This is a genomic window from Rhizobium sp. BR 249 (assembly GCF_047445895.1).
Classification (GTDB): domain Bacteria; phylum Pseudomonadota; class Alphaproteobacteria; order Rhizobiales; family Rhizobiaceae; genus Rhizobium.
Genome location: NZ_JARWKX010000014.1, coordinates 1 through 56,567, shown reverse-complemented (window position 1 = coordinate 56,567; position 56,567 = coordinate 1). Strand labels below are relative to the sequence as shown.

The following is a 56,567-nucleotide window of genomic DNA, read 5'->3' as shown; positions in this document are numbered from 1 at the left end:
GGGAAGCTCTTGCCGCCATCCCTCGATATCGCAAGGCTCAGCGGCGCACGCGGAACGCCCCAGACCGCCTTGCGGCCGGTATCGGCAACAGCAGCGGTGGCCGTCTCTCCAGCCTCGTCGCCCTCGATTTCGTCATAGAGAGACTGGCGCCGCGCGTCGGACATCGCTGCATTCGAATGATTGTAAACCATTGCAATCCCTTCATCATTCAGGACCGTCGCCTGGATGGAGGAATTGTTGTTCGGAAGGTCCGCAGGCTCGGGCGCGCTCCACGTCCTGCCGCCGTCGCTCGATCGACTGGAAAGAATGTTTTCGGCGAAACGGTTGCGGTAGAAGGCGATCATCTCGTCGCCGCCGAGCGGCAGGATGTTCATGTGCACGGCGCCGATACTGTCCGGAATGTCGTGCATCTGCCAGCTCGCACCGCCGTCGCGCGAGATCAGAACCGCTGCCGTATCGGCGTCGCCGCTCCAGCGCCGTCCGTCAAGGCCGACGCAGCGGAAGACCGGAAGCAGCCACTCGCTTTTGCCGTTCACGACGATCTGCTGGCGAACGAATGTGCCGGGGCTGTCGCAGAGGAGCCGGACCGGGCCGAACGTCCGGCCGCCATCCTCGGATATCCGGCATTTGACAACGGAACCGTCTTGGTTGCCCGAGGTCTGCGAGGTATAGAGCAGCCATGTCTTTCCGTCAGGAGCGTTGAAAATCAATGGGTTCTGCTCGGATTTCTCCGGATCGTCGCTCATCTTCTCCGGCTCGGACCAGCGATCGGAGCCCGGCGCCAGCCGCGACATGTAAATCGAGATATCGCCCATGCCCTCCATCGTGCCGCCGAACCAGACGCAGGTGAGCGTGCCGTCGGGCAGAAAAGCGAGATTTGCCGCGTGGTTCTGAATGCAGGGCGAGGGCAGATAGGCATCCGCGCGGCCTTTGAAGGAGGGATGAGGAGCGATGATCCCGGTCATCAGGGCGGGAACGGCTTCGGGGGGCAGGCCGGTAAAGCTCATGGCGGGTCTCCTCAGGGCAGCTTGGCGTAGCTTTCGGCGAGTGCGGCATAATCCGCTTCGCTGAGCGGCATCAGCGGTGCGCGCGTGCGCTTCCAGGCGGGATTGCCTCTCTTCAGCCCGACCATTGCCTTGATCGTCGGGATCTGGACGTAGGAGTTGGAAAGCGTGCGATAGGCGTTGATCCGCGCCTGCGCCGCCTCGACTTCGCCGGCGCGGTCCTGGTCATGGACGTGGTCGTAGACGGTGCGCAGCGAATCCGCCACGAGATTGGAGGTCGCCGTGATGCAGCCCGCACCTCCGGCCTTCAAGAGCGGCAGCAGCAGCGGATCGGCGCCCGCCAGCACGGAGAAGCCGGGATAGGCGGAGATGATCGCCTGCATGTTGTTGAAATCGCCGGCAGATTCCTTGATGCCCACGACGGTTTCCGGGAAGGCGGCAATCAGCCGGCCGATCAGCGGAATGGAGAGCGGCACGCCTGAGACCTGCGGGATATGGTAGAGGATGACCTGCAGGCGCGTATCGGCGACCTTCTCCAGCACCTGCGAATAGGCGGCGAAGAGGCCGTCGTCGGAAACGCCCTTGTAGTAGAAGGGCGGCAGCATCACCACCTTGGTGACGCCGAGCGACAGCGCGTGCCGGGTCAGTTCCACGGTTTCGGGAATGGCGACGACGCCAGTACCCGGAAGAAGCTTGCCGGCAGGAATGCCGGCCTCCAGCGCCGCTTCCAGAATGGCGCGGCGTTCGGCTCCGGAGAAGGAGTTGGCCTCGCCGGTCGTGCCGAGCAGGGCCACGCCATGGCAGCCCTCGGCCAGCAGCCGACGGCAATGATCGGTGAAAAGAGCGAGATCCGGCGTGTTATCTGCGGTCAGCGGCGTAGCGGCCGCGCTGAAAACGCCTGTAATCCTGTGATGGCTCATTCCGCCCTCCCTTAGGCGCGCTCCGCCGTGCCGGCTGCGCAGAAAAATTGTCGTTCGTCTGTGGCGATGAGTGCAAAGAACTTTTCCATCGTGACGCTTTTGTCAAGAAGACAAAATGGATTAATACGAGAGCGGAAATTTATCTGATTGTAATTATTACATTATTTCAAACTCAAAATTTTCAACGGGTCAAAACTGCGATTTTTTGTTGACATATTTACAATAACGAGAGAACCATAGGCGACGGATTGTGCTGCGCCCGGCAGGCGCAGGGAGAACGCTGCCGAATTCACCGTGGGAGGGAATGCCATGTCTTTTGATCAATCTGACAAAACCAATATTTCACGTCGCAACGCGCTGAAGCTCGGCCTTGCGGCCGGCGTCGGCCTCACCGTGTTCGGTATGAATGCGCGCATCGTGCTGGCCGATGAAGGCCAGGTGCTGAAGGTCGCGCATCCGGCCTTCGATCAGGACTGGTCGCCGCTGCGCGGCGGCGGCAGGACCTTCCGCTGGAATTCCATCTGGTGGGCCGCGCCGATGTATTTCGACAGCGAAGGCAATATCAAGCCTTACGTCTTCACCAGCTGGGAATCGGCCGACAACACCGTCTGGACCTTCAAGATCGACCCCAAGGCCGTCTTCTCCGACGGCAGCAAGATCACCGCCGCCGACGTCAAGGGATCGTGGGAAGTCGCCTCGATGCCGAACACCAAGAGCCAGCGCGCCGACCAGGTGCTGAGCAAGGTCAAGGGCTACGCCGAAATCGCCGCCGGCTCCGGCAACGAGCTGATCGGTGTTGCGACGCCCGACGAGGGGACCGTCGTTGTGACGCTCGCCGCCGCCGATCCGATCTTCTTCATGCGCCTGGCAAACCACATCGCGCCGATCACCAAGGCGTCGCAGTCGCGCGGCAGCGATGGCGAGGAGATCATCGACTGGTACAAGCCGGACAGCAAGCCGGTCTTTTCAGGCCCGTTCAAGCTGACGAGCATCGATATCGATGCCGGCAAGATCACATTCGAGCCGAACGAGAACTTCTTTGGGCCGAAGCCGAAGCTGGCCCGCATCGACATCACCTCGATCGAGGACAATGTCACCGCGACGTCGCTGATCAAATCCGGCGAGTTCAACGCCCATACCGAGCTCGTCACCTCGACGATCATTCAGGATCTCGGCCCGGAATTCTCGGCCGGCCCGCTGATCCCGACCAGCCAGCACTTCTGGTTCAACATCTCCCGCGCGCCGATGGACGATCCGAAGGTGCGCCAGGCGCTGATCATGGCGGTCGACCGCGACGGCCTGTTCAAGGCCTCCTATCCCGATGGGCCGCACAAGAAGGCCGATCAGATCCTCAATTCGGTTCCCGGCGCCGAAAATTCCGGATTCGAGGCTTTTCCCTATGATCCGGCGGCCGCCAAGAAGCTGCTTGCCGAATCGAGCTATGGCGGCCCAGAGCGCCTGCCGAAGATCCTGTTCGTCGGCATTTCGGCGCCGGCCATTCAAGCCGCCGCCCAATTCATCGCCGAGCAGTGGCGCCAGAATCTCGGCATCACGGCCGTCGACATGAAACCGCAGCAGGATGCCTATGCCGGTCCGGATCAGAACTCGGTCCAGATCTTCCGCGACGACGTCGGCACCCGCGTTCCCGATGCGGTCTCTTATCTCACAGGCAGCATCGCCTCGACTTCGTCGAACGCGCAGAACAAGCTCGGCGGATACAAGAACGATAAGGTCGACAGCGCCCTTGCCGAAGCGGCGACCAAGGCGGCGGACGATCCGCAGCGCATCGCTCTCGCCCAGGAGGCCCAGAAGGCCTTCCGCGAGGATTGGGCCTTCATTCCATGGTATTCTCAGGCGATGTCGCGCTGGGCCACCAAGGAGGTCAAGGGCATGGAGAAGAACCTCGATTGGCAGATCGCCGAGCCCTGGAACATCTCCATCGGCTGATCCGGAACAATAGTCTCCTGGCAATAAGCGCGCGAAGGCCGCAGGGCCTTCGCGCAAGTTTCAAGAAGAAGAGATGCGATCCGCCAGGCTTCCGCCAAGGGCGGGAACGCATCGTAAAACAGGTGGGAGGTGGCCTTGCTGCGCTACGTGCTAACCCGGTTCGCCATCTGGATTCCGTCCGTTCTCGTGGTGATGCTGGCCGTCTATGCGCTGGCTTTTTACGGCGCCGGCGATCCGATCAAGCTCATCTTCCTGCGCGCGCCGGGCGACGTCGCCTATAATCCGCAGCGCATCGAGGCGATCCGTGAAAGCGCGGGCCTCAACAGACCCTTCATCGAGCAGTTCGGCCTTTACATCTGGAACCTGCTGCACGGCCAGTTCGGCAATTCGCTGACCTCGGGCCGCGCCGTCTGGGCGATGGTCTCGGCTGCCGCTCCCGTCTCGTTCCAGCTTGCCCTCTGTTCCATCATCCTGACGGCCGTCGTCGCGATCCCGCTCGGCATGATCGCCGCGCTGAACCAGAATTCGCGCCTGGACTACGCCATTCTGGGCTCGGCGCTGTTTCTCTGGGCGATCCCGGCCTATGTCGCCGGGCCGTTGCTGATGGTCGGCCTCATCGTGCTGCTGCCCGGCGCGAGCGTGCCTTATGGCTGGGGCGGCATCCTCGATGTCCGCATCCTCTTGCCGCTGCTCGTGCTTTCCTTCCAGCCGATCGCGCTGATCGTGCGCCAGACCCGCGCCGCCGTCATCGAGGTGCTGTCGGAGGATTTCGTTCGCACTGCCCGCGCCAAGGGTGTGCCCGAGATCGTCGTGGCGCTGCGCCATATCCTGCGTCCGGTCCTGACGCCAGTCGTGACGCAGCTCGGCCTGATCATGATCACCATCGTCAACGGCGCCATCTTCGTCGAACTCGTCTTCGGCCTGCCGGGTCTCGGGCGGTTGACGGTGCAGGCGCTGATCAATTCCGATTATCCGGTCATCCTGGCAATCACCCTGATCGGATCGTTCCTGGTGATGGTGTCGAACCTGCTGGTGGACGTTCTCTATCCGCTGCTCGATCCCCGCGCCAATGATTCAAGAAGGAGCCGCTGACCATGTCCGCCATCCCTCTTTCCACTACCGAAACCGTCGAGGAGCCGCCGGTCAGCCTATGGCGCGACGCCTGGCATCGGCTGCGCCGCAACAAGCTCGCCGTCTTCGGCCTCGTCGTCGTCCTGATCCTGGCGTTCACGGCGATCTTCGGGCCATACCTCACACCCTATGATTATCTCAGCCAGGACCTCAACGCCCGCAACGCGCTGCCGTCGATGAACCATCTGTTCGGGACCGACGATCTCGGCCGCGACGTTTTCAGCCGTGTGGTCTTCGGTACGCGGACCGCCTTCCTCGTCGCCGTCATCGTCACCTTCTTCGCCGTGCTGATCGGCCTGACGCTCGGCGCGGTGGCCGGTTTCTTCGGCAATCCTTTCGATCGTGCCATCATGTGGCTGACCGATGTCACGATGTCGGTTCCGAACCTGCTGCTCGTCGTCGTCATCAATGCTTCGTTGAAATCGCCGATCACCCGATGGATGGAGGCGCGCTACCTCGAGACCCTCAATCCCTTCTACCGCCAGACCATATGGGTGGATTTCATCCTCGTCTTCGGGTCGATGGCGCTGATCTCCTGGCCGCCCTATGCCCGTCTCGTGCGCGCCCAGGTGCTGTCGATCCGCAGCCGGCCCTATATCACTGCCGCGCAGGCGCTCGGCCTTTCGAATTGGGTCATCATCAAACGTTATGTCGTGCCGAATGCGCTTGGTCCGCTGATCGTCTCGGTCAGCGCCGGTCTCGGTACGGCGATGGTCCTGGAAAGCGCCTTCAGCTTCTTGGGTGTCGGGGTCAATCCGCCGACGCCGAGCTGGGGCAACATGATCTCGGACGGCCTTCGCGTCTGGCAGCATTATCCGCATCTCCTTGCCGCTCCGGCGGCCGTGCTCGGCCTTGCCTCGGTTGCCTTCAGCTTCCTCGGCGACGGCCTCAACGACGCGCTCAATCCGCGGGGCAGCAAATGATGGATACGAAAAGCACAGAACGCCTGCTCGATGTCAGGGGCCTCACCGTCGAGATCGACGGCCGCAATGGTCCCGCCGTCGTCGTCGATGGCATCGATCTACATGTCGATAAAGGCGAAACCCTCGGCGTTGTCGGCGAGTCCGGCTGCGGCAAGAGCCTCACCATGCTGAGCCTGATGCGGCTCCTGCCCAACAAGATCAAAGTCGCCAAAGGATCGGCGACCTTCGACGGCCGCGACCTGCAGACGATGTCGAACGCCGAGCTGCGCAAGGTGCGCGGCGGCGATATCGGCTTCGTCTTCCAGGACCCGATGACCTCGCTCAACCCCGTCATGCGCGTCGGCGACCAGATCTGCGAGCCGCTGATCTATCACCGTCGAATGAAGAAGGCCGAAGCCCGCGCCCGCGCCGTCGAACTGCTGCGCCTCGTCGGCATTCCCGGGCCGGAAGAGCGCCTGCAGGCTTTTCCGCATGAACTATCGGGCGGTATGCGCCAGCGCGTGATGATCGCGATCGGCCTTGCCTGCAATCCGAAGCTCCTGATCGCCGACGAGCCGACGACGGCGCTCGACGTCACGATCCAGGCCCAGATCGTCGATCTGGTGAAGGATCTCAGAGCCAAGCTCGGCATGTCCGTCGTCTGGATCACCCACGACCTGGCGCTGATCGCCGGTCTCGTCGATCGCGTCGCCGTGCTCTATGCCGGCACCGTCGTGGAAGATGCGCCGGTGGACGAGCTCTATGCTCGTCCCGGCCATCCCTATACGCGCGGTCTGCTCTCCTCGATCCCGAAACTGTCGGACCCGCCGGCAAGCCGGCTGAGCTCGATCGGCGGCACGCCGCCGGAGCCCGGCCGCCGGCCGAAGGGCTGCCCCTTTGCGCCGCGCTGTCCGCTCGCCGAGGCGGTCTGTCACGAGAAAGTGCCGCAGCTCGAACCGCTCGCCGGCAGCAGCAAGCATCGCGCCGCCTGTTTCGTCGTCCAGAGAATGCAGGAGGCCGCGTGATGGCTGCTCAACCGCTGCTCAAGGTCGAAAACCTGGTCAAGCATTTCCACGTCAAGCTCGGCGCTTTCGGCGAGCGTTCGGCGACGGTCTATGCGCTCGACAATGTCGATCTCGACATCATGGAAGGCGAGACGCTGAGCCTCGTCGGCGAATCCGGCTGCGGCAAATCGACGACGGGTTTCACCATTCTCAACCTCTACAAGGCGACCAGCGGCAGGGTGGTTTACAAGGGCCAGGACCTTGCCACACTCGATGAGAAGCAGATGCGGCCTTTCCGCCGCGACCTGCAGATCGTCTTCCAGGACCCGTATTCGACGCTCAATCCGCGCATGACGGTGGGCGAGGCGATCGGCGAGCCGATGCTCTTTCATAAGCTCTGCGTGAAGGCCGAGCTGAAGGAGAGGGTGGCGACGCTGCTCACCGATGTCGGCCTGCCCACACGCTTTGCCCAGCGTTACCCACACGAGCTTTCCGGCGGCCAGCGCCAGCGCGTCGTCATCGCCCGGGCGCTGGCCTGCCAGCCGAAATTCATCGTCTGCGACGAAGCGATCTCGGCACTCGACGTATCGATCCAGGCGCAGATCATCAACCTCCTGCTCGATCTGCAGGAGAAATACGGGCTGACCTATCTCTTCATCGCCCATGATCTCGCCGTCGTGCGCCATATCAGCACCCGCGTCGGCGTCATGTATCTCGGGCGGCTTGCCGAACTGGCGACCCGCGAGGAGCTCTTCGACAATCCGCTGCACCCCTATACCAAGGCGCTGCTGTCGGCCGTTCCGGAGACCGATCCGGAAGGTGAGCGCACCCGCCAGCGCCAGATCCTGCAGGGCGACGTGCCGAGCCCACTGAACCCGCCTTCGGGCTGCCGTTTCCACACGCGCTGCCCGATCGCGATGGACGTCTGCAGCAAGGTTATTCCCGCCTGGAAGGAAGCGAAACCCGGCCATCTCGTCGCCTGCCACGCCGTCAATACAGAGCAGATCGCATGACGTTGAAGGCCGCCATCATCGCCGACGATCTGACGGGCGCACTCGATACCGGTACGCCCTTCGTTGCGGCCGGCCTTTCGGTTGCGGTTGCCGTCGACGTCGGGGCGGCTCAGGATGCGATCGCAACCGGCTGCGATGTCGTCGTCGTCAACACTGCCTCGCGCGCGCTTGGCAAACGCGAAGCCGTCGAAGCGGTCCGTGCGGCGACCGAGGTGCTTTGCGGCGAGAAGCCGTTGGTCGTGATGAAGAAGATCGATTCCCGGCTGAAGGGCAATGTCGCGGCGGAAAGCCTGGCGCTCGCCGAGGCGCTCGGCTTGAAAACCATCCTGGTGGCGCCCGCCATTCCCGATCAGGAGCGCGTGACCTACCGGGGCTGCGTCGTCGGGCGCGGGGTTCCCAAGCCATTGCCGATCGCCGATCTGTTCGGTCGCGGTGGGGATGATGTCGTCGTTGCCGATGCGGAGGACGATCTTGACCTCGACCAGATCGTCGACGGTCATGACTGGACGAGGATGCTTGCGGTCGGTGCGCGCGGCCTCGGCGCGGCATTTGCCCGCCGGCTTGGCGAAGCGGGGCAGCCTGCCATGGAGTTTGCGGCAAGTCCGCGCACGCTGTTTGCCTTCGGCTCGCGCGACCCGATCACCGCCGTCCAGATGAACCGGCTCGAAGCTTCGGGTGCCCTGCGCATGGTGGTGGACGCCCCGATCGGCGAGATCGGATGCGGGGAGGGGCTGGCGCTGCCGGTCCTCCTTCGCTGCACCGGCGATATGACGGCCGATGCGGGCCTCGTCGCCAGCCGCTTTGCGGCAGGTGTCAAAGCGGTCATCGACGACACAGGGCCCGATATGCTGATGGTTGGTGGCGGCGATACCGCCCTTGCCGTGTTTCAGGCGCTTGGCGTCAGGGTGCTGGCGCCGAAGGGCGAGATCGAGGCTGGTGTTCCGTGGTTTGATGTCACGGCCGGCGATGGGCGGCAATTTCGGTGCGCCGTCAAGTCGGGGGGCTTCGGCAAGCCCGATAGTTTGCTAAGACTGGTTCCTCGGAATCAGGCGGCATAGTAGAATACCGTCGGGGAGAATGACGTGGTTGAAGCGAATGGCGAATCTTTGAACGCGGAAGCCGGCCCGCCGGGCAAGCCCGAACGCGGCAAGGCCGTCAAGCTGGTCGATCGTGTCTTCGACCAGCTGCTGGAGCGCATCCGCGGCGGAAACTACCCGCCGGATTCACGCCTTCCCGGCGAACATGAACTCGCCTCGATGCTGGGTGTTTCGAGACCGATCGTGCGTGATGCGCTGGCGCGCTTGCGCGACCAGGGCATGGTCTATGCCCGCCAAGGCGCCGGCACCTTCGTCAGCGCGCATGGATCGCCGACCACGCAGCTCGCCTATTCGCCTGTCAAAACCATTGCCGATATCCAGCGCTGCTACGAATTCCGCCTGACGATCGAGCCGGCCGCCGCCTATTTCGCCGCCAAGCGCCGCAATGAGCAGGCCATCCAGAAGATCGCCAATGCGCTGGCGGATCTGCGCGAGGCGACCAGCCATCAGCTTCACCGCGCCGATGCCGATTTCACCTTCCACCGCGCGGTGACGGAAGCCGCCAACAATCATTACTACACAGCTTCGATCGATGCGCTGAAAGCCCATATCGCTGTCGGCATGCATCTCCACGGCCTCTCGCTGCTCGGTCCCCGCCAGGGGCTGGAGCAGGTCTATGAAGAGCATAACGCCATCTACAAGGCGATCGCCGACGGCCGGGCCGACGATGCGCAAAGGCTGATGAAGGCGCATCTCGAAGGCTCCCGGGACCGTCTGTTCGAGGGCAGGGTGCTCGACCTGTCGTTCTGAAACGCGTCGCTCGACCGTTAGATTGGGCTGTTTCTGAGCCGACCCCATGACGGGTCCCATTCGACATCTTCGACAAGCTCGACGAAGACGGGGTTGCGGCTGTTGCCTCGGTGGGATTCGGCCAGTTTGAACGCCGCTTCGGGCTCCATCTCCTCGCCGGGAAATATCCTGTCGTTCCGGTCCGTATCCGCGACGTTGCGAACATATCCCCTGACATGGCTGCCCGAGCGATAGAGTTTGACGACCAGCGAACCGGCAGGGACGGCGGCTTGGGCATACCTGATATATTCGGCGACATCCGCCGCCGGATTGTCCGCATCGTCACCCGCTCTGTACCAGTGTGCGAGGTCCTGACCTTCCGGACGGCCCTCGCTTTCCCACATCTGGTAGGCGCGAATTCTTCGCGTCTCGTCGTCGATCATCGTTGCTTCCGCCCACCGCTCACTTGTTCAGCTCCTCGGCCATCTGGAGATGATGCTCCAGAGCCGGACGCGTGGCTGCGGCCCATGCCTTCAGCTCGGGATTGTCGCCTTCGTCGCCATAGCGCTTGAAGAGATCGACCGCGTCTTCATGGGCCGATTCCTGATCCGAGTGATACTGCTTGTTGAAATCGTCTCCCTGCAGGCCGTTCAGCTTGTCGAGCATGCTCTGCTGCTCCGCTGTCATGGCGTTTGGAAGCGTTGCTTTGACCTTGCCGTTCGAGACCAGTGCCTTGAGTTCATCGCGGGTTTTCTGATGATCGGTCACCATCTGCTGCGCGAAGGCCTTGGTCGCATCGTCACCTCGCTCGGCAGCGAGCTTGCTTGAGGCGATTTCGAACATGTCGCTGGCGGCTGCTTCCTTGACGAAATCCTCGGTTTTCGGCGGGACGCCGATCAGGGAATTGACCCCCGACTTTTCGGCTGCGGATTGTGCGAAGGCGGGAACGGCAAGCGAGAGGGCGAGTGAAGCAATGACAAGGTGTTTCATCGGAATCTCCTCTGTTGATGATCCGCCGAACTTTCGGGAAAGCGGAGAGTTCCCGTGTCTCCGCTTCGATATTCGTTCGGCCTCGCCTGGCATAGCCGACCAATGGTCAGCCGGGTTTCTGCTTCTTGATGATGCTGATGGCGCCGCTCACTTCGAGGATTGCAAATTTTATCTCCGCCACGCTCTCGATACCTTCCTGGCTTCGAGCCGCTTCCATGACGTCTTCCTTCTGCAGCCGGGCTCCTTTGAGCGCGCGCTCGTCATAGGCGCCGTCCGTCACGAGGACTGTGGGAACGCCGTCGATGACGTGAGCGGCGCGGGGCCACCATCTCTTGACGTAGGAGAGGCCGATGTCGGTGGTGAACAGCGTGAGGATCAGGATGATGGAGTTGGTGATCGAGAAGTCGTCCCCGAGCATCGCCTGCTGCGTGGTTTCGGAAATCACCAGCACGATGACCAGGTCGAAGGGTGTCATCTGAGCCAGCGTCCGTCTGCCCGACAGACGGATGATCACAAGCAGCGTGAAATAGATTGTCAGTCCGCGAAATACAGCATCCACGGTGACGTCCTCACGGAAAGATGAAAGTCGACTGCGCGCGGGTGTCCGCCCCGATGCCGATGGTGGCGCGACGCGGGCCGGCAAGTTCCGTCTGCAGGCGGAATACGATCTGCGTCGGCCCTGCCGGGTCGGCGGGGAACATGTAGCCTATCCGACCGTCCCGCGCGAAGGTCGCCTTTTGAGGCGGGTCGACGCTCTGAATGGAAAACGTCTGAAGAAAGGCCGCGTCGATCGTGAAAATCCTGTCTTCGGACGACGGCCCGAAGTTCACGACCATATGCTCAGGAGCGTTCCAGCGGGAGATGGTGGGGAAATCCACGGATCCGCCCGGCAATACCAGCGTTTGGCGTGAGAACGGCCCGCCCCTTCCGAGCAGACCCAATAAACAGGCCAGCAGAAGCAGCGTGAAGACGATCCAGGAAATACGTTGAATTGCCCAGAATCTCTGCTGGAACTCGGTGGAGTCGATCATGCCTTCCGGCAGTGCGGGCTTGCGTATTTTTCCCAATGCGCCCTCCCTATGCGTTCCGCATAGAACCTGCGGCGGACGCAAAAGTTCCCGGGACCAAGGAGCGGCCGCCTTCAAGCCGATGCGCTAGAAACCATAGGGAAAAGTTTCCCGGTCACCGGTGTCCGGCTCCGGCGGCCCGAGCGGCGAAAGCGCGCGGGTTTCATCGAACCAGAGGAAGGCATCATATTGCCGTGACAGCGACGTCGGCATGTAATGGCTCAGCCGCTCCGTGTCCGGTCGGTAGATGACGCCGATGAAGCGCTGAAGCCGCTGTTCGACAAGACTGGCGTGCAGTTCCTCGCTGGCTTTGAAATCGAGGAGAAATCGCGGCCTTCCGGAATTGTGACACAGGCGCTCGCAACTTTCCGGCAGCGATGGATTGACCTGCTTCGTCTCGGCTTGACCGTCCCAGTCGCTTGCGGCGATCACTGCGCCGGAATGCGTTCCCAGTCCAATGAGGCTGGTCATTCCATCGAAACGCTGCCGACACAGCTGGCCGAGATTGAGTTCGTCGCGGGCGGCCGCCATGTCGGTGTAGCGGGCGTCGCCGATATGGGAATTATGAGCCCATATGATGATCTTCGCCGCCGGTCCGTGAAACTCGAGCAGATGTTCGATCGTATCGGCCATATAGGTGTCGCGGAGATTCCAGGCTTGGGAACCGCCGTAATACATGACGCGGTAATAGCGCTCGGCTGCGGCGAGCAGCCTTGCCGACTGGGCGGCATTCAGAAAATCGTCGCCATCGGAGGCCGAGTCATCGAGAGACCGCGCCAGGAGTTCGGTGCATTGTTTCAGCACGGCCTCCTCGCATGATCTGTAGGCGTCGGTGAGGACGGCTCTGCCGTAAGTCGCCGGATCGCTCTGCCAGGGGCTGAGGCAGCCGTAGCGTTCCCGGGCGGTCGCCGCCGTCTCCGGGCTGACGTTTTCGAGGTAGTCGAGCACGGAGCGGATCGATCCCGACATGTTGTAAAGATCCAGGCCGTAGAACCGTACTGGATCTTTCTGCAAAGTCTTTCGATGCCGGTTTTCCTCCTTCATCCAGCCGGCGAAGCTGGAAAATTCCAGATTGCGCCACATCCACCTGGGGAAGCGGCTGAATGGCTCACCACCTTTCGGCGCTTGGCCGTTTATCCATCGGTCGAGCGCCACGGCATCAGGCCAATCTGCTTCGACCGCGATCAGGTTGAAGCCGTGATGCTCGATCAGGTGGCGGCTGATGGCGGCGCGGGCCTCGTAAAACTCTGCTGTTCCATGCGTGGATTCGCCGAGCAGAACGATGCGGCTTTCGGCAAACCGGTCGAAAAGGGCGGCAAAGCTCTTGTCATCAAGCGATGAGAATTCTTCCGCCGCATCCGCGATGAACGCAGCGGGCGCCTCTTCCGCAGGCGATGACGGGGCCGTCGCCGTATACATCGGATGTGCGGCGGTCCAGGCGTCTTCCCCGATCAGGGGAACGAACAGGACGCCGCCGAGATCTTCCTCCTCGAAGACGGCGGCTCCGGTCCGTGTGATCCGTTTCAGACGCTGCGCGTCGCCGCGGCCGACGGGAATGATCAGCCGTCCTCCGAAGTCCAGCTGCTCTTTCAAGGCAAGTGGGACCTCGGGCGCGCCGGCGGAAACGATAATCGCATCGAAGGGAGCGGCTTTCGGCCAACCCTTGCTGCCGTCGCCGACACGAACGTCGATGTTGGAGTATCCGAGCCTCTCGAACCGCTCCCTGGCCTGCAGCGCCAGCCGCTCATGGCGCTCGACGGAGTAGACGTGCCTGGCGATGCGGCTGATGAGGGCCGAGGCATAGCCGGAACCGGTTCCGACCTCGAGCACCTTGTCGCCGGCATCGAGGTCCGCCTTTTCGAGCATCAGGGCGACGATGAACGGCTGCGAAATGGTCTGGCCGTCGCCGATCGATAGCGGCGCATCCTCATAGGCGAATTCCTCGAAGCCGGGGTCGACGAACCTTTCGCGCGGTACCGTGCGCATCGCCCGAACGACGCTCCGATCGCCGATACCGCGGCGTGTCAGCTGTTGTTCCACCATACGATCCCGGGCGCGCGTCATATCCATGGATCAACTCCTCGGTCGATCGCAATTTCGGGGAGTGAGAAGAAAGCAAAACACCCGGACGCCCGAAGAGTTCCTGGGGAGAGCGGTTCGCCAGCAGCGCGCCTCCCTGGATATTATATGTCCTCACCTGCCGGAGGCTTGTTCCGGTCGCAACGTCTTGCCGGATGCCGCATCAAAAAGATGAAGCTTCTCCGGCCGAGGGGCGATCGTCACGGCCTGCCCGGGGTCAAAATCGTGGCGTTCCGAGAACACCGCGACCAGCTCGCCCGGCCCGTAGCGCAGGAACACCATCGTTTCATGGCCGGTGGGCTCGGTGACGTTCACCGTCGTCTTCAGCCCGCTTTCGCTGAGCGACAGGTGTTCAGGCCGCATGCCGAGCAGCACGGCCTGGCCGTCGGCGGCTTCCGGCGTGAAACCGAGGGCAATCTCGTCGCCGGCCTCGGTGACGAAGATCGCGCCATCGGCCTTGTAGCGGCCTTTCAGCAGGTTCATCGACGGCGAGCCGATGAAGGTTGCGACGAAGGTGTTGCCGGGGCGGTCGTAGAGTTCCAGCGGTGTGCCGATCTGTTCGACCTTGCCGCCCTGCATGACCACGATCTTGTCGGCCATGGTCATCGCTTCGACCTGGTCATGGGTGACATAGATGGTCGTGGTCTTCAGCCGCTGGTGCAGTTCCTTGATTTCCTTGCGCATCTGCACGCGCAGCTTGGCGTCGAGGTTTGAAAGCGGCTCGTCGAACAGGAACACCTGCGGCGACCTGACGATGGCTCGGCCCATCGCCACGCGCTGGCGCTGGCCGCCCGAAAGCTGGCGCGGATAGCGGTCCAGATAGGGCACGAGGTCGAGCGTTTCGGCCGCCGCCTGCAGGCGCTGCTTGATGAGGTCGGCCGGCTGCTTCTGCAGGCGCAGCGCGAAAACCATGTTTTCGGCGACGGTCTTGTGCGGATAGAGCGCATAGCTTTGGAAGACCATCGCGATGTCGCGGTCCTTCGGCGGCAGGTTGTTGACGACCTTTCCGCCGATCGAAATGGTGCCGCCGGTGATGCTTTCCAGCCCCGCGACCATGCGCAACAGGGTGGATTTGCCACAACCGGACGGGCCGACGAGCACGACGAACTCGCCGTCGCGAATGTCTATATCCACGCCATGCAGGACATTGACGGCGCCGTAAGCCTTGCGCGCCCCTGAAATATCGACCTCAGCCATGTGCCTCCCGCTTGCTGTCCAGCGTTCCCGGGCAGCCCCGGGAACATGCATGCCTTGCCGCGTATTCCAGAGCATCCGGCCGGCAAAACCGTCCTCTGCGCCTGCCCGAAAACACCCGTCAATCCTCCTCCGTGAAACGTTTCATTTCTTGTTGACTTTTTCAGCGCGCCGTCTGATCCTCCGTCGCGAGACCGGGAGGAAGCGGTTTCAAGCAGGATATGAAACGTTTCATTTCTTGCTTACCAGATAGTTCTGCACCAAGCCAGTCTTAAAATCGAACTGGAGCCGGCCCGTCAGATCGGCTGCCGGCAGCGCTAGGAAACGTGGAGGAGGAAGACATGAAAGTCGAAATATACGATGCATTGATGCGCCGTCAGGCGAGCCGCCGCGACGTCTTGCGCGGAACGGCGAGTGCCGCCGCCCTGCTCGGCCTGTCCGGCGCGATGGGCGGCATTCCCGGCATGGCATTTGCTGCCGATGACGTGCGCGCCCAAATTCTGCAGATCCCGGGCGTCGGCAAGGGCTCGCCGACGGATGCGGACTGGCAGAAGGTCGGCGAACTCTGCCTCGGCCCGACCAAGGCCAATGTCAAGCAAGGCGAGTTCGCGGGCGTCGAGCTGACCTTCATGGGGCTCAACAACCAGAATCTGCATAATTTCCTGTTCCGCGGTTTCCTGAAGCCGTGGGAAGCCTATACGGGCGCCAAGATCAACTGGATCGACCTTGCCCAGGCCGACTACAACGCCCGCCTTCAGCAGTCGATCGCGACCGGCACGGTCGATTTCGACATTCTCGAAATGGGCGCGCCCTTCGAAGGCGACACCGCCGGGCGCGGGCTGCTGGACGAGATGCCCGACTGGGCTGCAAAGCAGATCGAAGCCGACGATCTGGTGAGCTACCTCAAGCCGCCGGTCGGCACTTGGGACGGCAAGACCTATCGTGTAACGATCGACGGCGACTGCCACACCTTCGCTTACCGCAAGGATTACTTCGGCGAGGGCTCGATCAGCGGCATGGCCGAGCCGCCGAAGACCTGGCAGGAGGTCAATGCGGCGTCCAAGGCGCTGATCGGCAAGACCGATCCGCTGACCGGCCAGCCGGCTTACGGCTATCTCGATCCGCTCAAGGGCTGGGGCGGCTTCGGCTTCTATTTCATCGAGAACCGCGCGACGGCCTATGCCAAATATCCCGGCGACCCRGCCTGGCTGTTCGATCCCGAAAACATGAAGCCGCTGGTCAATAACCCCGCCTGGGTCCAGGCGATCCAGGACGTCCTGGATCTGATCGCCGCCAAGGCGTATCCGGCCGACCAGATCAATGCTGACCCCGGCACCACGGCTTTCTCGCAGTTCCTCGCAGGCACCGGCGCCATGCTGATGTGGTGGGGCGACGTCGGCTCCAGCGCTCGCACCTCGGACACGTCGGTCGTGGGCGATGTGGTCGGCTTCGGCATCAACCGCGGCTCCAACCGCGTCTACAACCGCAAGACCGGGCAATGGGAAGACAAGTATAACGAAGCCCCCAACATGGCCTATCTCGGCTGGGGCATCTACGTCACCAAGCAGGTCTCCGGCGACGAGAAGAAGCGTAAGGCCGCCTGGTCTGCCGCTGCCCACCTCGGCGGCAAGGATCTGTCCCTGTGGACGTCGGCCTATCCTTCCGGCTTCCAGCCCTATCGTCAGTCCAACTTCAACTACGACGAATGGGAAAAGGCAGGTTACGACCGCGCCTATATCGAGGACTATCTCGGTTCGAACGCCGACAGCTACAACCATCCGAACGCCGCCATCGAGCCGCGCATTCCTGGCATCTTCCAATATTACTCCGTTGCCGAGGACGAACTGGCAAAGGGCTTTGCCGGACAGTATAAATCGGCACAGGAAACCGCGGATGCGATCGCGGCTGCCTGGGAAAAGATCACCGACCAGATTGGCCGCGACAGCCAGCTGAAGCTTTACCGGGCAAGCCTCGGGCTCTGATCGCTGACTCATACGCGCTGGCGGATCGAATTCGCCAGCGCCCATTCTGTCCGGACGAGGAATATCATGTCGACAGTCGAAGGCGACCTGCTCCACACGGTCGAAGCCGGCTCCATTTCCGCGAGCCGCCGCTTCTGGGGCCGCGCGGCCCTGTGGCTCAGCGCCCTATGGTTCATAGCGTCGTTCGTACTGCAGGGTATGCATGAACTGGGCTGGACCGGTTGGGGCTTCGAGAACTGGCGGCCGGTTCTTTATGCCTATTTTCTCTGGGCCGCGGTTCTTTGCGTCACCCGTGTTGTCATTCACGGCGAGGCAGGCAAGAAGGCGCTTTTCGTTCTGCCGGCAGCACTTTTCGTCGTGTCGATGGTGGTCTTTCCGCTGCTCTTTGCGCTCTGGATCGGCTTTTCCGACTGGAACCTCGCCTCTTCCGCCGGGCGGCGCTTCAACGGGCTCGACAATGTGCGCCGGATGATCGCCGACCCGTTCTATGCCAACGCCTTGCTCAACATGATCCTCTACTGCCTGGCGATAGCGGTGGAATATGCGATCGCCTTCGGCCTGGCGCTGCTCCTCAACCAGGAAATCCTTGCCCGCAAGTTCTGGCGCGTCACCTTCCTCGTGCCCTTGATGCTGTCGCCGGTCGCGGTGAGCTGGATGGTCGGCAAGTCGATGCTGGAGACCCGTTTCGGCCCGGTCGCGCGTTTTGCCCGCTGGCTTGGCTGGGAAAATCCTTCTTTCTTCGGCGATCCGCTAACGGCGCGGCTGTCGATCATGATCATGGATGCCTGGACCTTCATTCCCTTCATGATGATCATGCTGCTTGCCGGGTTGCAGGCATTGTCGAGGGAGGTGCTCGAGGCGGCCGAAGTCGACGGCGCCACCAAATGGCAACGTTTCTGGCAGGTCATTTTCCCGCTGATGCTGCCGGTTTCGGTGACGGCGGTGATGATCCGCATCATCTTCAAGCTGAAGCTCGCCGACATCATCATCACGGTGACATCGGGAGGTCCCGGCGGGGCGACCGATTCCGTCACCAGTTTCATCTATCGCGAATACCGCGACCGTTCGAATGTCGGATATGGAACCTTGCTCGCGCTGGTCTATCTGGTCATCATCGTCGTCGGCATGACGGGGCTGATGAAGATTTCCGACCGTATCGTGAAGCGCATGACAGGAAGGCTCTGATGGTTCGGATCGATTTCGAAAAATACGGGCGCGGCCAGCGCATCCGCTGGTGGGCCATGCGTTTCGCCGTCTACGGCCTGCTCATCGTCTGGGCGTTCGTCTGCATCTTCCCGCTGTTCTGGACGGTGTCGACCTCGTTCAAGACAGCCGCGGATGTCATGCGCGGCAATCTGATCCCCTGGTTCAACTTTGCGCCCAGCTGGCTCGGCTGGCGCTCGCTCGGGCTGTCTCCCGATACGATTTTCGAGATATCGACGGTGCGCGACGAGTTCATGCGCAGGCTCTGGAACAGCGTCATCATTTCCGTCACCGCATCCGCCCTTGCGGTCGTGCTCGGATCGCTCGCGGCCTATGGCCTCAGCCGCTTTTCCTACAAGTTCGGCCATATGCGCAATTCCGACATTTCCTTCTTCTTCCTCTCGCAACTCATCATGCCGCCCGTCGTCCTCGCTTTGCCGTTCCTGGTTCTCTACAAGGAGCTGGCGCTGCTCGACACTTATGTGGGCATGATCGCCGTCTACACGCTGATGGTGCTGCCGATCGTCGTCTGGATCATGCGCGACCAGTTCGCCACCATACCGGTGGAGCTGGAGGAGGCCGCACTCGTCGACGGCCTGTCGGTCTGGGGCGCATTTGCCCGCATCATCGTGCCGCTCGTTCTGCCGGGCATGGTGGCCGCGTTCCTGCTGGCGCTGATCCTGTGCTGGAACGAATATTTCTTCGCCGCACTGCTGACCTCGACCAATACCAACACGCTGCCGGTGATGATTGCGAGCCAGACAGGCAGCCAGGGCATCAACTGGTGGTCGATGGCCGCTCTTTCCACCGCCGGTATCCTTCCGCTTGTTATCGTCGGCGTCGTGCTGGAAAAGCACATCATCGCCGGGATGACGGCAGGAGCGGTAAAATAGCTGCGGGACGGTCGAAAATGTCAAAGATGCCCACAGTCAAGGATGTCGCCGAACATGCCGGTGTATCCGTGGGCACCGTTTCGCGCGTGCTGTCGGGCGAAGCCGCGGTCAAACCCATGCTGCGCGAAAAGGTCAACGACGCCATCTCGGCGCTCGGCTACCGGCCGAATGTCACCGCGAGAGCGCTGCGCACCAGCAGAACCGATGTCATCGGCCTCATCGTTCCCGACATCACCAATCCGTTCTTCGCGCAGCTTGCGGCCAGCGTCGAGCGCGCGGCGCTCGAACGCGGGCATAGCCTCATGCTGGCAAGCTCGCATGACGATCGCGAGGCGGAGCAGAGCCACGTCCTGGCGTTTCTCGATCGGTCGGTGCGCGGCATCATCGTGGTGGCTTCGAGCGCCGGTCCGGGGCTCCACCTGGAGGCCACGGTTCCGGTCATCTCGCTCGACCGGCGCTTCGGCGCCTTTCCGCTGGTCTCGACCAATCATGCGCAGGCGGCCGCGCTGATTGCCGATCATCTCTATGAGCTTGGACATCGCCACATCGCCTATATCGCCGGGCCGCCCGATACTGAAGCCGGGCGCATGCGCAGAGAGGGCTTCGTCGGCCGCATCGATCGGTTCGGCAAAACCGGGGAGCCGGTCGAACTCGAAATCGCCTACGGCAAATTCGATTATGAATCCGGTGAAAGAATTGCCCGCGACCTGCTCTCGCGCCCGCCTCAGGACCGGCCTACGGCGATTGCGGCTGCCAGCGACCAGCAGGCGATCGGTGCGCTGCGCGCTGCACGCGATCTCAAGATCGACGTGCCGCGAAAACTCTCGGTCACGGGTTTCGACGATATTTCGCTCGCCAATCTCGTCGTTCCGAGGCTGACGACCATACGCCAGCCGGCGGACATGCTGGCGCGGCGCGCGGTCGGCCTTCTCCTCGAGGAACCATCGGACAGGCGAGACGAGATGGTCGACGGGTCGCTGGTCGTGCGGGGTTCGAGCGGCCCGTGCCCGAAGCCGAAGCCCGATATCGCCAAACATTAAGAATTGAAGCAAGGCCGGTGCTCCGGCCACGAGAAAGGGATGGAAGGATCAATGCTCAAGGGAATCAGGGCCGAACTCAACGGCGACATTCTTCAAGCACTCTGCAACATGGGGCACGGCGATTATCTCGTCGTATCCGACATGAATTTTCCATCGGATTCGATCGCCCGTCAGACGCGTCTGGGCAAGCTGCTGACCATGGAAAACATCCCCGCGCCGCAGGCGATCGAGGCGATCCTTTCCGTCTTGCCCCTGGACACACCGATCCAGCCCTCGGTTGGCCGCATGGAAGTGATCGGCAAGCCCGATGAAGTTCCGCCGATTCAACAGGAAGTCCAGGCGATCGTCGATCGCGCCGAACGCAGGCCGTCACCGATGTATCCGGTCGAACGGATGGCGTTTTATGAGATTGCCAAGAAGGCCTATTGCGTCATCGCCACGGGAGAGCTTCGGTTCTACGGTTGCTTCCTTCTGACCAAGGGCGTCATCCCCGCGAAGGATGCTGTGAGATGAGCGAGAAAAGCGGGATCGTCATTCTGGGCATTTTTGCCGCCGACACCGCCTATAAGGCAAAGCGCCTGCCGCACATGGCCGAGACGCTGATGGGGTCGGGCTTCACGCTCGGGCCGGGCGGCAAAGGTTCCAATCAGGCAGTCGCCGCGGCCAAGGCCGGCGGGAAGGTGACCTTCATCTCCCGGGTCGGCAACGATCCGTTCGGCGAAATGGCCCTTGCGGCCTATGCGGCGGCGGGCGTCAAAGCCAATGTGATGAAGATGGACGGCGTTTCCAGCGGCGCCGCTTTCATCTTCGTCGACGAAGTGACTGGTGACAATGCCATCATCGTCGCGCCGGGTGCCGCGGGCCTTATCGGCGTCGAAGACGTCGACGCGAACCGGGCGGAGATCGAAAGCGCCGCCATCTTCATGACGCAGCTCGAACAGCCGCTCGAAGCGGCCATGCACGGGCTGTCGATGGCGAAGAGGGCAGGGGCGACGACGATCTTCAACCCCGCGCCGGCGCGCGCCATTCCGGACAGCATCTACGGCCTGTGCGATTTCATCGTTCCCAATGAGGTGGAAGCGGCCGAACTGGTGGGTCACGCGATCGAAAGCGATGAACAGGTGCGCGCAGCAGGCCGTGCCCTGGTGGAGCGAGGGGCGAAAGCGGCGATCATCACGCTCGGCGCACGCGGCGCATTTTATTGCACCGAGGGTCAGAGCGAATTCGTGCCCGCACTTTCGGCGGGCAGCGTCATCGACACAACCGGGGCCGGCGATGCCTTCCTCGGCGGCTTCGCGACGGCGATTTCCGAAGGACGCGCGCCAATCGATGCTGTCCGCTTCGGCTCCGCCACGGCTGCCATTGCTGTGACACGGCCAGGCACGGCCCCCGCCATGCCTTCGCGCGCCGAGATCGACGCCTTCCTGCATTAAGACCGCGAGCTGGAAGCGGCGAGGTTGATCTCGCCGTTCTCTTCGCCATCCCAATATTGGATGGAGGAGGCCGATACCTTGATCAGGACGAGGCCGGAAGTGTCGATCCCCTCCGGGAACCAGCGCTTGAGATCGGCAACCCAATGCTTCTCGAAGGCCGCCTTATCCCGCATCAGGGATGCGATGCCTTCGATGGCAATGAAGATGCCTGGCTTGCCGAGCAGGCTGGGAGCTGCCGTGAAAGTCAGCGATACGTTCTCGTTGCCTTTGATCTCGGCAATCTTCCGGGTGTCCTCGTAAGAGAAGAACCAGGAGTCGCCATCGTATTCAACGTCGCCGTTGTTGCTCATCGGCCGGCTGGCGATCCGTCCGGAGCCGGCGTTCGTCGAAAGCATGCAGAAATCGATCTTCTTCAGGTGCGAAGCAAGGTCTTCGAGTGTCATGGACGCCATTGTCATCTCCCATCTTCGGATGTCGGACATAGCGTGCAGGCGCGCCGATTGTTCCCGACGGGCGGCAGAGAAAGCGCGCTTTCAACGGGCGTCGGCTTCGATTCCCGTAAAGGGCCATCACCGGCTCATGGCATTTGAGAGCCGGTCGCGGCGACATAGACTGAATAGAGCGAGCGCGTCGCGGCGATGAACAGACGGTTGCGTGCGGGCCCGCCGAAGGTGAGGTTTGCGACGGTCTGGGGGACGCGGATCTTGCCGATCAGCTTGCCCGTCGCATCGAAGCAATGGACGCCGTCACCGGCGCTGGACCAGAGATTCCCATTGACGTCAATCCGGATGCCGTCCGGAATGCCGTTGTCGATATGGCAGAAGACGCGGCCGTTTTCGAGCCTGCTGCCATCGATCACGTCGAAGGCGCGGATGTGACGCGGCAGGCTTTCGTCGTGGCTTGCCGCCGAGTCCGCGATGTAGAGGATCGTCTCGTCGGGCGAGAAGGCGAGGCCGTTCGGCTGGATGAAATCCGTGACGACGGCGGCAAGCTCACCGGTTGCCGGATCGAGGCGGTAGACGCTGCGCGTCGCCTGCTCGGGCACGGCCTGGTAGCCTTCATAATTTGACATGATGCCGTAGGTGGGATCGGTGAACCAGATCGTTCCGTCCGATTTCACAACTACGTCGTTCGGCGAATTGAGCCGCGCACCCTCGAAACGGTCGGCGAGCACGGTGATCGAGCCGTCGATCTCGGTGCGCGTGACGCGGCGTCCGCCATGTTCGCAGGAGACGAGCCGGCCCTGGCGGTCGCGCGTGTGGCCGTTGGTGAAGTTGGATGGTTGCCGGTAGACGGAGACCCCGCCCTCCGGCGTCCATCGCAGCATGCGCTGGTTGGGAATATCGCTCCAGAGGAGCTGGTTCGCATCGTTGAACCAGACGGGGCCTTCCGCCCAACGGCAGCCGGAATAAAGCTCGTCGAGGCCGGCGCTTGCCACGATCAACTGCCGGAAGCGTGGGTCGTGGATTTCGTAGATGCTGGCCTCGGCCATGGCGGTCTTCCCGTTTATCGCATGCCGGCCCGGCGGCCGCCGGCGAGCATGATGACGCTGATGATGATGAGGCCGGTCATGATGAGGCGGATACCCGCGCCGACCCCATAGGTGTTGAGCATGGAAACGACCAGGAACATGAAGAGCGACGCGCCCCAGATGCCCGGCACGTTGGAATCGCCGCCTGCGACCGCCGTGCCGCCGATCACGACGACGGCGATCGAGGTCAGCAGATATTCCGAGCCCATATTGAGCGCTGCGCCGCCGGAGAAGCAGGCGAGCAGGTAGCCCGCGACGGATGCGAGCACGGCGCAGAACAGATAGGTGACGAAACGGGTGCCGTCGACCGGGATGCCGGCCATGCGCGCGGCCGGCATGCTCTGGCCGATCGCCGAGATCCAGCGTCCGTAGACCGTCTTATGGAGCAAGAACCAGGCCAGCAGTGAGATGAGGAGCGCTGCGATTGCCACGTTCGGCACGCCGAGCGTGTTCGAGGTGGTGAATTCCGCTAGCATGCTCGGCGGCTTGATGCGCAAACCGCGGTTCGTCCAGATCGCCGCAGATTGTACGATGAAGCTCATGGAAAGCGTGGCGATGATCGGCGGAATGCGCAGCGCCTTGATGAGTGCATAGTTGCCGAGGCCGACGACGAGGCCGATGAGGATGGCGACAAGAAGCCCGGGCAGGATCAACCCGTTTTCGACGTTCATCAGTTTCAGCGCCACCGTGCCGGCAAGCGTCATCGTGGCGGGAACCGACAGGTCGATATTGCCGGGACCGAGCGTGATGACGAACATCTGGCCGATTCCGACGATGACCGAAAAGGCCGCGAAGGTGAGGGCTGCCTGCGACAGGCCGAGCGTGCTTGCGCCGAGCGTCACCATGATCGTCAGGAACCAGACGACGAAGGCGGCAAGCCATGACCAAATCCAGGGTTTGCCGAAAAGGCCGAGGAGAGGGGTCATCGGCGGCGTTTCTCCCGTTTCTCCAGGCGGTTCAGCATCAGGCGAAGGGCGAGCACGATGATCAGGATCGCGCCCTGGGCTCCGATCTGCCAGTCGGGCGAGATGCGCAGGAAGGAGAGGAAGGAGCCGGCGAGCGTCAGCGTCAATGCGCCGATGACCGCGCCGACAGGGGAGACGCGGCCGCCGATGAATTCGCCGCCGCCGAGGATCACGCCGGCAATCGACAGCAGCGTGTAGCGCAACGCGATATTGGCGTCGGCCGACGTCGTCAGGCCGACGAGCGCGATACCGGCAAGCACCGCGAAAAGGCCGGCCAGGCCATAGGCGGCGGCGCGGGCGGCGACGATCGACCAGCCGGCGCGCTCGACCGAGCGCTGGTTGCCGCCGATGCCGCGGATCAGCACGCCGAGCGAGGAGCGCATGACCAGAAGATGGGCGATGACGGCGATGATGATGCTGGCGACGATCGCCATGGGCGCCAGCGGCGGCTTGACGGTCATCAGAGAGCGCACCCAATCCGGCGCCTGTCCGCCTGGTGCGGGCAGCAACAGCACGGCAAGGCCGCCCCAGACGAAGCTCATGCCGAGAGTGACGACGATGGACGGCAGGTCGCGCAGGTAGATGATGACGCCGAGGCCCGCATAGGCTGCGATCGCGCCTGCAAGGATCAGGACACCGATTACAGGGTCATCGCGCAGAAAGGTCGCGCTCACGCAGGCGACGAAGCTGACGAAGGTGCCCATCGACAGATCGAGATCGTTGACCGCCATGACAAGCATCTGGGCGATCGTCGCCAGCGCGATCGGCACCGCCAGATTGAACAGCAGGTTGAGCCCGACATAGCTCATGGCGCGCGGCTGCAGCCAGAAGACGGCGGCGAGGAGCAGCGTCAGCGACAAAGCGGGAATGGCAAGACGCATGGCGTCGGACGAGAGCCGGAACGTCATGCGGCGACCCCTTCGAAGGATGCGGCGATGATGTTGGTCTCGCTGACGGCGTCGCCGGCGAGTTCGGCCGTGATGCGGCCTTCGCGGAAGACGTAGACGCGGTCGCAGAGACGGACCTCGTCCATCTCGGTCGAATACCAGATGAAGGTGCGGCCGCGCGAAGCTTCGTCGCGGATGATGGCGTAGACCTCCTGCTTGGTCCCGACATCGACGCCGCGCATCGGATCATCCATCAGGACGACAGGCGCGCGCGTGGCAAGGGCGCGGGCAAAGAGAACTTTCTGCTGGTTGCCGCCGGAAAGCGACAATATGCGGTTTGCCATGTCGGGCGTGCGGATCTCGATCCGCCGTTTCCAGTCCGCGCCCTTGCTCTCCTCTTCATCAGCCAGAATGAGGCCGCGCCGCGACAGGTCGCCGAGCGAGGCGACGGAAAAGTTGCGCAGGATGCTCCAGAGTTCGAAGACGCCGTTGAGGCGCCGGTCGCCGGCGACGAAGGTGACGAGCGGGTCGCGCTCGGGCAGCCAGTTGCCGGACTGGGCGGCATGCAGGGCAAGCAGCAGTTCGGTCTGCCCGTGGCCGGCGAGACCCGCCAGTCCGATGATTTCGCCCTTGCGGGCCGAAAAGGGACGGCCCGCCGTCTGATGGGAGAGAATGAGCGGAGCGGTGGATTGCTCGCGTGCCGGGCGCTGGCCCGTCTCCTCCTTCGCAACGGTGCCCATGGCCTCGACCAGGCCATGATGGTCGAATCCATCAGCCGGGCGTTCGGCCACGACGCGGCCGTCCTTCATGACGACGATGCGGTCGGAGGTTTCGAGGATCTCGTGCAGGATATGCGAGATGAAGATGACGGAGCCGCCGGCCGCGACGAAGCGGCGGACATGGTCGAGCATCTGGCGGGCGAGGCTCGCATCGAGCGAGGAGGTGGGTTCGTCGAGGATCACCAGGCGCGGCGCAATGCCGGCGTCGGAAAAGGCCATTGATATTTCGACCATCTGCCGCTCGGCGATCGAAAGGTCTCCCACGGCCCGGCTGCTGTCGATGCCATGGCCGGGAAAGACCGCATCGAGGCTCTTTTCGATGATTCTTGCGGCGCGCCTGCGCCAGCCGAAGCCGCCGAGATCGCGGTGCATGATGCGCGTGTTCTCGACGATGGAAAGGTTGGGGCAGAGCGAAAGCTCCTGGAAGACGCAGCGCACGCCGCGGGCTCGCGCCGCGTTGATGCCGTAACGCTCCAGCCGCTCGCCATCGCTCGCCACGCTGCCTTCATGGGGCGTGAGGCCGCCATTGATGACGCTGACGATCGTGGACTTGCCGGCTCCATTGTGTCCGACGAGCCCGACGCATTCGCCCGGCATGACGCGGAGCGTGACGCCGTCGAGCGCTCTGACCGCGCCGAAGCTTACCTTGGCGCCGTCGACGGCGATCACCGCCTTCAAAACCTCATTCATGCTGCCCGCCACATCTGCTCGGAAGGACTGCCGCGCGGCCATTGTCGGCCCGCGCGGCAATCGCCGGGAGAGTTATTTTGCCGACTCGATGACCTTGATCGCGTCTGCCTGCGTGTATTCCACATTGGCGACGCCGCCGGCCTGGGTGTTGGCGAGGTTCGTTTCGAGGTTATCCTGGTCGATGCGCAGGAAGGGCACGACGAGGTCCTTCTTGACCTGCTTGCCGTCGAGGATCTGCTGGGCGACCCAGAAGGCGAGCGTGGAGACACCGGGCGCGATCGACACGGACATGGTCTCGTAGCTCTTCGCGTCCTTCTGCTCCTTCCACCACTTCAACTCGTCTTCACGGTTGCCCATGATGATGATCGGCATCTTCCGGTCGGTCGCGGCGATCGCCTGTGCGGCACCGTAACCGTCACCGCCCTGCGTCACCACGCCGACGATGTCGGGCAGGCTCGGCAGGATGCCGGCGACGGCTTTCTGCGCCACGTCCTGCGCCCAGTCGCCATGCACGGAGCCGACGACCTTGAACTGCGGGAACTGCTTGACGCCCTCGTGAATGCCGGCCGAAATCTCGTCATCGACGAAGACGCCGGCAAGGCCGCGGATCTCGAGCAGATTGCCGCCCTGCGGAAGTTTCTTCGACAGATACTCCACCTCGCTGCGGCCCATTTCCTTGAAGTTGACGGCGATGCGCCAGGCGCAGGGTTCGGTGACGATGCCGTCGAAGGAGACGACGGTAATCCCGGCGTCGCAGGCTTCCTTGACCGCGCCGTTCAGCGCCGTCGGCGAGGCGGCGTTCAGCACGATGGCATCATAGCCCTGCAGGATCATGTTCTGGATCTGCGCCGCCTGTTCCGTCGCCTGGTTCTCGGCGGTGGTGAATGGATCGGCGGCGGCAACGACGCCTGATTTCACGGCTTCGCCCGTCACCTTGCCCCAGCTCGTCAGCATGGCCTGGCGCCAGGAGTTTCCGGCATAGTTGTTGGAAAGGGCGATCTTCTTGGCCGACGTGTCGGCAAAGGCGGAAACGGGCATGGCGGCGCAAGCAATGGCGGCCGATGCCAGAAGCATCTTACGGATTGTCATGTCTTCCTCCCTCATGATCGCGCCGGTCGGCGGATCGCTTCACTCCTGCCGGCTCAAGCGGGCCCCGAGTGAAAATTGTTCTTGCACTGAGCTTCCTCCTCTCAGTAAGGGCAGGATGCGGGAGATCGGCCGGCCTGTACAGGGGCAAGGCGGCAACGTGTTTGCGGGTTTTGCGCAACAAGCTGCGGGTTTACGCAAGACGGCGGCCCATTTGCGGGCGCTTACTGGGAAACGATCACGGCGGGTTGAGGAGCTTGTCGTGACGGGGAGGAACTGACAATGCTGCATCTCGCACCGGCAGCCCTGTTCGACCATTATCTCGGCATTTCACGGCTGCTCGCAGGTCAGCTCGATTTCCGCTCGGCCATCCGTTCGGTCGCGGCCGAAGTCGCCCACATCATTCCGCACGACCATCTCGACGTCTGCGTGCTGCTCGAAGGCGGCAATTATCACACGGCCTATGAGACGGGCATCGAGACCGCCTGGGGCGAGATTGCCGGCGCGCCTGTCGTTAACAGCCCCATCCGCTCGCTCCTGCGCGGTGAAGTCGACTTTCTGCTCTCGGACGACGCCATGAAAGATCCGCGCTTCCATTTCGAGGGCGCGTTCAAGCGGCCGATCGTCGAACAATCGCTGAGGAGCCGGCTGCATGTCCCGATGAAGGTGCAGGGTACGATCATTGCGGCCCTTTCCTGTTCGTCTCACAGGGCGGGCGTCTATACGATGGAGGACGTCGAGCGCGCCCGCATCATCGCCGATCTGCTGACGCCCTATTTCTTCGCGCTGCAGGCGGCCGAGCAGGCGCAACGCTCGGCGATCGTGGAGGCCGAAGCCCGCGCCCGCGAGGAGGGGCTGCGGCAGGGCGCGCTGAAGCTGACCGAAGCCCTGGAGCAGGAGCGTCAGCGGATCGGCATGGACCTTCACGACCAGACGCTCGCCGATCTGACGCGGCTTGCGCGGCGGATCGACCGGCTGTCGCGCAACGGCGAGGTGACGCCCGAGGCGCTCGAACCCGTTTCGCGGTCCCTGCAGCATTGCATGCAGGATCTGCGGCAGATCATCGAGCAGGCAAAACCCTCCGTACTCCAGCTCTTCGGTCTCGCCCAGGCGATCGAGCATCATCTCGACCGGTCGACCCGCGACACCGGATCGGGCATCGAATGGGGCCTCGCCGACGAGACGAACGGGGCGCTGGAAAGGCTGGAGCCGACCGTCAGCGTCGCCCTGTTCCGCATCGCGCAGGAAGCGATCAACAATGCCGTGCGCCATGCCGCCCCGCTGGCGATCATGGTGCGGCTCGAAGCCGACGACGAACAGCTGTCGATCGAAATCTCCGACGACGGCACCGGACTTGCCAAGACGCGGGGACGGATCGGCGGCGGCATCGACAATATGAAGACCCGCGCGCGGCTGATTTCGGCGCGCTTCACGACCGGCCCAGGCCACAACAATCGCGGCACCGCCGTGCGCGTCGTGCTGCCGCTGGCGCCGAACGGCCCGGCGGGCGAGCCAGACTGAGGAGAAAGACACGATGAAAGTTCTGATCGTCGAGGACGACCCGCTGCACCGGTCCTACCTGCACGAGGCTGTCAACGCCGCGCTGCCGGAATGCGACACGGTGATCGAGGCGGAGAACGGAACCGTCGGTGAGAAGCTCGCCCGCGACCATAAGTCGGCGCATATAGTCATGGACCTGCAGATGGCGAGCCGCAACGGCATCGAGGCGGCGCGCACGATCTGGAAGGAGCGGCCTGAGACCCGCATCCTGTTCTGGTCGAATTACTCTGATGAGGCCTATGTGCGCGGCGTCTCGCGCATCGTGCCGGATGGGGCCGCCTATGGCTATGTGCTGAAATCGGCTTCCGACGAGCGGCTGAAGCTGGCGCTTCGCTCGATCTTCATCGAGAGCCAATGCGTTATCGACCGCGAGGTGCGCGGCCTGCAGCAGAAGAGCCTCGGCCAGACGAACGGCTTCACCGATTCCGAATACGAGATCCTTGTCGATATCGCCCTCGGCCTGACCGACCGGGCCATCGCCAAACGCCGGGGCCTGTCGCTGCGCAGCGTGCAGAACCGTCTTCAGCAGCTCTACGACAAGCTCGACGTCTATCAGACGGCCGGCGACGACCACGAGGACGGGCGCTTCAATCTGCGCGCCCGCGCCGTCACCGTCGCATTCCTGCGCAAACTCCTGAACTACAGCGCTCTGGAACGGGCCGAGGCGGAACTGCAGGAATGGCTTGACGGGAAATAGTTTCCGACGCTGCGTCGAACGCGTCTCTCAATTGGAAGGGGTCTGGCAAAGCGGTATGGCGCGCGGCGGCGGCGCCGGGTGATCTTGCCCGTACTTGACGATGACCGGCTCCAGCTTCTCCTTCGGCCAGAACTGCGGAGAGCCGATTTCACCAAGGCATGAAGCGTTCCAATAGGAACCGGCCTTTGCCGGCGGCTGGCCCGATGTCACCGCGCGCGCGACCGCACTGATATCGCCGGCCTCAGGATAGATATAGAGGGTGGTCGGATTGTCCTTCACCATCGACAGCACCTGCGGGGCTTCCTCGGGCGACCAGCTGGTGCAGCCGTCGCTGCGGCCGCCCGCGTAAGTGACCAGTTTTCCGAATGGGACATAGCCCTCACGATTGGCATAGGGACTTTCCGGCTTTTTCTGCATGCATATGCCGGAGACGAGTGCCGCGGCATGTCCGCCGATGGCGCGCTGCCTGGCGTTCGCGGTTTCGCCGACGCCATCGAACTGCACGAAGGAGCGGGTGAGCACCGTCTCCTGATTGGCGGAAGGACCGTAATAGCCCTTGAAGGAAGTCTTGATCTCACTCGTCAGATAGGCCCCGCCGGCCGTCAGATTGGAGTTCATCGCATTGCCGAAATTCCTGGCGCACTCCCGTCCGTTGGAGAAGTTGACGACACCCTTCAGGTTGCGGCCACCGCCATGCCCCGCCGATATCACCCGGAACGACTGTTCCGCTTCGCAGATCATGTAGAACCGGCCGCCTGTCGTTCCGTCGGTAAGATCGTTCGGACGTGTGGCGTCCATCGCGAAATAGCAGGAATTCCTGACCTTTCCCTCCGCAATGTTTTGCAGGTAAAGCGCCCGAGCCCGTTCCAGCACGACGGGAGCGATCTGGCCTTTTCCTTCGCCGACATAGCCGGCCAGCCAGCTTGGTACAGGCGATGTTTTCCCCGAAGCCAATGCCGGGCTTGCACCCAAGAGCGACGCGAGGACCACGGTGAAACCAAGAGACTTGGAAAGGCTCGGCGCTAAGGGCATGCGGCAGTCTCCGGGCACGTTGGCCAATCACGATATCACGCTGCCGGTAATAGCGGATTCGCGCATGATTGGCATGAGTCCTAACAGCGCACTTGCAACCGCCAAAAAACGGCCGTACAGGGATCGAATGTGAAATATATTTCTTGATGTGAATTATATTGACATGTATTTCCCTTTGAGGTTAGCTGCCCATACCGGACTTCGAGGAGGAAATCCGGGCTTCAACGCGATCAGCGGCGTCGTTTCGGCGCCCTCGGGCTTTTTGGGAGGGGCTTCGGCCTCGAGGAGGACTTTTGCGCACTTTTCTCACGACGACCGCAATGGCGGTCCTGGCGACAACGCTTTTTGCCGGTTCTGCCGCTGCGACGGATAACCCGTTTCGTTGCAAGCCGGGCGAAAAATACGTCATGAACGTCATGGTTTCGGGCGTCGAATACTGGTTCCCGGTCTATGAAATGTTCAAGCAGGCGGGCCAGCAGCTCGGCTGCGAAACGGAATATACCGGGACCCCGGAATATGACGTCAACAAGCAGATCGCAACCTTCGACCAGGCGCTGGCGCAAAATCCGGCCGGCATTCTCGTCCATCCGATGAACTCCGATCCGTTCATCGAGCCGATCAACCGCGCCGTCGATCAGGGCACTGCGGTCGTCACCTTCGCAGCCGACTCGCCGCTCTCCAAGCGGGTTTCCTTCATCACTTCGGACAATACCCGCGAAGGCACTTATGCCGCTGACGCGATCGCCGAGAAGATGGGCGGCAAAGGCGAATACGCGGTTCTGGAAAATCCCGGCCAGGACAACCACGACAAACGCATTGCCGCCTTCATCGCCCGTATGGACGCGAAATGGCCCGACATGAAGCTCGTCGGCCGCGCCGCGTCCAACCAGGATCCGACCAAGGCCTATCAGGGGCTCTCCAGCCTGATCCAGGCCAATCCGAACCTCGGGGCGGTTTTCATGCCCGAAGCCAATTCCGCGATCGGCGCCGCGCAGGCCAATAAGGAAACCGGCGGCAAGGTTCTCGTCATGTGCGCTGATGTCAATGCCAACATCCTCGACATGATCAAGGCCGGCGAGGTTTTCGGCTCGATCAACCCGAACCAGGGCATGCAGGGCTACATGGGCTTCATGCTGCTGTGGCTCGCCAAGCACCCGGAACTGATCGACCCGATGAACGACGCCAAGCGCTCGGGCTTCAACCCGATGAGCATCCCGGTCGTCGACAACGGCCTCTCGATCGTGACCGCCGCAAATGCCGACGACTTCTATTGGGACAAGTATCTGAAGCGCCGCGGAACGAAGGGCATCGAGGAATAAGGCCCGACAAGACCATCCGCGCCTTTCGGCGCGGATGGTTCGGACGGAGAGGGAGAGAGATGATGGCGGAGCCGGTGCTTACCATTCGTGGCGTGACCAAGCATTTCGGAGCGGTGAAGGCGTTGACGGATGTCGACTTCACGCTCGAGCGCGGGGAGGTCCATGCGCTTTGCGGCGAGAACGGCGCCGGTAAATCGACGCTGATGAACATCATCGCCGGCGTGCTGCAGCCGAACGAGGGTGAAATCCGCATCGACGGCAAGGCCGCGCGCATTTCCTCTCCCGCGGCCGCCCAGTCCCTCGGCATCGGCCTCGTGCACCAGGAAATCGCGCTCTGCCCGGATGCGACGGTCGCCGAAAACATGTTCATGGCGGCGACCAACCGCCGCCGGGCGCCCGTCATGAATTACCGTGCTCTGGAACGCGATGCGCAGGCGGTGATGAACCGGCTTGCGGCAATCGATGTCCGCCGGAAGGTCGCCGACCTGCCGATATCAAGCCAGCAGCTCGTCGAGATCGCCAAGGCGCTGACGCTCGACTGCCGGGTGCTGATCCTCGACGAGCCGACCGCCGCCCTGACCGAAACCGAGGCGCAGCAGCTCTTCTCCATCATCCGCGATCTCAAGGCGAACGGCATTTCGATCATCTATATCAGCCATCGCATGGCCGAAATCTTCAGCCTCTGCGACCGCGTCACCGTGTTCCGCGACGGCCGCTATGTCTGCACCGACCGCATCGCCGACGTGACCCCTGATGACGTGGTGCGCCGCATGGTGGGCCGCGAGATCACGCAGCTCTATCCCGACAAGCTCGGCGCAGACGAAATGTCCGGCGAGACCATTCTCGAGGTCGACGGCATTGGGGACGGCGCGCGTTTTCATGATGTCAGCTTCAACCTGCGCAAGGGCGAGATCCTCGGCATCGGCGGCCTCATCGGCTCCGGCCGCACGGAAATCGCCGAGGGCATTTGCGGGCTGCGGCCGCGCACGGCGGGCGCGGTGCGCCTGCATGGGCAGGCGCGGCCGATCCGCGTCTATTCCGATGCCGTGAGGGCCGGCATCGTCTATCTTTCCGAAGACCGCAAGGGGTCGGGCGTCTTTCTCGAAATGTCCATCGCGCAGAACATTTCCGTGCTGGACCTGAAGGCGCTCACCAACCGGGCCGGCCTCCTGAACGGCCGGGCGGAAGCCGCGCTGGCCGAGGATTTCGCCCGGCGGCTCGCCGTGCGCATGGGCGGCATCGAGGCGCCGGTGAAATCGCTTTCCGGCGGCAACCAGCAGAAGGTGGCGATCGCCAAGCAGCTTGCCGTGAAGCCGAAGGTCATTTTGATGGACGAACCCACGCGCGGCATCGATGTGGGGGCGAAGACGGAAATTCACCGCCTGCTGCGCGAGCTGGCGCGTTCCGGCATCGGCATCGTCGTCATCTCGTCGGAAATGCCGGAACTGCTCGGCCTTTGCGACCGCCTGCTGGTCGTCCGGGAGGGACGCATCGCAGGGGAATTGGGTCCGGAGGAAATGTCGGAGGAGGCCGTGATCCGTCTTGCCTCGGGCATGGGCACGGCAAGGGCGGCGGACCATGCCGCGTGAAGAGAAATCGGGAGAGAGGGAAATGGCAATCGACACGATGATGGCAATGCCCAAGGCATCGTCCTTCAAACGCATCGGCACGATGCGCGAAGCGGGGCTGATTGCAATCATCCTCGCGCTCGGCATAATCATGAGCTTCGCCTCGCCGCACTTCCTGACGCTCGGCAATTTCCGCGCCATGCTGATGAGCTTTTCCGTGGAAGGCATCGTCGTCGTCGGCATGACGATCCTGCTCATCGTCGGCGGCATCGACCTTGCGGTCGGCTCCGTCGTCTGCTTCGCAATGGTGCTCTCGGGCTCGCTCTTTCTCGCCGGGCTCGATCCGTGGACGGCTTCGCTTGCCGGCGTTCTTGCCAGCAGCGCCATCGGCGCCATCATGGGCTTCTTCGTGACCGTCGTCGGCCTCAACCACTTCATCACGTCGCTGGCGGCCATGGTGATCGTGCGCGGCCTGTGCCTGATCGTCACCAAGGGCACGCCGCTCTCGCTGTTCACGCTGCCGGCGGGCTTCAAGGCGGTGGGGCAGGGCACGTTCTACGGCATTCCCTATGTCATCCTGATCTTCGTCGCCGTCGTCATCCTGTTCGATTTCCTGCTGCGCCGGGCGACCGCCTTCCGCAAGGTTTTCTACACGGGCAGCAACGAAAAGGCGGCGCTCTATTCCGGCATCAAGACGAACCAGGTGAAGTTCTGGGTGACGGTGCTGTGCTCCACGCTCGCCGGTGTCGCCGGCGTCATCTACATGTCCCGCTTCGGCGCCGCGACCCCCACTTTCGGCGTCGGCATGGAGCTGAACATCATTGCGGCCGCGGTGATCGGCGGAGCTTCGCTGAACGGCGGCTCGGGAACCATCCTCGGGGCCATCCTCGGCATGGCGCTTCTTTCCCTCGTCACCTCGTCGCTGATCCTGCTAAACGTTTCCGTCTATTGGCAGGACATGATCAAAGGATGCATCCTGCTTGCCGCCGTATCCATCGACCATTTCCTGCACAAGCGGAAGGCCGCCTGACATGCCGATCGCCAAACTGAAATCCAGGACGACAGCTCCGCGCGAGGAAATCGTCATTGCCCGCCAGATGCACCAGGCGCTCGTCCTGCACTTTCTGGAAGGCCTGACACAGGCGCAGATCGCCGATCAGCTCGGCATCTCGCACGCCACCGTCAATCGCCTCATCAAGCGGGGCCGCCAGCTCGGCCTTGTCGAGATCAAGATCAAGTCGCCGGTCGAACCTCTGGTCGACATGGAGGAACGGCTTCTCGCGCTCGGCGGCATCAGCCGCGCGGTCGTCGTCCCGACCGTCTCCGACAATCCGCAGACCGCGCTGCAGGCGGTCGGCGAGGCGGCGGCTCGCCTGCTGCTCGAAGAAATCGCCGACGGCGACACGATCTGCATCACCGGCGGCAAGGGCGTCAGCGCCGTCGTCGCCGGCCTCCAGCCGCCGCGCCGCTTCGATGTCGAGGTCATCCCGGCAACCGGATGCGTGCAGGGCAAACACTATACCGACGTCAACCACGTTTCGACCCTGATGGCCGACCGGCTCGGCGGGCGCTCCTACCAGATCCACGCGCCGCTCTTTGCCGATGATGCCGAGCAGCGGGCGATGCTGATCAACATGCGCTCCGTCGCCGACGTCTTCCGGCGGGCACGCGAGGCCAAGGTGGCTGTGGTCGGCATCGGCTCGATCCTGACCGACGATTCGAGCTATTACGACCTGCATCCATCCTCCAGCACCGATCGCGCGGCGATCGAGCGTTCGGGCGCCAACTGCGAACTGCTCGCTCACCTGCTCGACGATCACGGCCGTGTCTGCGACTATAGCCTCAACCGGTCGCTGGTTTCGCTGACGCTGCCGGAATTCGCCTCGATCCCCACGAAGATCGGCGTCGCAAGCGGGCCGAACAAGGCTCGTCCCATACTCAGCATCCTGCGCGGCAATCACCTCGACACGCTCGTCACCGACGAGGCGACGGGCGCGCGCATTCTTGAACTGGCATCCGAGGAAGGATTTTCCGCATGAGCGGCGAACAGTTGACCCGCGAAATCGGACGCTCCGGCGTCAAGGCATCGGCCGTCGGCCTGGGCACCTGGGCGATCGGCGGCTGGATGTGGGGCGGCACGGACGAGGCGGAATCGATCGCCGCGATCCAGGCCTCGCTCGATGACGGCGTGACGCTCATCGACACGGCGCCGGCCTACGGCCTCGGGCGATCGGAAGAGATCGTCGGCAAGGCGCTCGCCGGACGCCGCGACAAGGCGGTGATCGCCACCAAATGCGGGCTGGTGTGGCACACTGGGAAGGGCAACCATTTCTTCGATCAGGACGGCAGGCCGGTGCACCGGCATCTCGGACGGGATTCGATCGTTCACGAGGTTGAGGAAAGCCTGCGCCGGCTCGGCACGGACCATATCGATCTCTACATTACCCATTGGCAGGACGAGACGACGCCGATCGAGGAAACCGTGGCGGCGCTGGAAGAGCTGAAACAGGCTGGAAAGATCCGCGCGATCGGCGCCAGCAACGTCAGCCGGGAGGAACTTGGAGAGTATATCGCGACCGGCTCGCTCGATGCGATCCAGGAGCGGTTCAGCATGATCGATCGCCAGATCGAGGCGGACCTGCTGCCGCTCACGATTGCGAACGGCGTGTCGACGCTCAGCTATTCCTCGCTGGCGCTCGGCCTGCTTTCCGGCACGATCAGTCCGGAGCGCGTGTTTTTCGGCGACGACCAGCGCAAGGACAATCCCCGCTTCTCCGTCGCCAACCGCCGGAAGGCCAAGGATTTTTCCGAGGCGATCCGGCCTGTGGCGGAGCGCCACGAAGCCAGCATCGCCCAGACGGTGATCGCCTGGACGCTGGCGCAGCCGGGTGTGACCTTCGCGCTTTGCGGCGCGAGAAACCCGGCGCAGGCGCTGGACAATGCACGGGCCGGAACGCTTCGTCTTTCGACAGCCGATCTCGCGGCCATCGACACCGCCATATCAGCGCAACTGGCCACCATGGAATAACGGGCTGTCATCATGAACCGTGTGGAAACAATGGACGGGCTTCGCCAAAGCCCGGCGGTGGACGTGTGCGTCCTCGGTGGCGGCATCAACGGGCTCAGCGTCTTTCGCGAGTTGGCGCTGCAGGGCGTCAACGTGCTGCTCGTCGAACAGGGCGACTATTGTTCCGGCGCCAGTGCCGCCCTCTCGCGCATGGTCCATGGCGGGCTGCGCTATCTGGAGAACGGTGAATTCAGCCTCGTGCAGGAATCGCTCGTCGAGCGCGATCGGCTGCTGCGCAACGCCCCCCATTATGTTCAGCCGCTGCCGACGACGGTTCCGATCTTCGACGTCTTCTCCGGCCTCGCCAACGGCATCGTGCGCTTCCTTGGCCTCACCCGCCGCCCGAGCCGCCGCGGCGCCGTCGCCATCAAGACGGGGCTGGCCATCTACGATTTCCTGACGCGCAAGCGCGCGCTGATGCCTCGCCACCAGTTCCGCGGACGCAGGGCGACGCTGGCAAAATGGCCGGGGCTCAATCCGGCGATCCGCAGCTCCGCTACCTACTACGACGCCTGGGTGAGCCATCCCGAGCGGATCGGCATCGAACTGCTGCGCGACGGCCTGTCTGCCGGGCCGAATGCCAGAGCCCTGAATTATGCGACGCTGGAACAGTCCGGCGGTGGCGACCTCCTACTCAGCGACGGTGTTTCTGGAGAAACGGTTCTCATTCGGCCGAGAATGGTCATCAACGCCACCGGGGGCTGGATCGACATAGCCAACGGCTCGCTCTTTCCCGATGGCGCGCGGCCTGCCCCGCTGATGGGCGGCACCAAGGGGTCGCATCTCATTATCGACAATCCCGCGCTTCGCGACATGCTTGACGGGCATATGATCTACTATGAGAACGAGGACGGGCGCATCTGTATCCTCTTTCCCTATCTCGGCAAGGTGCTGGTCGGCTCGACGGATATCCGCGTCGATGATCCCGGCACCGTGCGCTGCGAGGCCGACGAGCGGGACTATATCCTGCAATCGCTCGCCTTCGTGCTGCCGGGCGTCCGCATCCGGCCCGAAGAGATCGTTTTCCAATTCGCCGGCGTGCGCCCGCTGCCAGCCAGCAAGGACAGTTTTACCGGCCGCATTCCGCGTGACCACTTCTGCACCGTGATCGAAGGCCATGACGGCGGCCCGCCGGTACTCTGCATGATCGGCGGCAAGTGGACCACGTTCCGCTCCTTCGGCGAACTGGCGGCGGACATGGCGCTGGAACGGCTCGGCCGGCCCCGGCGCGTCGATACGGCGGAGAGGGCCTTGGGCGGCGGGCGCGCCTTTCCCAGGGGTCGCGATGATTGGATTCGTGACCTCGCGGCATCGACGGGCATCTCCCCCGATCGCGCCGTATGCCTTTTCGAACGCTACGGAACCGATGGCGCTGACGTCGCCGGCTTCATCGCGGCGGCAGCCGATCACCCCTTGCCGCATTCCGGCTACAGCCTCCGCGAGTTGCAGTATTTGATCGGCGCTGAAGCCGTCGAGCATCTCGACGACCTGCTGCTGCGCCGCACGACGCTTGCGATTTCCGGCGAGCTCTCGCTCGACATGGCCGATGCCGTGCTCGCACTGCTCGCCGCCGACAGAGGCTGGCCGGCGCAACGCGCCGCCGAAGAGCGCATCCGTTTTCTCACCATCATGCGCGAGCGCCATGGCGTCGCGGAAGCAACCCTTTCCGCAAGGAACGAACGAAGGAGCGAATTATGCGAGACAACCGCAAGGTCCGGATGAACCGGCTGTTCGGCAACGGCCGTTGCCTTGACGTGGCGATTGATCACGGCGTCTGCAACGAGCCGTCTTTCCTCGACGGGCTGGAGAACATGCCGGCCGTCGTCAAGGCGCTGGTCGATGCGCGGCCGGATGCGATCCAGATGAATTACGGCCAGACCGATCTGCTGCAGGATCTGCCCGGCAAGGACAAGCCGGCCCTCGTCATGCGCATCGACATGGGCAATCCCTATAACCGCATCCGCCACCGCGACATGTGGGCGGTGCTGCAGAACGAAGCGGAGCCTTTGATCGGCGCATTGCAGATGGATGCCGCCTGCGTGGTGGTCAACCTCTTCATGCTGCCGGATGAGCCCGACCTTTTCCGCCAGTGCGTGCAGAACATTGCGCGTGTCCGGGCGGACTGCGAAAAATACGGCATGCCGCTGATGATCGAACCGCTCGTCATGCAGCCGGTTACCGAGCGCGGCGGCTACATGGTGGATGGCGATGCCGACAAGATCGTCACCCTGACGCGGCTTGCCCGTGAAATGGGCGCCGATATCGTCAAGGCGGATCCCACGACGAATGCGGAGGATTTCCACCGTGTCGTCGAGGCAGCGCGCTGCCCGGTGCTGGTGCGCGGCGGCGGCAAGGAGGATCTCGGCGCCGTGTTCGCAAAATCCGCCGCCTTGATGCGGCAGGGCGCTATGGGCATGGTCTATGGTCGCAATATCTACCAGCATGCCAATCCGAGCGCCGTCGTGCGCGGGCTGATGGCGATCATCCACGAGAACGCCAGCGGCGAAGAGGCCATTGCGGTCTATCGGCAGGGTTGAGGCGCTGGAGCAATTTAACAGGCACAGAACCTTGGGAGGGGTTCGAATGGGAGAATATCTCTTGGGGCTCGACGCCGGCAACACCGTCATCAAGGCGGTGATCTTCGACCGCACCGGCCGGGAAGTGGCCCATGCGGGGGAGGAGGGGCATAGCCGCATGCCGTGCCCCGGCCATGTCGAGCGCGATCTCGGCGAGCTTTGGTCCAACGCCAAGCGCGTCATCCGCACCTGCCTCGACCGGGCCGGGATCGCCGCGACCGAGATCGCCGCGATCGGCTGCGCCGGCCACGGCAATGGTCTTTACGCGCTCGATCGTGAAGGTGAACCGCTGCTTGGCATCCAGTCGCTCGATACACGCGCGACCGGGCTCGTCGAGGAATGGGCGGCCGAGAGTGTCGGCGATCGCACCTATCCGATCGCCCGCCAAAGGCCCTGGCCCTCGCAGACGCCGACGCTGCTCGCCTGGCTGAAACGCTACCGGCCGGACCTCTTCCAGCGCATCGGCACGGTGTTCTATTCCAAGGATTTCGTCGTCAACCGCCTGACCGGCGAACGCGTCAGCGAGATGTCTGACATGTCCGGCGCAGGGCTGCTCGATCTCGCCGCCCGCCGCTATGACAGGACGCTGATGGAAGCTTATGGCCTTGGCGATTGCATGGACCTGTTGCCGCGGCTGATCGAAAGCGCCGACATTGCCGGCAAGGTGACGGAAGAGGTCGCGGCGGAGACCGGCCTTGCCGCCGGCACGCCGGTGATCGGCGGGCTGTTCGACGTCGTCGCTTCGGCGCTCGGCTCGGGCGTCTCGCGCACCGGCAGCGCCTCGATCATCGCCGGCACCTGGAGCATCAACCAGGTCATCATCGACGGGCCGGATCTCGGCGGCCCGGTCTTCATGTCCTCGACCTTCGACCGCACGCGCTACATGGCGATGGAAAACAGCGCCACTTCCGCGGCCAATCTCGAATGGCTGGTGCGGGAGTTCTTTGAAGGCGAGCACGCGGAGGGCGTGTCGCCCTTCGATGCCTGCTGCGCGCTCGCGGCGGAAATTCAGCCGGCTGCCGACGACCCGCTCTATCACCCCTATCTCTACGGCGCCCAGCAGGACGGCCATGCGCGGGCCGGTTTCTATGGCATTGCCGGCTGGCACAGCAAGGGCCACCTGGTCCGCGCCCTTCTGGAAGGCGTCGCCTTCGGCCACCGCCACCATGTCGAGACGCTGCGCAAGGCGGGAGCGAGTTTCGACGAAGCGGTGCTCTCCGGCGGCGGATCGCGCAGCCGCCTCTGGCCGCAGATTTTTGCCGATGTGCTCGGCCTGCCCGTTTCGGTCGCCGTCTCGCGGGAGACGGGCGCGCTCGGCGTGGCGATTGCGGCCGGAACCGGCGTCGGCCTGTTTGCCGATTTTACGGAAGGCGCGAATGCCATGGTGCGTATCGACCGGCATTACAAGCCGGATACCGCGCTTGCCGCGCATTACGGCCGGCGCTACCCGCTCTACCAGGACATCACCGAAGCCATGACGCCGCTCTGGCGGCGGCTTTCGGCAACCTTACCCACGGCGAAGGGAACTGTGGCGTGATGATGAGTGATAACGAAACGCCGACAGACGAGGGCATTTACGACTTCATCATCGTCGGCGCCGGCTCTGCCGGCTGTGTGCTGGCAAACCGGCTGTCGGCCGATCCGAAGAACCGGGTGCTGCTGCTCGAAGCCGGAGGCACGGACCGGTATCACTGGGTCCATGTGCCGATCGGTTATCTCTACTGCATGGGCAATCCGCGCACCGACTGGATGATGAAGACGGCCGCGCAAGCCGGGCTCAATGGCCGCGCACTGAACTATCCGCGCGGAAAGCTCCTCGGCGGTTGTTCGTCGATCAACGGCATGATCTACATGCGCGGGCAGGCGGCCGATTATGACGGCTGGCGGCAGGCCGGAAACGCAGGCTGGGGCTGGGACGACGTACTGCCCTACTTCCTGAAATCGGAAGACAATTACCGCGGCAAATCCGCCATGCATGGCGGCGGCGGCGAATGGCGCGTCGAGCGCCAGCGCCTTTCCTGGCCGATCCTCGACGCCTTCCGCGATGCGGCGGAAGAACTCGGCATTCCGAAGACCGACGATTTCAACGATGGCGACAATGAAGGCTCCGGCTATTTCGAGGTCAACCAGAAAAGCGGCCTGCGCTGGAACACGACGAAGGCCTTCCTCCGGCCGGCCATGAATCGTGGGAATCTTCGTGTCCTGACGGGTGCCGAGACCGACCGGCTGGAGTTCGACGGCAAGGCCGTTTCCGGGGTGCGGTTCCGCCTCGGCGGGCGGCTCTGCATCGCCCGCGCCTCTCGCGAGGTCGTGCTGTCGGCAGGCGCCATCAACTCGCCAAAGATCCTGGAACTGTCCGGCATCGGCCGGCCGGAGGTCCTTTCCGCGCTTGATCTTCCCGTTCGTCACGCGCTTCAGGGCGTTGGCGAAAACCTCCAGGATCACCTGCAGATCCGCACCGTCTTCAAGATCGAAGGCGCGCGCACGCTGAACCAGCTCTACCACAATCTCTTCAGCCGTGCCGGCATGGGGCTGCAATATGCCGTCAGCCGGTCGGGCCCGCTCTCCATGGCGCCGAGCCAGCTCGGTATCTTTGCCAAAAGCGATCCGGCCGTCGCCACGGCGGACCTCGAATATCACGTCCAGCCGCTGAGCACGGATAGGCTCGGCGAGCCGTTGCACCGCTATCCCGCCGTCACGGTGTCCGTCTGCAATCTCCGGCCGGAGAGCCGCGGCACGGTGCATGTCACGACCCGCGACGTGAGCCAGCCGCCGGAAATCCACCCGAACTACCTTGCGACGGCCGGCGACCGGCTGCTTGCGGCAAAATCCATCCGCCACGCCCGCAGCCTGATGCGGACGAGGTCTATCGCCCGGTTCAACCCGCAGGAAATGCTGCCGGGCCGGGAATATGAGAGCGACGACGATCTGATCCGCCGCGCCGGCGACATCGCCACGACCATCTTCCACCCTGTCGGCACCTGCAAGATGGGAAGCGATCCGATGGCGGTGGTGGATACGCAACTGCGCGTGCACGGGATGGAGAGGCTCCGGGTCGTCGACGCCTCGATCATGCCGACGATCGTCTCCGGCAACACCAACTCGCCGGTGATCATGATCGCGGAGAAGGCCGCGGAAGCGGTCCTGAAAGGCAATTAACCCAGGCTTGATGGCGATGCTGCGGCATCGCCACGCCATCCCTATCAAGTCGCGACAGCAGCCTCGATCAGATGCTGTCGGGCACCCTGCCGTCTGGTGTCAGGTCGTCGACGGCGCGCGGCAGGTCGCGAGACAGGCGCGCGACGATCTCTTCCCGGCTGAGGCCGGTCTTCTCAGCCAGTTCCGATAGGACTTCGTCGCCCAAGGCGTTTTCGAGATCAGGACGTTCGATCGGCTGGTTCGGGCCGGGTTTCACCCAGGAATCCGCCACGTCGCCGCGGCCGCTTCTCGTCAGCTGGTCGACAAGGCCGCCGAGGCCGCCGCTGAGAATGCCGCCGGCCGATCCGCCGCGAATGAGATCGGCAAGACCACCGCCTCCGCCTCTCGTCAGGTTGCCGAGGATATCGCCGAGGCCGCCCTGCGTGCTTCCGGGTATCGCCTGTCCCGGTGGGCGCTGGCCTCCCTGGGTCAGGCCCTTCAGGATTTCACTGATCTTGTCACGATTTTGGTAGCCGGCGACGGCGAGAATGCCGAGCAGGGCGGTCAGGTTGCGGTTCATGGGGTCTCCTCCAGTTTTGACCAAAAGAAACCTGCGGGAAAGATTATGGTTCCACCGTTCCGGCCCGTCAGGCAGGCTCAGCGGCCGTTTTCCCGACGCCACGCCTGGAATCTCTGCTGGTGCTCGTCCTTCGTGCAGGGATAGAGCCCGATGATCGTTTGTCCGGCCTTGACCTGTTCGAGAACGAAGTCCTCGTAGCTTTCCATGTTCGTGCATTCGTCGGCGATCTCATCGGCCAGATGGGCCGGGATGACCATGACGCCGTCGCGGTCGCCGACCAGCACGTCGCCTGGAAAGACCGCGACGTCGCCGCAGGAGATCGGCACGTTGATGTCGAGCGCTTCGTGCAGCGTGAGATTGGTTGGCGCGGACGGCTTGGCGTAATAGGCGGGCATGTCAAGCGCCCCGATCCCTTCGGCATCCCGGAAGCCGCCGTCCGAGACGACGCCGGCCGCGCCGCGAAGCGCCAGCCGGGTGATCAGGATCGAGCCGGCGGTGGCGGCCCGTGCATCCTTGCGCGCATCCATCACCAGCACCTGTCCCTGAGGGCATGTCTCTATCGCAACTCTTTGCGGATGGTTCGGATTCTGGAAGACGGTGATCGGGTTGCGGTCTTCGCGGGCGGGAATATAGCGCAATGTGAATGCCTGTCCCACCATCGTCTCGGCCTTGGGGGCCACCGGTACGACGCCCTGGATGAACTGGTTCCGAAGGCCGCGCTTGAAGAGGGCGGTCGCGATCGATGCGGTGGAGATCGTCTTGAATTTCGCCCGGGTCGCGTCGCTCAGCACGTAGTCGGTCATTCTCATTCTCCTCAATAAATATCCGGTTCGCCGACGGTTCTGCCGAAGCTCGTTTCAAGAAAATCGAAGTCGCAGCCCTGGTCGGCCTGCGTCACATGGCGGGAGAACATCCAGCCGTACCCACGTTGAAAATGCGGCTCCGGCGCCTTCCATGCATCACGGCGGCGGACGAGTTCTGCCTCGTCCACCAGCATATCGAGCCGGCGGTTCGGCAGGTCGAGGCGGACGATATCACCCGTTCTGAGCAGCGCCAGGGGGCCGCCGACATAGCTCTCCGGCGCCACGTGCAGGATGCAGGCGCCGTAGGACGTGCCGGACATGCGGGCGTCCGAGATGCGCAGCATGTCGCGGTGGCCCTGCTTGATCAGCGCCTTCGGGATCGGAAGCATGCCCCATTCGGGAAAGCCCGGTCCGCCGAGCGGCCCGGCGTTGCGCAGCACGAGGACATGATCGGGCGTGACGTCGAGATTTTCGTCGTCGATCGCCTTCTTCATGTCGGGGTAGCTGTCGAAGACCAGCGCGGGTCCCTGATGCACATGATATCTAGGGTCGCAGGCAGCGGGTTTCATCACCGCGCCGCTGGGGCAGAGATTGCCGCGCAGCACGGCGAGCGATCCCTCGTGATAGACCGGGTTGGAAAGCGGCCGGATGACATCGTCATTATAGACCACGGCGCCGGCCAGGTTCTCGCCCATGGTCTTCCCCGTGACGGTCATCACCGTCAGGTCAAGCCTGTCCTCGAGCTGCTTCATCAGCGCCCGCAGGCCGCCGGCATAGAAGAAGTCCTCCATCAGATAGTCTTTCCCGGAGGGGCGGACATTGGCGATGAGCGGCGTCACCCGTCCCAGCAGATCGAGATCGTCGAGCGTCAGGTTGATGCCGGCGCGCCGGGCCATCGCGATCAGATGCACGACGGCATTGGTGGAACAGCCCGTGGCCATGGCGACGATCGCAGCGTTGCGGCAGGCCGCTTCCGTGACGATCCGGTCCGGTGTCAGATCCTCCCAGACCATGTCCACGATCCGCCGGCCGCAGGCGGCCGACATCCGCTGATGATTGGCGTCGACGGCAGGAATGGACGATGCCCCCGGCAGCGTCAGCCCGATCGCATCCGCGATCGCCGTCATCGTGCTGGCGGTCCCCATCGTCATGCATGTGCCGGCGGAGCGGGCGATGCCGCCCTGAACGCCCAGCCATTCCGCGTCGGTGATGTTGCCGGCCCGGCGCTCGTCCCAATATTTCCACGCATCGGAGCCGGAGCCGAGGATCTTGCCGGCGTAATTGCCGCGCAGCATCGGCCCGGCGGGCAGGTAGATCATCGGCACGCCGGCCGACAGCGCACCCATGACGAGGCCCGGCGTGCTCTTGTCGCAGCCTCCCATCAGCACCACGCCGTCGAGCGGATGCGAGCGGATCATCTCCTCCGTCTCCATCGCCAGCATATTGCGGTAGAGCATCGAGGTCGGCTTGGTGAAACTTTCGTCGACCGACAGCGACGGCAACTCGACGGGGAAGCCGCCGGCCTGGGAGACGCCCCGCTTCACGTCCTGCGCGCGTTCCCTGAAGTGGGCGTGGCAGGTGTTGAGTTCGGACCAGGTGTTCAGGATGCCGATGATCGGTTTGCCGCGAAAATCCTCCTCCGCGTAACCGAGCTGCATCATGCGCGAGCGATGGCCGAAGCTGCGCAGGTCGTCAGGCGCGAACCATCGCGCACTCCGCAGCGTTTCCGGCGTTTTCCTTGATGTCATGACAGACCCTTTTCGAGAGGGAAGGGGCGACCCATCGCCATTCCTTCGTCTCCATTGGCAGACAGGAAGCTATTGAAGCACTAATGCATCAGTGCATCAACATGGAAAACATGATCTAATCATTGCCACGAAGCAGGGACAGGCCAACGAGATGAGTGGAATGGTTCGGGACAGCCGATTGGATCGGTCGCGGCAGGTGGCGCTGCAGATCCACGAGATTTTGCAGGCCAGGATCATGAAGGTGGACCTGGCGCCGGGAACGGTCCTGTCCCGCGCCTCGCTCCAGCTCGAATTCGGCGTGAGCCAGACCCCCGTGCGGGACGCCTTGATGCGTCTCCAGGAAGAGGGGCTCGTGGAAGTCTATCCTCAATATGCGACCGTGGTCGCCAAGATCGACATCGATCATGCGCGCCAGGCGCAGTTCCTGCGGCTGTCGATCGAACTGGAGGCGGTGCGGCGGCTGACCGAGGAAGCGCCGGCGCAGACGGCGGCGGAACTGCGTGAGATCCTGGCGCGGCAGAAGGCGGTTTCCTCCCCTGAGACCTACGACGTCTTCGACGACATCGATCGCGACTTTCACCGGAAACTTTACGAGAAAGCCGGAATATTGCAGCTTTGGGCCAATGTCAGGCGCCAGAGCGTGCATATCGACCGGCTGCGGCGGCTGAACCTGCCCATGCCGGGCAAGATGCAGACCGTGCTTGCCGATCATGAGGCAATCGTCGCGGGCATCGCCTCGGGAAACCCTGGCGCCGCGACGGCGGCGTTGCGGAAACACCTGTCCGGCACGCTGTCGATCGTCGACGTGATCAAGGCCGAGTATCCGGATTACATTCGCGGCTGACGCGTGTCGGCGCAGAAATGAGCATGCCTCACTCAATCTCCCGGCGCTAGATTTCCTCAGTGCCCGCCAGGGTGGCGACGCATGATCTCCATCGACAGAGGTTTCCATGGCAATGAGGAAATATACTGCGGAAGCAATCGGTACGTTCTGGCTGATATTTGGAGGCTGCGGCAGCGCCGTTATCGCAGCCGGCCTGCCGAATGTCGGAATCGGATATCTCGGAGTGGCGTTGGCATTCGGTTTGACTGTCGTGACCATGGCCTACGCCATTGGCCATATCTCGGGCTGCCATTTGAACCCGGCGGTCACGATCGGCCTTGCAGCAGGCGGACGGTTCCCGGCGAGCCAGATCGTCCCCTATATCGTCGCTCAGGTGGTCGGCGGCGTCATCGGCGGCGGCGTTCTATATCTGATCGCCAGCGGCAAAGCTGGTTTCGATCTCTCCGCGGGCTTTGCTTCGAACGGCTACGGAGAACATTCGCCCGGCCAATACAGCTTGTTTGCATGTTTTGTCGCAGAACTTGTGCTGACGGCGGTGTTCCTTTTCATCATCATGGGGGCAACGCACGGCGAGGCTCCCGCCGGCTTTGCGCCGCTTGCCATCGGTCTCGGACTGGCGCTCATTCACCTGATCAGCATCGATGTCACGAATACATCGGTCAACCCGGCGCGCAGCACCGGCGTGGCGGTCTTTGCCGGCGGCTGGGCCGTTCAGCAGCTATGGTTGTTCTGGTTGGCGCCGATCGCCGGCGGCGTGATCGGCGGCGCGCTTTACCGCTGGCTCAGCCATGAACCGCATGGCGTCGTCATCGGAACCGCCCCGGCGGAATAAGCCGGCAAAGAACAGCCTTCTGATCAGGCGACCGCCATACGCTCGCCGATATCCTCGGCGAGCCAGGCAAGAAACCCATCCAGGAACCCGAGCACTATCCGAAGCCGGCGGACTGGATCTGGCAATATCCTGTCGTGACCGGACGCGGCGGCTACGTCTTCATGCACAACGGCGACAACATGACCCGCTACCCCTATCGCGGTCCGAAGAAGGAAGCGTTGCTCGCCAATATCGCCGTCGCGTTGAGGAGGCTCTCGATGGGAGAGTTGTTGTTTTAACCGAGATAGAGGAAGGCCGGGGCATCGATCTACACTCGCGACGGTCGATGAGGTTCAAGATGCTCGAAGAGCACAATGCAAGTGGAAAGCGAGAGATACTGAAATGGCTCGAGTGCGCACGTTACACTGTTGAAGCAAGCCCGTTACCCAACCCGCGTCGAGCTAGCGTTTCGGCACGCCCTCCGGTCGCAGGTGCTTCTTCAAAGCTGAGATACGGAAGATCGCGTTGGCGGCGCCGTAGCCCCTGTAGCTTCGACGCTGGACGATCTCGAAGAAGAAGCCCTCGCGGAATGTGGAACTGTAGAGCTGGAAATATTCGCCCTGATCGTCCCGGTCGTAGAGGATGTTTTCCGCTCTCAGCCGGTCGCTGAGTTCCGATTCCAGGCCAAAGCGGGCTTCGATGTCATCGTAGTAGTTCGGCGAAATGACGAGGGGCCTGAAGCCGTTGCGGCGCAGGCTCGCTGCAGTGGCGAAGATATCGTCGGTATGAAAGGCAAGGTGCTGCACACCCGAGCCGAATGTCTCGGCCATGAAATGCCCTGCAAGGGTGCGGCGGTTTTCGGCGCCGTTCAGGGTGATCCGCAGCGAGCCGGACGCGTTTTCCACCACCTGGCTACGGACGATGCCGGCGGGGTCGATGATGTCGACCATCGGCGTCTTCTGCGTCTCGAAGATCGAGGTGTAAAACAGCATCCACGTCAGCATCTCATCATAGGGAACCGTCTGGGCAACGTGATCGATATGAAGAAGATGGGCGGGGACGATATCGGTCTCGTCCTCGACGGGAACGAAATCGACTTCCGAAAACCGGGCGAGATCGCTCTTGTCGCCTATGAAATAGATGAGCCCGCCGCCGACACCCCGAATTGCTTGAATTTCCATCTCGCCCACCCCGACCGGTTGGCTGAAAGGCTCCGCGTCGAGGGCAATCGCCCTGTCGAAAGCGTCCCTGGCGTCATCGACCTTCAATGCAATGGCATAGGCCGATGTTCCGCGCACGGCGAACGAGGCGCCGGCAAAGCCGCGATCATCGGTATTGACGATGAGGCAAATATCCCCCTGGCGGTACAGGGCGACGCTCTTAGTCCGGTGAACGGCCGTCTTGCGAAAACCCAGGGTTCTCAATATGCCGATGAGTTCGGCCGCCTCGTCCTCGTCCGCCGAAAACTCCACGAAAGCGATGCCCTTGACGGCCGCACGGTCGGGCATGGCCTTGACCGATAGCTGCTCGGAGCCGGCTTCACGCCGAACCCGGTCGCCGAGATAGAGCAGCGAGCGATGCCCATCGGCGGCGATCGCACGAGGCAGCCCGCCGCGAAACTGGTCGTTGAAGATCTCCAGTGAGAAGTAGCCGTTATATCCTGTCTCGGCGATCGCCGCTGCGAAAGCCGTTACCGGAAGGTCGCCTTCGCCCGGCATGTTGCGGTAATGCCGGCTCCAATGGAGAAGATCCATGTCGATGAGCGGTGCGTCCGCCAACTGGACGATGAAGATCTTGTCTTTCGGAATCGAGCGGATCGAATTGATGTCGATCTTGCGTGAAAGACTGTGGAAGCTGTCGAGGATCAGGCCGACATTTGTGTGATCGACCCTGCGCACGATTTCCCAGGCGTCGCGATGGTCATTGATGTGCCGCCCCCAGGCGAGCGCTTCATAACCGACCCTCAGGCCTCGCCTTGCGGCGCGCTCGCCGAGCTCGTGAAAATCCGCCGCCGCCCGATCGATACCGCCGAGCGAGGCGGACGAGACGTTCGAGCAAACCAGAATGAGGTCGGCGCCAAGTTCCTGCATGACATCGAACTTTCGTTCGGCGCGGTCGAAGGTGCGGCTGCGCAAGGGCTCGGGCATGCCCTCGAAATCGCGGAACGGCTGAAACAAGGTGATTTCAAGCCCGCGGTCGCGCACCATCCTGCCGACATCCGCCGGCTTGCCGTCAAAGGCCAGAAAGTCGCTTTCAAAGATTTCCACGCCATCGAAGCCGGCTTTGGCGATCGCATTCAGCTTCTCGGGAAGCTCTCCGCTGATCGATACCGTCGCAATCGAAGTTTTCATCGGTCGGCTCCTGCAGGGTTTCTAAAGCGTGTCGCGATCTTTCAGATTCGCTGTTGGCGCTTTAGGTCTTTGTTTTTACGCATGTCGTTCTCGCAAAGCCGCTGCTCACTTTTGCGCGACATGCTCTAGAGTGCGGTCAGAAATTCCGGTCTTCCCCGAAGGCCGGCATCGAGCACCAGCACGCGGCCGGCGAGCGGTTCAGCTTCCTTCTGCGCGGCCGAAAGAGGTTCGCTTGCCGACGTCACGTAGAGCCGGTCGAGATTTTCGCCCCCGAAGCAGCAGCAGGTCGGATGGCTGACGGGCAAGTCGACCGTTCGATCAATCCTGCCGTCCGGACTGTAGCGCACCAGCCGCCCACCCGCATATTCGGCATTCCAGAGAAAGCCCTCCGCATCGATGCAGCTTCCGTCAGGGCGCGCCGGGGCGGTCGTCGTCGTAAAAATCCAGCGGTCTCCGACATGGCCTGTCTCCGCATCATATTCGCATGCCCAGATCGTGTAGGCGCGCGTATCGGCGAAGTAGAGCCGCTGTCGTTCCGGATCGAAAGCCAGCGCATTGGGAATGGCGAGGCCATCGGCAAATGTGGTTATGCTGAGATCCGGCGAGATTCTGTAGATCGCGCCAACCGGCGCATAGTCGGTTTCTCGCAATGTGCCGATCCAGAAATTGCCCGCGGAATCCGTCCGTCCGTCGTTTTTCCGATGCCCGGGCTGCCCCGGTTCCGGGTCGATGAGGAAGTGTTGCTCTTCCGTTTCCGGATCGTAGCCATACAGTCCGTCGTCGCAGGCAAGCAGCAATCCGCCGGCTTTGCGCAATGCGAGTGAACCTATCCGCCGCGCCGTCACCGCATGAGCGACAATCGTTCCGCTTTTCGGATCGAAGCTCCACAATGCCGGAGCAAGCACGTCCACCCACCACAATCGCTGACTGCGCCCACACCAGACGGGGCATTCTCCCAGTCTCGCGGGGGCGCAGCCGAGCGCTTCAATGCGCATGTTCTTCCTCGATGTGCCCGCCCAGAAAGAGCTGGCCGACCCGCGGGTCGGCGAGGAGAGCGGAGGCCTTGTCGTGCATGCGGGTCTGACCGAGCTCGAGCACGAGGCCGTAATCGGACATGGCGAGGGCCGACTTTGCGTTCTGTTCCACCATCAATATGGTGACGCCCTGGTCGCGCAGTTTGATCAGGGTCTGGAAGACCTCCTGCACGAGATTGGGCGATAGGCCGATCGAAGGCTCGTCGATCAGGATCAGCTTCGGATCGAGCAGCAGGGCACGGGCCACCTCCAGCTGCTTCTGCTGCCCGCCGGACAGCTCGATTGCCTTGCGATCGCTGAATTTGCGCAGCATCGGAAACTGGTCCATCACCATGTCGATGCGCTTGCGCACCTTCGCCTGGTCGCTCGCGGTGATGCCGCCGAGCTCCAGATTATGGTAGACGGAAAGCTGGGGAACGACGTTGCGGCCCTGGGGGACGTAGGTGACGCCGTGCCCGATCATCTGCCGCGGCGTTTGTCTGGTCACGTCCTTGCCGTCGAGCAGGATCTGGCCGGAATTGATGGTCAAGAGACCGAAAATGGCCTTGAATACCGTCGACTTGCCGGCGCCGTTCGGGCCGATGACCGTGGTGATCGACGCTTTCGGAATCGAAAAGGATACGCCGTTCAGAATGGTGATCTTGCCGTAACCGCCATGGATGTTTTTCAGTTCAAGCATTCTCAGCCTCCGAGATAGGCATCGATGACGGTCTGGTTCGACCGGATTTCGTCCGGCGTGCCTTCGGCGATGATGCGGCCTTCCGCAAGGACGATGATGCGGGAGCACAGGCTCATCACGAACTCCATATTGTGTTCGATGACGACGAAGGTCGTGCCGTGCTCGGCATTGTAGGCGATGAGCCGATCCTTGAGGTTGGCGAGCATCGTCAGGTTGACGCCGCCCGCCGGCTCGTCGAGCAAGACGAGGCTGGGGCCGGCCATGAACGCCATTGCCGCATCCACCAGCTTCTGTTGGCCGTAGGAAAGGGAGCCTGCCAGCGTGTCGCGCAGATGCCCGAGGCGAAAGAACGCGATCAGGCGCTCCGCCTCTGCCGTCAAACCGGCATCGCCGGGGCCGAAGAGACGTGAGAGCATCGTACCGTGATGCTCCTGACCGGCGAGGATGATGTTGTCGAGCACTGACATCTTCGGAAAGACCGAAAGCTGCTGAAAGGTCCGCCCGACGCCGAGCTTGTTGAGATCGGAGGCGCGCATGCCGGAGACGTTTTTACCGTTGACCGTCACGTCGCCCGTCTCCGGGGTCAACTGGCCGAGGATGCAGTTGAAGAGCGTCGACTTGCCCGACCCGTTGGGGCCGATCAGGCCGAGGATCTCACCTTTGCCGACCTCGAAGGAAACACCGTCGACGGCGCGGATGCCGCCGAAACTCTTGCCGATGTTGCGGATGGAGAGGATGGGCGCGTTCATTTCAGGCTGGCTCCTTGCGCCATGTCTGTGCGGACCTGCTGTTTCGGCCAGAATTTGTCACGGATTCTGGCGCCGACGCCGATCAGTCCCGACGGCACGAAGATCAGCATGACGATGACCAGCGCGGAATAGATGATGAGATAATATCCTTCGGTGAAGCGCAGGACCTCAGGCAGCAGAATGACGACACCTGCTCCCACCCATGGCCCGAAGAAGTATCCCGCACCGCCGACGATCACCATCAGCAGAATGCGAAGGGAATGGGCGAGCGCGAAGGACCCGGGCTCGATGAATTGGACGAGAGGCGTGATCAGCGTGCCGGCCAGCCCGCCATATGCGGAACCGATGGCAAAGGCGAGAAGGGTGATGCGCCGCGTATCGACGCCCAGGCTCTCGGCGCGGATCGGGTTTTCACGCAAGGCCTTGAATGCGCGTCCCCACGGCGAGCGCACGATCCCCCACATGACGAGTGCCGCGAGCACCGTGACGGTGAGCGTGAAATAGTAGAAAGGCAGCTGTTTCATCGTCGAGAACAGACCAAAATCCGGGCGAGGCATGCCGACGAGCCCGATGCTGCCGCCGGTCAGCCAATCCTCGTTTCTGAGCACGAGGAAGACGAGCGTATTGAAGGCGAGCGTCACGAAGGCGAGAAAATGGCCTTTGACGCGCAATGCGGGATAGCCGAGGAGCAGACCCACGACGAAACATGCCAGCAGCGCCAGCGGCGTGGCCACGACCCAATGCCAGCCGGCAAGCGTCAGCAGCGCCGTTATGTAAGCCCCGATCGCCATGAACGAAGCCTGCGCCAGCGAAATCTGGCCGGCATAGCCGAGCGTCAGGTTCAGTCCCATCGCGGCGATCGTAAAAATGAGCCATGAGGTCAGAACGTAGATGATGTAGTTCTTCTGGCCGATGGGAGCGACGATCGCCAGCGCAAGAAGCGCCAGGATGATCGCGACACGCATTTTGGAGCTTCTCATCATCAGACGGCCCTTCCTTCGGATGTTCCCATGATGCCCTGCGGCCTGACGAGGATGATGACGATCAGGAGGAGGAGGGGCAGGGCGGCACGATATTCCGCCGTGACATAGGCTGCGGTCAGGTTGTCGAGAACGCCGATCAGCAGGCCGCCGACCAGCGCGCCCCTTATCTGGTTGAAGCCGCCGACGATTGCCGCGATGAAGGCGATCAGGCCGAGCGTCTCGCCGTTCGAAAACTTGGCGAGATAGACAGGCGTGATGAGATAGGATGCCAGTGCTGCGAGCGCCGCGTTGATCAGGAAAGTATAGAGGACCATGCGCTTGACGTTGACGCCGAGGATTTCCGCGACTGCGGGATTCTGTGCGGTCGCCTGCATGGAGCGCCCGGTACGCGTGCGATTCAGGAACAGGGTCAGGAGGACGACGATGCCGAGACAAAGCACGAGGTTGAAAATATCCTGCATCGACAGAACGGCGCCGAATACGTTGATCGGATCGCTCGGGAACATGGCGGGAAACGGCTGGGCTTCGGCCGAGTAGAATTCCTTGACGCTCTCCTTCAAGAGAATTCCGAGCGCCATTGTCGCAATGATCAGGGTGATCCCCCCGTGCGGAAGTATGGGCTCGACCATCAGCTTCTTGAAAAGGACGCCGAGAATGATGACCGACAAGATGAGCCCGGCGAGCAGGGCAGCCCAAAACGGCATGCCGAGAATGCTCATGCAGGCAAGTACGAAGAATGCCGGCAGCATGACGAATTCGCCCTGGGCGAAATTCACCGTCTGCGCCGCCTGCCATACCAGCGTGAAACCGATCGCGACGAGCGCATAAATGGAGCCGGTTGCCAGACCGGACAGTAAGACCTGTAGGAATTGAGACATCGTGCCATTCTCTCGAAGGGCCGCGGCGGTCGAAGCGGCCGCGGCTAGGTCGGGGATCGATCAGTTGGCCGGAACGGTTCCGATCACAACCGGCGAGCCATTCTTCACCTGGACCATGAAGCTCGGACGCGACATTTCGCCATGCTCGTCCCAGCAGGTGTCGAGAAGGATCTTCGGATAGTCCGCGGCCTTCAGGCACAGCCCATGCATTTTCTCGGAGAAGGCTTCGCCGTCGAATTCGCCGACCATCTCGGTGACGTATTTCGTCGTCCAGGCGCCGATATAGCCCTTGATGGCGTCATGTGTCGGCTTGCGCTTGTATGTCTCTTCGAATTTCTTGTCGAAAGCGCCGATGCCGGGAACATCCGTTGCCGCTGCCGTCAGGCCGACATGGGCGATGGCGCCATCGGCGGCGGGGCCGGCGAGCTCGACGACCTTGGCTTCGGTAAGCGTGACCTCTCCCAGGAGCGGCATGGGCAGGGTCTGTTTCCTGGCCTCGATCAGGAAGCGGGCCGATTCTTCCTGGTTCATGTAAACGAAGACCGCGTCGGGATTGGCTTCCTTGAGTTTGGCGACGTCGGCTGCATAGTCGGCTTGCCCCTGTTCGGAGGAAACATCGGCGATGACCTCGATCCCGGCCTTCTTCATTTCTGCGGCGAAAACATCGTGGCCGCCTTTGCCGAATTCGTTGTTCACCCAGGCGATGCCGACTTTTTTGGCCTTGAGCGTATCGGTAAAATAGCTCACCAGCGCGGGGATGCCTTTCTGCGAGCCCGACGAGGTGCGGAAGACAAAGGGATTGCCCTTCTGCACGATGCTCGGAGATTCCGATCCGACGAATTGCGGGATGCTGTTCTGCTGGGCGACGAGCATGTTGACCATCGTCGAGCCCGAATAGATCGTGCCGAGGATCGCATAGGCCTCTTCGTCGATCGCCTTCTGAACGAGGGCGCGCGAAACCTGCGGATCCGTCTGAGTGTCGTATTCGCCGAGCTCGATCTTCTTGCCGAGAATCCCGCCCTCGGCATTGATTTCCTCTACCGCGATCTTGACGCCGTCACGCCAGTTCGTTCCCGAGGGCGCGCCGGCGCCGGATAGTTCGGCCACCATGCCAAGCTTCACGGTGTCCTCGGCATGCGCCACGCCGAGACCGGCCAGCAGCGCTGTCGAAATTGCAATGAGTTCCTTTCGGTACATGTAGTCCTCCCAGTTAAAAATAGACTGGCTTTTTACGGCGCCGTCTCCATGCGCCACCAGGCTTCACGTCAGCAGGAGACGAAAGCTAGCCACTTTTCAAGTGCAGTTCCCGTTGCGTCGGTCGCGACAGCAAAAAGTCCACAAGCGTAACGGCTTGCGCGTCGAACATTCCGGCGCCTGTCATCGTCCGGCATCCACGCCGGCGGGCTTCTTCGATCAGCGGCGGCATTTCCGGCTTCGTGATGACGCAGGCCACGAATTGCCAAGACTCGAGCTTTGCGACATCGATCGGCAGGGGATCATGCGGCCGCATGCCGAGGGGCGTGGCATTGGCGACGAGATCATAGCCCGTGGGATCGGCGCTGCCACGACGCACGCGCCCGGGGAATTGCTGCTCGAGCTTTGCTACGACAGTGTCGCGCCGCGCAACGTCGATATCGTGTATGGCAAGCACCGCGGCACTACGCCTCATGATCTCGAGCGCGATTGCCGAACCGGCGCCGCCACAGCCGACCAGCAGGCATTTGCGATCGGCAACGGAAAACCCCTCGGCTTCGATCCCGTCGAGATAACCAAGCCCGTCCGTATTGTCGCCGTGCCAGCCCTCCTCGGTCCGGCGTACGACGTTTGCCGCCTCTACGAAGACGGCACGGTCGGTCGCCGTCGTGCAAAGCGTGAATGCGGCTTGCTTGTGCGGAACGGTGACGAGGATGCCTCCCGTATTATGCACCGAATGAAGCGCACGAAAAAGATGGGAGAGATCGCAGGCGCTGACATGCATCGGGACAACGACGGCGTCCTGCTGACGATCCGCAAACAAGCCGGTAATGGCGGCCGGCGAGCGAACCTGAGCGATGGGGTCGCCAACGACCGGAAAGAGCCTCGTATTTCCCGAAGGGATGATACCCGTCATGTGTCGTCCGTTCCACCGGGAGAGGGGAGGGACGGGCCTTCCCGTCGCATCCGTCTCCCGAAGCAATCAATCCTGCGCTCCAACAGCGCATTTTCGATTGAAGCCTAGCGAACCCTGGGCGGCATATCGAGTATCATTTTTGCAGGCTTCCGTAACATCATGTTAATGCCTGGCTGCGTGTCCATGCGGGGTGCGGGGGCGACAGATCCGCATGCCTGCTAGGACCGATCGACATTCAGGATTCCCAAATCAGTTGATGACTGATTCATAGCGCACCGTGTTGAGCACGGAGACCTTTGATGGGTGTGAAGCGATACGAGTTGAACGAGGCGCAGTGGTCGAAGATTGTCCTTTTGCTGCCGGGCAAGGCCAGCGATCCAGGTCGGACAGGTGCGGATAATCGTCTATTCGTGAATGGTTGTCTGTGGGTTCTACGCTCAGGCGCACATTGGCGGGACCTGCCTGAGCGCTACG

General features: G+C 62.8%; 54 protein-coding genes and 1 pseudogene (1 of these 55 running past the window's edge). 28 read left to right on the top strand and 27 right to left on the bottom strand.

What is annotated here, in order from left to right; translation table 11 throughout:
• Positions 1 to 1,007: the 5' portion of a sialidase family protein gene (locus QD408_RS14850; RefSeq protein ID WP_414139832.1), read on the bottom strand. The gene continues 184 nt to the left of window position 1, outside the view; the window shows 1,007 of its 1,191 coding nt (coding positions 1-1,007); the start codon lies at positions 1,005 to 1,007; its stop codon lies beyond the left edge, outside the window.
• Between the two features lie 11 nt (positions 1,008 to 1,018).
• On the bottom strand, positions 1,019 to 1,924 hold the full coding sequence (locus tag QD408_RS14845) for a dihydrodipicolinate synthase family protein (RefSeq protein WP_414139831.1): 906 nt from the start codon (positions 1,922 to 1,924) through the stop codon (positions 1,019 to 1,021).
• Positions 1,925 to 2,233: 309 nt separating this feature from the next.
• On the opposite strand from QD408_RS14845, the gene QD408_RS14840 reads away from it, so the two are divergent.
• From QD408_RS14840 to QD408_RS14810, 7 genes are all read left to right on the top strand, one after another.
• The gene (locus tag QD408_RS14840; protein WP_414139830.1) at positions 2,234 to 3,871 is read left to right on the top strand and encodes an ABC transporter substrate-binding protein; all 1,638 of its coding nucleotides are present in this window, start codon (positions 2,234 to 2,236) and stop codon (positions 3,869 to 3,871) included.
• A gap of 135 nt (positions 3,872 to 4,006) precedes the next feature.
• Positions 4,007 to 4,963 (top strand): ABC transporter permease, encoded by a 957-nt coding sequence (locus QD408_RS14835; protein ID WP_088682346.1) that lies wholly within the window; start codon positions 4,007 to 4,009, stop codon positions 4,961 to 4,963.
• A 2-nt stretch (positions 4,964 to 4,965) separates the two neighbouring features.
• Positions 4,966 to 5,925 carry an ABC transporter permease gene (locus QD408_RS14830; RefSeq protein WP_088682347.1) on the top strand — a complete coding sequence of 320 codons (960 nt, stop codon included), beginning with the start codon at positions 4,966 to 4,968 and terminating at the stop codon, positions 5,923 to 5,925.
• The gene (locus QD408_RS14825) at positions 5,922 to 6,929 is read left to right on the top strand and encodes an ABC transporter ATP-binding protein (protein WP_414139829.1); all 1,008 of its coding nucleotides are present in this window, start codon (positions 5,922 to 5,924) and stop codon (positions 6,927 to 6,929) included. The genes QD408_RS14830 and QD408_RS14825 overlap by 4 nt, the downstream gene beginning before the upstream one ends.
• Positions 6,929 to 7,921 (top strand): ABC transporter ATP-binding protein, encoded by a 993-nt coding sequence (locus tag QD408_RS14820; RefSeq protein ID WP_414139828.1) that lies wholly within the window; start codon positions 6,929 to 6,931, stop codon positions 7,919 to 7,921. The genes QD408_RS14825 and QD408_RS14820 overlap by 1 nt, the downstream gene beginning before the upstream one ends.
• Positions 7,918 to 8,979, top strand: a complete 1,062-nt coding sequence (locus QD408_RS14815) for a four-carbon acid sugar kinase family protein (RefSeq protein WP_414139827.1) — start codon at positions 7,918 to 7,920, stop codon at positions 8,977 to 8,979. Before QD408_RS14820 ends, QD408_RS14815 begins: the two co-directional genes overlap by 4 nt.
• A gap of 24 nt (positions 8,980 to 9,003) precedes the next feature.
• Complete coding sequence (locus QD408_RS14810; RefSeq protein ID WP_008523284.1) at positions 9,004 to 9,768, top strand: FadR/GntR family transcriptional regulator; 765 nt, start codon at positions 9,004 to 9,006, stop codon at positions 9,766 to 9,768.
• 17 nt (positions 9,769 to 9,785) lie between these two features.
• On the opposite strand, the gene QD408_RS14805 is transcribed toward QD408_RS14810, so the two are convergent.
• The 7 genes and pseudogenes from QD408_RS14805 to QD408_RS14775 form a co-directional block, all read right to left on the bottom strand.
• Entirely contained in the window at positions 9,786 to 10,052 is a 267-nt protein-coding gene (locus QD408_RS14805; protein ID WP_245313567.1) for a hypothetical protein, read from the bottom strand.
• Between the two features lie 51 nt (positions 10,053 to 10,103).
• Positions 10,104 to 10,190: pseudogene (locus QD408_RS14800) on the bottom strand (DUF2934 domain-containing protein); the annotation flags it as partial.
• Positions 10,191 to 10,209: 19 nt separating this feature from the next.
• Positions 10,210 to 10,737 carry a DUF4142 domain-containing protein gene (locus QD408_RS14795; RefSeq protein WP_414139826.1) on the bottom strand — a complete coding sequence of 176 codons (528 nt, stop codon included), beginning with the start codon at positions 10,735 to 10,737 and terminating at the stop codon, positions 10,210 to 10,212.
• Positions 10,738 to 10,843: 106 nt separating this feature from the next.
• Positions 10,844 to 11,296, bottom strand: coding sequence for a DUF421 domain-containing protein (locus tag QD408_RS14790; protein ID WP_088682353.1), 453 nt, complete (start codon positions 11,294 to 11,296; stop codon positions 10,844 to 10,846).
• A gap of 10 nt (positions 11,297 to 11,306) precedes the next feature.
• Positions 11,307 to 11,804, bottom strand: coding sequence for a hypothetical protein (locus QD408_RS14785; protein WP_245313535.1), 498 nt, complete (start codon positions 11,802 to 11,804; stop codon positions 11,307 to 11,309).
• Between the two features lie 87 nt (positions 11,805 to 11,891).
• Positions 11,892 to 13,874: a protein-L-isoaspartate(D-aspartate) O-methyltransferase gene (locus QD408_RS14780; protein WP_414139825.1), complete on the bottom strand. Its 1,983-nt coding sequence runs from the start codon at positions 13,872 to 13,874 to the stop codon at positions 11,892 to 11,894.
• Between the two features lie 123 nt (positions 13,875 to 13,997).
• Complete coding sequence (locus tag QD408_RS14775; protein WP_088682355.1) at positions 13,998 to 15,080, bottom strand: ABC transporter ATP-binding protein; 1,083 nt, start codon at positions 15,078 to 15,080, stop codon at positions 13,998 to 14,000.
• A 338-nt stretch (positions 15,081 to 15,418) separates the two neighbouring features.
• Here QD408_RS14775 and QD408_RS14770 point away from each other — a divergent pair, with 338 nt between their 5' ends.
• The 6 genes from QD408_RS14770 (at position 15,419) to QD408_RS14745 (ending at position 21,628) form a co-directional block, all read left to right on the top strand.
• A complete protein-coding gene (locus tag QD408_RS14770) occupies positions 15,419 to 17,059 on the top strand; it encodes an extracellular solute-binding protein (RefSeq protein ID WP_088682356.1) in 1,641 nt (546 codons plus the stop codon).
• 66 nt (positions 17,060 to 17,125) lie between these two features.
• A complete protein-coding gene (locus QD408_RS14765; RefSeq protein ID WP_414139824.1) occupies positions 17,126 to 18,244 on the top strand; it encodes a carbohydrate ABC transporter permease in 1,119 nt (372 codons plus the stop codon).
• Positions 18,244 to 19,155, top strand: coding sequence for a carbohydrate ABC transporter permease (locus tag QD408_RS14760; protein WP_414139823.1), 912 nt, complete (start codon positions 18,244 to 18,246; stop codon positions 19,153 to 19,155). The genes QD408_RS14765 and QD408_RS14760 overlap by 1 nt, the downstream gene beginning before the upstream one ends.
• A gap of 17 nt (positions 19,156 to 19,172) precedes the next feature.
• The gene (locus tag QD408_RS14755) at positions 19,173 to 20,195 is read left to right on the top strand and encodes a LacI family DNA-binding transcriptional regulator (protein WP_414139822.1); all 1,023 of its coding nucleotides are present in this window, start codon (positions 19,173 to 19,175) and stop codon (positions 20,193 to 20,195) included.
• A gap of 51 nt (positions 20,196 to 20,246) precedes the next feature.
• Positions 20,247 to 20,708: an RbsD/FucU family protein gene (locus tag QD408_RS14750; protein WP_414139821.1), complete on the top strand. Its 462-nt coding sequence runs from the start codon at positions 20,247 to 20,249 to the stop codon at positions 20,706 to 20,708.
• Entirely contained in the window at positions 20,705 to 21,628 is a 924-nt protein-coding gene (locus tag QD408_RS14745) for a ribokinase (RefSeq protein WP_414139820.1), read from the top strand. Before QD408_RS14750 ends, QD408_RS14745 begins: the two co-directional genes overlap by 4 nt.
• On the opposite strand, the gene QD408_RS14740 is transcribed toward QD408_RS14745, so the two are convergent.
• From QD408_RS14740 to QD408_RS14715, 6 genes are all read right to left on the bottom strand, one after another.
• Positions 21,625 to 22,080 carry a pyridoxamine 5'-phosphate oxidase family protein gene (locus QD408_RS14740; protein ID WP_414139819.1) on the bottom strand — a complete coding sequence of 152 codons (456 nt, stop codon included), beginning with the start codon at positions 22,078 to 22,080 and terminating at the stop codon, positions 21,625 to 21,627. The two genes, QD408_RS14745 and QD408_RS14740, sit on opposite strands and share 4 nt — an antisense overlap.
• A 125-nt stretch (positions 22,081 to 22,205) precedes the next feature.
• Positions 22,206 to 23,120, bottom strand: coding sequence for an SMP-30/gluconolactonase/LRE family protein (locus tag QD408_RS14735; protein ID WP_414139818.1), 915 nt, complete (start codon positions 23,118 to 23,120; stop codon positions 22,206 to 22,208).
• Between the two features lie 14 nt (positions 23,121 to 23,134).
• Positions 23,135 to 24,085 (bottom strand): ABC transporter permease, encoded by a 951-nt coding sequence (locus QD408_RS14730; RefSeq protein ID WP_414139817.1) that lies wholly within the window; start codon positions 24,083 to 24,085, stop codon positions 23,135 to 23,137.
• Complete coding sequence (locus tag QD408_RS14725; RefSeq protein WP_088682363.1) at positions 24,082 to 25,032, bottom strand: ABC transporter permease; 951 nt, start codon at positions 25,030 to 25,032, stop codon at positions 24,082 to 24,084. The genes QD408_RS14730 and QD408_RS14725 overlap by 4 nt, the downstream gene beginning before the upstream one ends.
• Positions 25,029 to 26,480, bottom strand: coding sequence for a sugar ABC transporter ATP-binding protein (locus QD408_RS14720; RefSeq protein WP_414139816.1), 1,452 nt, complete (start codon positions 26,478 to 26,480; stop codon positions 25,029 to 25,031). Before QD408_RS14720 ends, QD408_RS14725 begins: the two co-directional genes overlap by 4 nt.
• A 72-nt stretch (positions 26,481 to 26,552) precedes the next feature.
• Positions 26,553 to 27,569: an ABC transporter substrate-binding protein gene (locus QD408_RS14715; RefSeq protein ID WP_088682364.1), complete on the bottom strand. Its 1,017-nt coding sequence runs from the start codon at positions 27,567 to 27,569 to the stop codon at positions 26,553 to 26,555.
• A 279-nt stretch (positions 27,570 to 27,848) separates the two neighbouring features.
• Here QD408_RS14715 and QD408_RS14710 point away from each other — a divergent pair, with 279 nt between their 5' ends.
• The gene (locus QD408_RS14710) at positions 27,849 to 29,087 is read left to right on the top strand and encodes a sensor histidine kinase (protein ID WP_088682366.1); all 1,239 of its coding nucleotides are present in this window, start codon (positions 27,849 to 27,851) and stop codon (positions 29,085 to 29,087) included.
• 13 nt (positions 29,088 to 29,100) lie between these two features.
• A complete protein-coding gene (locus QD408_RS14705) occupies positions 29,101 to 29,823 on the top strand; it encodes a response regulator transcription factor (protein WP_088682367.1) in 723 nt (240 codons plus the stop codon).
• A 27-nt stretch (positions 29,824 to 29,850) separates the two neighbouring features.
• On the opposite strand, the gene QD408_RS14700 is transcribed toward QD408_RS14705, so the two are convergent.
• The gene (locus QD408_RS14700) at positions 29,851 to 30,855 is read right to left on the bottom strand and encodes a hypothetical protein (protein ID WP_414139815.1); all 1,005 of its coding nucleotides are present in this window, start codon (positions 30,853 to 30,855) and stop codon (positions 29,851 to 29,853) included.
• A gap of 293 nt (positions 30,856 to 31,148) precedes the next feature.
• On the opposite strand from QD408_RS14700, the gene QD408_RS14695 reads away from it, so the two are divergent.
• The 9 genes from QD408_RS14695 to QD408_RS14655 all read left to right on the top strand — a co-directional run bounded on the left by QD408_RS14695 (position 31,149) and on the right by QD408_RS14655 (position 42,544).
• The gene (locus QD408_RS14695) at positions 31,149 to 32,174 is read left to right on the top strand and encodes a substrate-binding domain-containing protein (protein WP_088682369.1); all 1,026 of its coding nucleotides are present in this window, start codon (positions 31,149 to 31,151) and stop codon (positions 32,172 to 32,174) included.
• 62 nt (positions 32,175 to 32,236) lie between these two features.
• A complete protein-coding gene (locus QD408_RS14690) occupies positions 32,237 to 33,763 on the top strand; it encodes a sugar ABC transporter ATP-binding protein (RefSeq protein ID WP_414139814.1) in 1,527 nt (508 codons plus the stop codon).
• A 22-nt stretch (positions 33,764 to 33,785) separates the two neighbouring features.
• On the top strand, positions 33,786 to 34,772 hold the full coding sequence (locus QD408_RS14685) for an ABC transporter permease (RefSeq protein WP_414139813.1): 987 nt from the start codon (positions 33,786 to 33,788) through the stop codon (positions 34,770 to 34,772).
• Position 34,773: 1 nt separating this feature from the next.
• Positions 34,774 to 35,781: a sugar-binding transcriptional regulator gene (locus QD408_RS14680; protein ID WP_088682371.1), complete on the top strand. Its 1,008-nt coding sequence runs from the start codon at positions 34,774 to 34,776 to the stop codon at positions 35,779 to 35,781.
• The gene (locus QD408_RS14675; protein ID WP_414139812.1) at positions 35,778 to 36,770 is read left to right on the top strand and encodes an aldo/keto reductase; all 993 of its coding nucleotides are present in this window, start codon (positions 35,778 to 35,780) and stop codon (positions 36,768 to 36,770) included. The genes QD408_RS14680 and QD408_RS14675 overlap by 4 nt, the downstream gene beginning before the upstream one ends.
• Positions 36,771 to 36,782: 12 nt before the next feature.
• The gene (locus QD408_RS14670) at positions 36,783 to 38,531 is read left to right on the top strand and encodes a glycerol-3-phosphate dehydrogenase/oxidase (protein WP_414139811.1); all 1,749 of its coding nucleotides are present in this window, start codon (positions 36,783 to 36,785) and stop codon (positions 38,529 to 38,531) included.
• Positions 38,504 to 39,346 carry a class I fructose-bisphosphate aldolase gene (locus QD408_RS14665; protein WP_414139810.1) on the top strand — a complete coding sequence of 281 codons (843 nt, stop codon included), beginning with the start codon at positions 38,504 to 38,506 and terminating at the stop codon, positions 39,344 to 39,346. The genes QD408_RS14670 and QD408_RS14665 overlap by 28 nt, the downstream gene beginning before the upstream one ends.
• Positions 39,347 to 39,392: 46 nt before the next feature.
• Positions 39,393 to 40,922, top strand: coding sequence for an FGGY-family carbohydrate kinase (locus QD408_RS14660; RefSeq protein WP_414139809.1), 1,530 nt, complete (start codon positions 39,393 to 39,395; stop codon positions 40,920 to 40,922).
• Positions 40,923 to 40,924: 2 nt separating this feature from the next.
• Positions 40,925 to 42,544, top strand: coding sequence for a GMC family oxidoreductase (locus tag QD408_RS14655; RefSeq protein ID WP_414139808.1), 1,620 nt, complete (start codon positions 40,925 to 40,927; stop codon positions 42,542 to 42,544).
• 67 nt (positions 42,545 to 42,611) lie between these two features.
• Here the strand turns inward: QD408_RS14655 and QD408_RS14650 are convergent, their stop codons facing one another.
• The 3 genes from QD408_RS14650 to araD form a co-directional block, all read right to left on the bottom strand.
• Positions 42,612 to 43,103, bottom strand: a complete 492-nt coding sequence (locus QD408_RS14650; protein WP_088682375.1) for a YidB family protein — start codon at positions 43,101 to 43,103, stop codon at positions 42,612 to 42,614.
• A gap of 77 nt (positions 43,104 to 43,180) precedes the next feature.
• Positions 43,181 to 43,906: a ribonuclease activity regulator RraA gene (locus tag QD408_RS14645; protein WP_414139807.1), complete on the bottom strand. Its 726-nt coding sequence runs from the start codon at positions 43,904 to 43,906 to the stop codon at positions 43,181 to 43,183.
• Between the two features lie 11 nt (positions 43,907 to 43,917).
• Positions 43,918 to 45,654, bottom strand: a complete 1,737-nt coding sequence (gene araD / locus QD408_RS14640; protein WP_414139806.1) for an L-arabinonate dehydratase — start codon at positions 45,652 to 45,654, stop codon at positions 43,918 to 43,920.
• Positions 45,655 to 45,805: 151 nt separating this feature from the next.
• Between araD and QD408_RS14635 the strand changes: the two genes are divergently transcribed.
• The 3 genes from QD408_RS14635 to QD408_RS14625 all read left to right on the top strand — a co-directional run bounded on the left by QD408_RS14635 (position 45,806) and on the right by QD408_RS14625 (position 47,608).
• Entirely contained in the window at positions 45,806 to 46,498 is a 693-nt protein-coding gene (locus QD408_RS14635) for a GntR family transcriptional regulator (RefSeq protein ID WP_088682378.1), read from the top strand.
• Between the two features lie 106 nt (positions 46,499 to 46,604).
• Entirely contained in the window at positions 46,605 to 47,330 is a 726-nt protein-coding gene (gene aqpZ / locus QD408_RS14630) for an aquaporin Z (RefSeq protein WP_414139805.1), read from the top strand.
• Between the two features lie 134 nt (positions 47,331 to 47,464).
• Positions 47,465 to 47,608 carry a hypothetical protein gene (locus QD408_RS14625; RefSeq protein ID WP_414139804.1) on the top strand — a complete coding sequence of 48 codons (144 nt, stop codon included), beginning with the start codon at positions 47,465 to 47,467 and terminating at the stop codon, positions 47,606 to 47,608.
• Positions 47,609 to 47,770: 162 nt separating this feature from the next.
• Here the strand turns inward: QD408_RS14625 and QD408_RS14620 are convergent, their stop codons facing one another.
• From QD408_RS14620 to QD408_RS14585, 8 genes are all read right to left on the bottom strand, one after another.
• A complete protein-coding gene (locus QD408_RS14620; RefSeq protein WP_414139803.1) occupies positions 47,771 to 49,660 on the bottom strand; it encodes a bifunctional sugar phosphate isomerase/epimerase/4-hydroxyphenylpyruvate dioxygenase family protein in 1,890 nt (629 codons plus the stop codon).
• Positions 49,661 to 49,785: 125 nt separating this feature from the next.
• Complete coding sequence (locus tag QD408_RS14615; RefSeq protein ID WP_414139802.1) at positions 49,786 to 50,655, bottom strand: SMP-30/gluconolactonase/LRE family protein; 870 nt, start codon at positions 50,653 to 50,655, stop codon at positions 49,786 to 49,788.
• Positions 50,645 to 51,373 (bottom strand): ABC transporter ATP-binding protein, encoded by a 729-nt coding sequence (locus QD408_RS14610; RefSeq protein WP_088682382.1) that lies wholly within the window; start codon positions 51,371 to 51,373, stop codon positions 50,645 to 50,647. Before QD408_RS14610 ends, QD408_RS14615 begins: the two co-directional genes overlap by 11 nt.
• A 2-nt stretch (positions 51,374 to 51,375) precedes the next feature.
• A complete protein-coding gene (locus tag QD408_RS14605) occupies positions 51,376 to 52,122 on the bottom strand; it encodes an ABC transporter ATP-binding protein (protein ID WP_088682383.1) in 747 nt (248 codons plus the stop codon).
• On the bottom strand, positions 52,119 to 53,105 hold the full coding sequence (locus QD408_RS14600) for a branched-chain amino acid ABC transporter permease (RefSeq protein ID WP_414139801.1): 987 nt from the start codon (positions 53,103 to 53,105) through the stop codon (positions 52,119 to 52,121). The genes QD408_RS14605 and QD408_RS14600 overlap by 4 nt, the downstream gene beginning before the upstream one ends.
• On the bottom strand, positions 53,105 to 53,983 hold the full coding sequence (locus tag QD408_RS14595) for a branched-chain amino acid ABC transporter permease (RefSeq protein ID WP_088682384.1): 879 nt from the start codon (positions 53,981 to 53,983) through the stop codon (positions 53,105 to 53,107). The genes QD408_RS14600 and QD408_RS14595 overlap by 1 nt, the downstream gene beginning before the upstream one ends.
• A 60-nt stretch (positions 53,984 to 54,043) precedes the next feature.
• Positions 54,044 to 55,180 carry an ABC transporter substrate-binding protein gene (locus QD408_RS14590; protein WP_414139800.1) on the bottom strand — a complete coding sequence of 379 codons (1,137 nt, stop codon included), beginning with the start codon at positions 55,178 to 55,180 and terminating at the stop codon, positions 54,044 to 54,046.
• Positions 55,181 to 55,265: 85 nt separating this feature from the next.
• Positions 55,266 to 56,093 carry a shikimate dehydrogenase family protein gene (locus QD408_RS14585; protein WP_414139799.1) on the bottom strand — a complete coding sequence of 276 codons (828 nt, stop codon included), beginning with the start codon at positions 56,091 to 56,093 and terminating at the stop codon, positions 55,266 to 55,268.
• Positions 56,094 to 56,398: 305 nt separating this feature from the next.
• On the opposite strand from QD408_RS14585, the gene QD408_RS14580 reads away from it, so the two are divergent.
• Positions 56,399 to 56,567 (top strand): transposase (locus QD408_RS14580; RefSeq protein WP_414139895.1); only part of this gene is annotated, 169 nt, incomplete at its 3' end.

Excerpts from the sequence above, each read along its gene's own strand:
- QD408_RS14845 (WP_414139831.1), bottom strand. The coding sequence starts at position 1,924 with ATGAGCCATCACAGGATTACAGGCGTTTTCAGCGCGGCCGCTACGCCG.
- QD408_RS14840 (WP_414139830.1), top strand. The coding sequence starts at position 2,234 with ATGTCTTTTGATCAATCTGACAAAACCAATATTTCACGTCGCAACGCG.
- QD408_RS14830 (WP_088682347.1), top strand. The coding sequence starts at position 4,966 with ATGTCCGCCATCCCTCTTTCCACTACCGAAACCGTCGAGGAGCCGCCG.
- QD408_RS14825 (WP_414139829.1), top strand. The coding sequence starts at position 5,922 with ATGATGGATACGAAAAGCACAGAACGCCTGCTCGATGTCAGGGGCCTC.
- QD408_RS14820 (WP_414139828.1), top strand. The coding sequence starts at position 6,929 with ATGGCTGCTCAACCGCTGCTCAAGGTCGAAAACCTGGTCAAGCATTTC.
- QD408_RS14815 (WP_414139827.1), top strand. The coding sequence starts at position 7,918 with ATGACGTTGAAGGCCGCCATCATCGCCGACGATCTGACGGGCGCACTC.
- QD408_RS14795 (WP_414139826.1), bottom strand. The coding sequence starts at position 10,737 with ATGAAACACCTTGTCATTGCTTCACTCGCCCTCTCGCTTGCCGTTCCC.
- QD408_RS14780 (WP_414139825.1), bottom strand. The coding sequence starts at position 13,874 with ATGGATATGACGCGCGCCCGGGATCGTATGGTGGAACAACAGCTGACA.
- QD408_RS14775 (WP_088682355.1), bottom strand. The coding sequence starts at position 15,080 with ATGGCTGAGGTCGATATTTCAGGGGCGCGCAAGGCTTACGGCGCCGTC.
- QD408_RS14765 (WP_414139824.1), top strand. The coding sequence starts at position 17,126 with ATGTCGACAGTCGAAGGCGACCTGCTCCACACGGTCGAAGCCGGCTCC.
- QD408_RS14760 (WP_414139823.1), top strand. The coding sequence starts at position 18,244 with ATGGTTCGGATCGATTTCGAAAAATACGGGCGCGGCCAGCGCATCCGC.
- QD408_RS14755 (WP_414139822.1), top strand. The coding sequence starts at position 19,173 with ATGTCAAAGATGCCCACAGTCAAGGATGTCGCCGAACATGCCGGTGTA.
- QD408_RS14750 (WP_414139821.1), top strand. The coding sequence starts at position 20,247 with ATGCTCAAGGGAATCAGGGCCGAACTCAACGGCGACATTCTTCAAGCA.
- QD408_RS14745 (WP_414139820.1), top strand. The coding sequence starts at position 20,705 with ATGAGCGAGAAAAGCGGGATCGTCATTCTGGGCATTTTTGCCGCCGAC.
- QD408_RS14740 (WP_414139819.1), bottom strand. The coding sequence starts at position 22,080 with ATGGCGTCCATGACACTCGAAGACCTTGCTTCGCACCTGAAGAAGATC.
- QD408_RS14735 (WP_414139818.1), bottom strand. The coding sequence starts at position 23,120 with ATGGCCGAGGCCAGCATCTACGAAATCCACGACCCACGCTTCCGGCAG.
- QD408_RS14730 (WP_414139817.1), bottom strand. The coding sequence starts at position 24,085 with ATGACCCCTCTCCTCGGCCTTTTCGGCAAACCCTGGATTTGGTCATGG.
- QD408_RS14725 (WP_088682363.1), bottom strand. The coding sequence starts at position 25,032 with ATGACGTTCCGGCTCTCGTCCGACGCCATGCGTCTTGCCATTCCCGCT.
- QD408_RS14720 (WP_414139816.1), bottom strand. The coding sequence starts at position 26,480 with ATGAATGAGGTTTTGAAGGCGGTGATCGCCGTCGACGGCGCCAAGGTA.
- QD408_RS14715 (WP_088682364.1), bottom strand. The coding sequence starts at position 27,569 with ATGACAATCCGTAAGATGCTTCTGGCATCGGCCGCCATTGCTTGCGCC.
- QD408_RS14710 (WP_088682366.1), top strand. The coding sequence starts at position 27,849 with ATGCTGCATCTCGCACCGGCAGCCCTGTTCGACCATTATCTCGGCATT.
- QD408_RS14705 (WP_088682367.1), top strand. The coding sequence starts at position 29,101 with ATGAAAGTTCTGATCGTCGAGGACGACCCGCTGCACCGGTCCTACCTG.
- QD408_RS14700 (WP_414139815.1), bottom strand. The coding sequence starts at position 30,855 with ATGCCCTTAGCGCCGAGCCTTTCCAAGTCTCTTGGTTTCACCGTGGTC.
- QD408_RS14690 (WP_414139814.1), top strand. The coding sequence starts at position 32,237 with ATGGCGGAGCCGGTGCTTACCATTCGTGGCGTGACCAAGCATTTCGGA.
- QD408_RS14685 (WP_414139813.1), top strand. The coding sequence starts at position 33,786 with ATGGCAATCGACACGATGATGGCAATGCCCAAGGCATCGTCCTTCAAA.
- QD408_RS14680 (WP_088682371.1), top strand. The coding sequence starts at position 34,774 with ATGCCGATCGCCAAACTGAAATCCAGGACGACAGCTCCGCGCGAGGAA.
- QD408_RS14675 (WP_414139812.1), top strand. The coding sequence starts at position 35,778 with ATGAGCGGCGAACAGTTGACCCGCGAAATCGGACGCTCCGGCGTCAAG.
- QD408_RS14670 (WP_414139811.1), top strand. The coding sequence starts at position 36,783 with ATGAACCGTGTGGAAACAATGGACGGGCTTCGCCAAAGCCCGGCGGTG.
- QD408_RS14665 (WP_414139810.1), top strand. The coding sequence starts at position 38,504 with ATGCGAGACAACCGCAAGGTCCGGATGAACCGGCTGTTCGGCAACGGC.
- QD408_RS14660 (WP_414139809.1), top strand. The coding sequence starts at position 39,393 with ATGGGAGAATATCTCTTGGGGCTCGACGCCGGCAACACCGTCATCAAG.
- QD408_RS14655 (WP_414139808.1), top strand. The coding sequence starts at position 40,925 with ATGAGTGATAACGAAACGCCGACAGACGAGGGCATTTACGACTTCATC.
- QD408_RS14650 (WP_088682375.1), bottom strand. The coding sequence starts at position 43,103 with ATGAACCGCAACCTGACCGCCCTGCTCGGCATTCTCGCCGTCGCCGGC.
- QD408_RS14645 (WP_414139807.1), bottom strand. The coding sequence starts at position 43,906 with ATGACCGACTACGTGCTGAGCGACGCGACCCGGGCGAAATTCAAGACG.
- araD (WP_414139806.1), bottom strand. The coding sequence starts at position 45,654 with ATGACATCAAGGAAAACGCCGGAAACGCTGCGGAGTGCGCGATGGTTC.
- QD408_RS14635 (WP_088682378.1), top strand. The coding sequence starts at position 45,806 with ATGAGTGGAATGGTTCGGGACAGCCGATTGGATCGGTCGCGGCAGGTG.
- aqpZ (WP_414139805.1), top strand. The coding sequence starts at position 46,605 with ATGGCAATGAGGAAATATACTGCGGAAGCAATCGGTACGTTCTGGCTG.
- QD408_RS14620 (WP_414139803.1), bottom strand. The coding sequence starts at position 49,660 with ATGAAAACTTCGATTGCGACGGTATCGATCAGCGGAGAGCTTCCCGAG.
- QD408_RS14615 (WP_414139802.1), bottom strand. The coding sequence starts at position 50,655 with ATGCGCATTGAAGCGCTCGGCTGCGCCCCCGCGAGACTGGGAGAATGC.
- QD408_RS14610 (WP_088682382.1), bottom strand. The coding sequence starts at position 51,373 with ATGCTTGAACTGAAAAACATCCATGGCGGTTACGGCAAGATCACCATT.
- QD408_RS14605 (WP_088682383.1), bottom strand. The coding sequence starts at position 52,122 with ATGAACGCGCCCATCCTCTCCATCCGCAACATCGGCAAGAGTTTCGGC.
- QD408_RS14600 (WP_414139801.1), bottom strand. The coding sequence starts at position 53,105 with ATGATGAGAAGCTCCAAAATGCGTGTCGCGATCATCCTGGCGCTTCTT.
- QD408_RS14595 (WP_088682384.1), bottom strand. The coding sequence starts at position 53,983 with ATGTCTCAATTCCTACAGGTCTTACTGTCCGGTCTGGCAACCGGCTCC.
- QD408_RS14590 (WP_414139800.1), bottom strand. The coding sequence starts at position 55,180 with ATGTACCGAAAGGAACTCATTGCAATTTCGACAGCGCTGCTGGCCGGT.
- QD408_RS14585 (WP_414139799.1), bottom strand. The coding sequence starts at position 56,093 with ATGACGGGTATCATCCCTTCGGGAAATACGAGGCTCTTTCCGGTCGTT.